The following is a 55,348-nucleotide window of genomic DNA, read 5'->3' as shown; positions in this document are numbered from 1 at the left end:
CGGACCTTGTCCGCGATTCTTTCCGCGCGCAGGGCGTTGCCGCCTGGCGTGCTGCACGGGGGGCAATCCTGCGACATCGTGCCGGTTGTGGGATTTCGCGGACAAGGTCCGCTCCTACGAGAGCAAGGCTGCCTCTTGCCGAATACCCCTAAAAAGCCCGGCGGAATGCCGGGCTTTTTTCAGCTGCGATACAGCACCGGCCGCCGCAGGTGCACATAGCTGTATCCCTCGCGCGCCAGGGCGATGCGCGGCGGGTCCAGCTCGGCCACCAGCAGTTCCTCGCTGTGTTTGGCCTTGGTCAGCACCTGTCCATCCGGGGCGACGATGCTGCTCAGGCCGCAGTACTCGATCTCCCCCTCGTTGCCCACGTAGTTGGCGTAGGCAAGGAACACCTGGTTCTCGTACGCGCGAGTCGGCACCAATACCTGGGCGACGAACTCGTAGGGACGCATGTTGGCGGTGGGCACCAGCACCAGGTCGGCGCCGGCCAGCGCCAGGCTGCGCACGTTCTCGGGGAACTCCACGTCGAAGCAGATCAGCAGGCCGATCTTCCAGCCGTCCAGCTCGAAGATCGCCGGCGCCTGGTCGGAGGCGCTGAACTGGCTGCGGTCGAGATCGCCGTAGAGATGGGTCTTGCGGTAGTTGGCGCGGCGCTCGCCCCGGCGGTCGATCAGCTGCACGCTATTGAAGACCGCGTCGCCGTCACGCTCGGGGTAGCCGTAGAGGATACCGAGCTTGTTTTCGCGGGCGATTTCGGCGATGCGCAGGGCGGACGGGCCGTCACAGCTTTGCGCCAGCTCCGCGACGCGTCTTGCGCCGATGTTGTAGCCGGACAGGTACATCTCCGGCAGCACCAGCAGGTCCGCACCATTCTGCACCGCCTGCTGCGCGGCCTGCTCCAGACGGCGCAGGTTGCCGGCGACATCGTCGGGGCCGGGTGGGCACTGGTAGAGGGCAAGGTACATGGGGTTCTCCTTCGAAACGCGCAAGGCCGGGATCAGGCAGTGTGCACCCGATCCCGGCCCTGCGCGAGCCGCTGTTCAACCAGTGGAAAGAATCAGTCCGGCAGGACCATCGGGCCCAGTTCGGCGAAGCAATCGCCCGGGCCGGGGTTCTCCGGATGGGTCGCGCCGCCGAAGTGTTTCATGATCCCCCACACGGCGTTGAGCGAGGTCTGCACCGCGCCCTCCACCCAGGCCGGGGTCCAGGATACGTCGTCGCCGGCGATGAAGATGCCGCGCTGCTCGGCGGGCATGTCGTCCTGCATGAAGTGCGCGTACATGCGCTGGTTGTAGCGGTAGTGGCCCGGCAGCGCGCCCTTGAAGGCGCCGAGGAAGTGCGGGTCGGCCTCCCAGGACACGGTGATCGGGTTGCCGATGATGTGGCTGGCGATGTCGACGCTCGGGTAGACCTTCTTCAGCGCGTCCAGCGCCAGCTGCACGCGCTTCTCCACCGGGTGCGGCAGCATCTTCATGGCATCGCTCATCCAGGAGTAGGACAGGCAGATCACCCCCGGCTTGTCGTCGCCGTTGTCGAACAGGTAAGTGCCGCGGGTGAGGCGGTCGGTGAGGGTCATGCTCATCACGTCGCGGCCGGTCTGCGGGTCCTTGTCCTTCCAGAACGGCCGGTCGACCATCACGAAGGTCTTCGACGACTGCATGTAGCGGGTGCGGTCCAGGGCCATCCACATCTTTTGCGAGAACAGCGCTTCCTCGCACTCGATCTGGGTGGTCAGCAGCCAGGTCTGGCAGGTCGCCAGGACGGCGGCGTAGTGGCGGGTGTCGCCCCAGTAGTCGGTGACGGCGAAGGTGCCGTCGGCGGCGCGGGCAATCTTCTTCACGCCCGGGCGCGGCGCGCCGTTGTGCAGCGAGGCCAGGGAGGTACCGGCCGGCCAGTGCGCGCAGTTTTCCGGCACGTGGCTCCAGATGCCGCGCGGTACCTGTTCGACGCCGCCTACGACCAGGTGCTGGTGGTCGTCGCAGTTGGTCATCACCACGCGGAAGATTTCCAGCATGGAGTTGGGGAAGTCCGAGTCCCAGCCGCCGGTGCCGAAGCCGACCTGGCCGAAGATTTCGCGGTGGCGGTAGGACAGGCGGGAGAAGGCCTTGGAGGTGGCGACGAAGTCGTAGAAGGTGCGGTCGTCCCATTTGGGCACCAGTTCGTCCCACAGCGCCTTGAGCTTGACGGTGTCGCGTTCGCGGATGGCGTCCTGGATCTCGGAGAAGCGTGCGCCGTCTTCCAGGGCGTCGGCCCAGGCTTGGGCGACTTCGCGGAAGATTTCCGGCAGGTCGTCAATCTTCTCGGCGTAGTGACTGGTGCCTTCCAGGTCGACCACGGTGCTGCCCGAGGCCGGCGTCAGCGGGTTGGGGAAGGGCCTGGTTTCCAGGCCGAGCTTGTCGACGTAGTGGTAGAAGGCGGTGCTGGACACCGGGAAGCGCATGCCGCCCAGCTCGGCGATGATACCTTCGGCGCCTTCGAAGCTCTCCGAACGCAGCCGGCCGCCCATCTTCGACGCCTCGTAGACCACCGGCTTGAGGCCCAGCTTCATCAGCTCGTAAGCCGCCACCAGGCCGGAGATGCCGGCGCCGACGATGGCCACTTCCTGGCCGTGCTTGTCGGCGGGAATGCTGCCCAGGCCGGCAGGGTGTTCGATCCAGTCGTCGAAGGCGAAGGGGAAATCCGGGCCGAAGATGGTGACCGGTTTCTTGCCGGGGGTATGGCGGTGGCGGTTCTTGTGCATCGGAGGCGTCCTTCTTGTTCGAGGTGCCGGTTGTTCGGCGTGCCGGCTTGTATCACCAGCTTGGCAAGGCTTTCGCGGCCCGCAGAGGCCTGTCGATGGGTGGCGCGCGGGCAAAGAAATGGCGAGCTGTGAAGGCTCGCCGTGGCGCTCACTATTACAAAGGCAGTCGTTGAAATGAATCCGTGAATCTGCAAAATGCTCAAGAGCTTTCAGGCAGATTGATAGATCCAATGAGCAAAATCACGAAAAACGCGGACGCCATGCTGCTCAACCTGCTGCGCGCCAATGCCCGTGAGTCGATTTCCGAGCTGGCGCGCAAGCTCGGGGTGTCGCGCTCCACGGTGCAGAGCCGTATCGAGCGGCTGGAGCAGCAGGGCATCATCAGCGGCTACTCGATCAAGGTGTCGGACAGCTACGCGCAGTCCCTGGTGCGCGCCCACGTGCTGGTGACCGCGCTGCCGAAACTGTCGCACCAGGTGGTGCAGGCGCTGGAAAAGATCGCCGAGGTGACGACGCTGCATTCGGTGAGTGGCAACTTCGACATGATCGTGATCGTCGAGGCGCTGTCGATCCGCGACCTGGACGCGGTGCTGGACCGCATCGGCGCGCTGGATGGGGTGGAGCGGACGATGTCGTCGATCATCCTGTCGACGCGCATCGATCGGTGAGAAGGGTGCAATCCTGTAGGTTACGGATTACTCGTGCCAGATCTCCCTCTCCCTAGCCCTCTCCCTGAAGGGAGAGGGGACTGATCGGTAGGGTTGGAAACACCGCGTCTACCGGGCGCACCGAACTGCTCCCTCTCCCTTTAGGGAGAGGGCGGGGGAGAGGGTATGCCCAGCCGCAGAGCTCGGGCGGAGATGGCTTACATCCGGGCTCAGCCCAGCTCTTCTTCCAGCGCCAGCAGCTCCTGCACGCGCTGGCGGCGGCGGATCAGCTTCGCTTCGTCGCCTTCGAGCAGTACCTCGGCGATCAGCGGACGGCTGTTGTAGTTCGACGACATGGACGCGCCATAGGCGCCGGTGTCCTCGATCAGCAGCAGGTCGCCGACCTGGGCGCGCGGCAGGGCGCGGGGGATGACCACGCCGCCATCGCCCTGGGTGAACACGTCGCCGGACTCGCACAGCGGGCCGGCCACCACGGTGTCGATGACCTCGCGGCTGGCCACGTCGCCGGCCAGTACGCGGATGCCGTGGTAGCTGCCATACATGGACGGGCGCATCAGGTCGTTGAAGCCGGCGTCCACCAGCACGAAGTGGTTGCGGCCGGCATCCTTGGTGGCGCGCACTTCGCTGAGCAGGCAGCCGGACTGGGCCACCAGGTAGCGGCCCGGTTCGATCTCCAGGTGCAGCTTGTGGCCGACCACGGCTTCGGCGGCCTTGCGCGCCTTGTCCCACAGCTGGAAATAATGCGCGGTATCCACTTCCGGGTCGCCGGCACGGTAGGGAATGGACAGGCCGCCGCCGGCGGAGATGCCGGACAGGTCGTGGCCGGCGTCTTTCACCTGCTGTACCAGGCCGAGCATGGCTTCGCCGACCTGGGCCAGGTGGCCGTAGTCGACGCCCGAGCCGATGTGCATGTGCAGGCCGACCAGGCGCAGGCCACGCTCGCGGATCACGTCCAGGGCGGCGCGCAGGTCGCTGTGCCAGATGCCGTGCTTGGAGTGCTCACCGCCGGTGTTGGTCTTGTTGCTGTGGCCGTGGCCGAAACCGGGGTTGATGCGCAGCCACACCGGGTGGCCGGGGGCGACTTCGCCCAGTTGGCGGAGCATGTCGATGGAGCCGGCGTTCACCGGGATGCCATGCTCGACCACGGTTTCCAGGGTGGTGCGGTCAAGCAGGTCGGCGGTGAAGACGATCTCGGATTCGTCCTCACGGCACGAGTAGCCGGCGGCCAGTGCGCGCAGCAGCTCGCCCTGGGATACCGCGTCGACCTTCACGCCCTGTTCGCGCATCAGGCGCAGGATGTGCAGGTTGGAGCAGGCCTTCTGGGCGAAACGGATGATGTCGAAGCTCTTCAGGCGCTCGATCTGGCCGCGGATGGTGGCTGCGTCGTAGATCCACAGCGGGGTGCCGAATTGCAGGGCAAGCTGTTCGGCGCGGGGCAGGGCGAGGTAAGTCATGAATGGGCTCCGAAGTTAGATGGCGCTAGTCTACCGGCCCTTTGCATGGCTGAATAATGCCGCTTGTTATCTGATCAATTCAATTTTGATATAGGGTGCAGCCCACGCCGGCTTCGCGCAGGTGCTGTACGCGTACGCCAGCTTCTGCCTGGAGTGCCGCCACGAAGCGCTCGCGCAGTGGCGTAGCGGGGCGGTACAGCGGCTTTGCCACGCTGACCTGGAACGGCAGGGAGAAGGCCAGCGGGCGCAGCTGGATGCCCTGGCCCTGGAACATCAGCGCGGTGATCGGGTTGACCACGGCCAGGCCAAGGCCGGCGCGGACCATGCTGCACACCGAGACGGCGCTGTGGGTTTCCACCTGCATCTGCCGCTGTACGCCGGCGCCGAGGAATACGGCATCGATCAGGTGCCGGTAGCGGTCGCTGGTGGCCAGGCTGACGAAGGGCAAGCCGGCGAAATCCGCCGCTTCCAGGCGCTCGCGGGCCAGCAGCGGATGGCCGTCAGGAAGGATGCACACCTCGTCCACTGCCAGCAGCGGCTGCAATTCGGTGCCGCGTGGGGCGTCGTCGCTCTCGATCAGGCCGATGTCGTGGTGCTGGGCGCTGAGCGCTTCCTCCAGATGCGGCGATTCCAGTGCCGCCACCTCCAGGCTGATTGCCGGGTTCTCCCGGCTGAAGCGCTTGCAGGCTTCCGGCAGCAGCGCCTGGGTCAGTGCCGGCAGGCAACCGATGGAGAACTTGCCCTCGGCGAACTGCCCCAGGCTCCCGGCGAAGGCGACGATGCGGTCCAGCCCGGTGAAGGAGCGCTCCACCTCCTCGAACAGCATCAATGCCCTCGCCGTCGGTGCCAACCGCCCGCGCTCGCGCAGGAACAGTTCGAAGCCGACCAATTGCTCCAGCCGGGCCAGCTCGCGGCTGACGGTGGGCTGGCTGGTGTGCAGGAACGCCGCCGCGCGGGTGACGCTGCCGGTGGTCATGACCGCGCGGAAGACTTCGATGTGGCGGAGGGTGATCATGGGGCTGGCCGATGGGGAGATAGCGGGAGGGTAAGGGGCGCGGGCGTCGCGGGCAAATTCTGATGCCTTGAGGGCCATTGCCTTCAGACCCTTCCTGACAAGATCGTCATTGCGCGATAGCATTAAGCCACTATTCGGGGTGGACGCAGGATGCGCAAGGGATCGGTCTGGTCGATAGGGATGACGCTGGTGTTTGTCACGACGCTGGCGGTGGCGGCCAATACGCCTTGCTCCGGTAGCAAGGGTGGCATTTCTCGCTGCCAGGGCGAGCTCTTCCTATGCAACGACGGCTCCATCAGTGGCTCGAAGAAGAGCTGCCCGGCCTATCTGGGGGGCAGCAGCTCTTCTGCGCCTTCACTCCAACGCTTTTCCGCCGACGATGGTTCCTGCTCATGCAGCAGCGGCACTTTCTGCACGGGGCCGCGTGGCGGCGTGTATTGCCTGACGCCCAGCGGGAACAAGAGTTATCGGCGTAAATAGCCATGGAGGGTGGATAACGACTAAGGCGTTATCCGCCGTCTTGTTCGGTGTTTCCGCGCCGCTTCGGCGTGGGCTGAGAGATTTTGTTTCGCCCCCTCGGGCGAGTCACTTTCTCAAACGCGAGAAAGTAACCAAAGCGCTTGCCCCTGCATCCGGCCCCGGCTTCGCCGGGGTTCCCTCGCTCCATCGGAGTTTCAGGAGCACGCGTCGACGGGCCATCCCTGGCCCGACGACGCTCTCGCGGCATCCATGCCGCTCAACCCCTGAAACTCCGATTCCACTCGGCCTCCTGAAGGGGCAGTCGGAGTGCACGGAGATTTCTCTGGAAGTCTTTAAAGCCAGAGCCAGAGCCAGAGCCAGAGCCAGAGCCAGAGCCAGAGCGGAGCTGTGCTCCCGTAGGAGAGACGGGGCGCCTAGCCCTTGTCCGCGAAATCCATCGCGGCGAAATTCGTGCTGACAGGGACGCGCCTGGGTTTACCGCCCACCTGTAGGAGCGAGCTTGCTCGCGAACCGCCCAACACCGATGCGGCCGGACAATCTGTTCGCGAGCAAGCCCCTACGAAAAGCAGCCGGCGCACAATCCGTAGGGCGAATAACGCGCAGCGTTATCCGCCGTAATGGGGTCCGCGAGATTCGTTTCGCCTGGCTGGTCTTAATGGAAATCCCGACTCCGCACATCCAACCCTTCCAGCAGTTCACTCAGGTCCGTCAGCCGTCCGGCGATCACATGGCGCACGCCGTCCTTGGCTTCCAGGGTGCCGTCCACCTGCATCAGGCGGGCGCTGAGGAAGGGGCGGCGCTGGTGTTCGGCGAGGTCGCGCCAGACGATCACGTTGATCATGCCGAATTCGTCTTCCAGGGTGACGAAGGTGACGCCGCTGGCGGTGCCGGGACGCTGGCGGCCGACCACCAGGCCGGCGACGCGCACCGGACGGTCGGCTTCCAGCGTGGCCAGATCCCGTGAACTGCGGCAGCGGCGGGCCTTGAGGGCGCCGCGCAGCAGGGTCATGGGGTGCGGGCCGAGGGTGGTGCCAAGCGTTGCGTAGTCGGTGAGCAGGTCTTCGCCGCGGCTGGGCAGCGGCAGGCTGACCGGCGCTTCCTCGGTGACTTGCCCGGCGAACAGCGGCAACTGCGGCTCGACCCCGGCAATCGCCCAGCGCGCCTTGTGCCGGTGGCCGGCGAGGCCGCGCAGGGCGCCGGCGTCGGCCAGTTGTTCGCGGGCGCGGTTGTCCAGGTGGGCGCGCAGGCAGAGGTCGGCGACGTCGGCGAAGGCCCGTTGATTGCGCGCCTGAGCCACGGCATTGGCCACGTTCTCGCGCAGACCGCGCACCATGCGCAGGCCGAGGCGGATTGCCGGCTGGCGTTCGGGGATCGGCTCCAGGGTGCAGTCCCAGTGGCTGTGGCGCACGTCCACCGGGCGGATTTCCAGGCCGTGGCGGCGAGCGTCCTGCAGGAGCTGGTCGGGGCTGTAGAAACCCATGGGCCAGCTGTTGATCAGGGCGCAGGTGAAGGCCGCCGGTTCGTGGCATTTCAGCCAGCAGCTGGCGTAGGTGAGCAGGGCGAAGCTGGCGGCGTGGGACTCGGGGAAGCCGTAGCTGCCGAAGCCCTTGATCTGCTCGAAGATGCGCGCGATGTATTCCTGCTTGTAGCCCTTGGCGGTCATGCGCTCGAACAGTCGCTGGCGGTGAGGCTCCAGTCCGCCGTGGCGCTTCCAGGCGGCCATGGAGCGGCGCAGGTGATCGGCCTCGCCGGGCGTGTACTCGGCGGCGATGATCGCCAGTTGCATCACCTGTTCCTGGAACAGCGGCACGCCGAGGGTGCGCTCGAACACCGGCTTGAGTTCTTCGGAGGGATAGTCGACTTCTTCCTCCTCGTTCCGCCGCCGCAGGTAGGGATGGACCATGTCGCCCTGGATCGGGCCGGGGCGGACGATGGCCACCTCGATCACCAGGTCATAGAAGGTCCTGGGTTTCAGGCGCGGCAGCATGGCCATCTGCGCGCGGGACTCGATCTGGAACACGCCCACGGTGTCGGCGCGGCTGATCATGGCGTAGGTCTTCGGGCATTCCTGCGGTAGTGAGGCCAGCGTGTAACGCTCCCCGCGATAGCGCTCGATCAGGTCGAAGCAGCGGCGCAGGGCGCTGAGCATGCCGAGAGCGAGCACGTCGACCTTGAGCAGGCCGACGGCGTCGAGGTCGTCCTTGTCCCATTGGATCAGGGTGCGCTCGGGCATCGCTGCGTTTTCCACCGGCACCAGGGTTTCCAGTGGCTGCTGGGAGATGACGAAGCCGCCGGGGTGCTGCGACAGGTGCCGGGGGAAGCCGACCAGTTGCCCGGTCAGGGCCAGCACGCGGCGCAGGATCGGGCTTTCCGGGTCGAAGCCGGCTTCGCGCAGGCGGTCGACGTGCGGTGCTTCGCGGCTCCAGGCGCCGCAGCAGTCGGCCAGCGCGCCGACCTGGTCCGGCGGCAATCCCAACGCCTTGGCCACGTCGCGCACGGCGCCGGCGCCGCGGTAGGTGCTGGCCACGGCGGTGAGCGCGGCGCGGCTGCGGCCGTAGCGACGAAACACGTACTGGATGACCTCCTCGCGGCGGTCGTGCTCGAAGTCGACGTCGATGTCCGGCGGCTCGTTGCGCTCGCGGGAGATGAAGCGTTCAAACAGCAGCTTGGCCTTGGATGGGTCCAGTTCGGTGATGCCGAGGGCAAAGCAGACCACCGAGTTGGCCGCCGAACCGCGTCCCTGGCAGAGGATGCTCTGGCGGCGGGCGAAGGCGACGATGTCGTGGACGGTGAGGAAGTAGCTGTCGTAGCCCAGTTCGGCGATCAGCTCCAACTCGTATTCCACCTGTTTGCGCGCCTTCTCCGACTCGCCGTCCGGCCAGCGTCGCCGGATGCCTTCCTCGGTCTTCTCGCGCAGCCAAGTGGTCGGCGTATGGCCGTCGGGCACCAGTTCGCGTGGATACTGGTAGTCGAGTTGATCGAGATCGAACGTACAGCGCCCCGCGATCCTCAGCGTCTCCGCCAGCAACTCGGCGGGATAGATCGCCGCCAGCGCCTCCTTCGGTCGCAGATGCCGTTCGCCGTTGGGGTAGAGGTACTGCCCGGCCTCGTGCACCGGCAGGTGCTGGCGGATGGCAGTCATGCAGTCCTGCAGGGCGCGGCGGCCCCGCACATGCATGTGCACGTCGCCGCAGGCCACGGCGGGGATGCCCAAGCGCGCCGCCTGTTCGCGCAGACGATGCAGCTTGCCGGCGTCGTCCGGGCCCTTGTGCAGTTCGACGCCGAGCCACAGGCGCTCGGGGAATAGTCCGCGCAGCCAGAAGCCGTCGTCGTCCCGGTCATCGCGCGGCAGCCAGATCGCCAGCAGATGGTCGAGGTTGTCGTCGAAGTCCGCGCGCACCAGGCGGTAGCTGCCTTTTTCGGCGCGGCGGCGGGCGTGGGTGAGCAGGCGGCAGAGGTTTTGGTAGCCGGTGAGGTTTTCCGCCAGCAGCACCAGTTTCGGGCCGTGCGAGAGGCTCAATTCGCTGCCGGTGATCAGCGGGATTTTCGTCTCTTTCGAGGCCTGCCAGGCGCGGACGATACCGGCCAGGCTGCATTCGTCGGTGATCGCCAGCGCCCGGTAGCCGAGCTTCTTCGCCCGCTCGAACAGCTCGGCGGCGCTGGAGGCGCCGCGCTGGAAGCTGAAGTTGGACAGGCAGTGCAGCTCGGCGTAGCCGATGCCTTCGACCGGCGCGCTCATGCGAACCAGCCGTGCAGCAGCAGGTGGCCATCGTCGCCGACCGGGCGGAACGCCCAGGCTCGCTGACCGCTGCGGGTGCGCACCTGATAGTAGTCGCGGCGGATGTCCTCGCCGTCCCACCAGCCGGATTCGATGCGTTCGGGGCCGGCCAGCAGGGTCGGGGCGAATTCGCGCAGCGGCTGGGGTTCGGTCAGCAGCCAGCCGGGGCGCGAGGCCATGGTGACGGGCTGCAGCGGGGTGGAGCAGTCTTGCCAGGCGCGCTCCGGGCGATGGTCGGCGCGGCCACCGAGGCTGTGCACGGCATCGTCGCCCAGCCGTGCGCGCAGGCGTTCGCGCAGCTGTTCCCAGGGCAGCGACTGTTGCGGGCGGTCGTCGAACAGTTCGCGGTGCTGCGGGACGAAGGCCGGCAGATCGTCGGCCAGCAACCGCACGCTGTGTACCGGGGCGCGCAGTTGCAGCTGCTCCAGGCGGCCACGGGTCAGTTCGAAGAGCATGGCCGCCTCGCGCTCGGCGCTGAGCAGGCCGACCGGCATCTGCGTGTCGCTGCCTCCGTGGTGTTCCAGATAGAGGACGAAACGCTGCACGCCACTGTCGCGCCCGGCGAGGAAGGCGGCGAGGTCGCCGGTGAGGCGGCGCAGCGGGAACAGCAGCGCCTGGGTGGATTCCACGTCGAAGTTCAGCTCGATGCGCGACTCGAAGGTATCTGGCGGCCGGTAGAACTCCAGGGCCAGCGGGCGCTGGCCGAGCAGGGTGTCAACCTGCTGCAGCACCTGCGGCGCAAAGCGCCGGGCCAGGCTCTCGCGCGGCAGGGCGAGCAGCTGCTGCAGGCTGCGCAGGCCCATGCGGCCCAGGGAAGTGGCGGCGTCGCGGTCCAGGCCGAGGCGCTCCAGGGGCATTCTGCCCAGATACTGGCGTAGCTGCTCGTTGTCGTGGATCGCCAGGCCGTCGTGGCCGTTGGCGAGGATGCGTGCGGCGGCCGGGTTGGGTGCGGCGGTGATGCGGTGGCGGAAGCCCAGCCCGTTCAACTCCTCGCGCAGGCGCGCCTCGAAGCGCGGCCAGGGGCCGAACAGTTGCAGGCTGGACTGCACCTCCAACAGCAGTGCGCGCGGATAGTGCTGGCTGACCTGCGAGCTGAAGCCGTAGGCCCAGGCGGCCAGCAGGTTCTGCCAGCGCTGCACGTCGCGCAGGTCGTATTCGGCGGTGGCGAATTCGCGGCTCAGCGCCTGGGCGGCGGTGAGCGACTGGCCGGGCTTGAGCCCCAGAGCCCGCGCGGCCGGGTTCACCGCCTGCAGCACGCGGCGCTGGGTCGGCCCGGTGAGCAGCGCCAGGGCGGCGTCCGGCTCGGAACGGCCGCGCAACACGCCGTCCATCGCCAGTTGTGGCAGGAGAATGCAGGCCCAGAGCATGGCGGCCTCAGTGCCAGGGCAGCGGGATGGGCCGCGCCGGCGCCAGGCCGCCCCGGCACTTGAGCACGCGCAGCTGGGCCGGGTTGGCGTCCAGCGCCAGGCGCAGCGCGGCGGGCGACGGGTTGAGCGCTTCGCGCTGCGGACGGTAGGCGATGGCCAGGGTCTGCCCGGTTTCAGCCGCCACCTGCAGGCGGCGCAGGGCGCGGTCGTCGGCCTGCTGCGGCCAGCACAGCACGGCGCCGCAGCTGCCCGAGCGCAGGCACTGCTCGGCGGCCCAGAGCGCATCTCGGCCGGTCGCCCGGACGATGGCGAGCTGCTCCAGCGCCACGCCGGCGGCCTGCCAGGCGGCCGGGTAGGGGATATGGGGCGGTGCGACCAGCACGATGCGTTCGCCCGCCGCGCTGAGCCGCGCCAGGGTTGGCCAGACCAGCTGCAGCTCGCCGGTGCCTTCGGCGGCCAGGAGGATTTCGCTGAGCGCCGCTTCCGGCCAGCCGCCGGTAGGCAGGGCTGCGTCCAGCACGGCGTGGCCGGTGGGTTGCTGGCTGGGTGGCAGGCCCTGGGGTTGACCCTTCCAGACCTGGCGCTGGTGGAACAGGGTGTCGAGCGCGACCACGCTGCCCATCACGGCCTCCCGCCCGGCGAGCGGCGAGAGTCATGTGCCCGGCGGGTGGGCCGGGGAAGAGAGATGGGAGGGTGTTGCATGGGGTTGCTCGGAGATAACTGTATATGCATACAGTCTATCCGGTGGAATGGTGCCGTCAATGGCGGTTGATCGGGTGCGCGGGGGCTTTCTGGGGCGGACGTTGTCCGCGATGCTGTTTGTTTGGGGTTGGGTGTGTATGCGCCGCTTTGGCGTGTGCCGGGAGTTTTAGTTTCGCCCCCTCAGGCGAGTTACTTCTTCCAAACGCCGAAGAAGTAACCAAGAAGGCTTGCCCCTGCATCCGGCCCCGGCTTCGCCGGGATTCCCTCGCTCCATCGAAGTTTCAGGGGCCCGCGTCGACGGGCCATCCATGGCCCGACGACGCTCTCGCGGCATCCATGCCGCTCAACCCCTGAAACTCCGATTCCACTCGGCCTCCTGAAGGGGCGCTCCGGAGCGCACGGATGTTTCTCTGGAAGTCATCCAGAGTACGAGCAAAATATCTTGCTTCGAGGTGGTTTTTCTCCTGTAGGAACGGACCTTGTCCGCAAAGGCTAGTCATTGCAGCCACGTTGCAGGATGAACACCTGTAGGGCGAATAACGCGCAGCGTTATCCGCCGTGATGGGTTTCACTTCGCGCTACGCCATCCTACGAAGAACACTGACAGTCCCAGGCGCGCGCAGAGTCCCGTCAGGAGGCCGAGTGGAGGTATTGCGCAGAGGGGCGAGCGGAATGGATGCCGCGAGAGGCGTAGAGGGCCAGGGATGGCCCTTCTACGCCGACCCTCGGAGCGATACCGGAAGGAGGGGACCCCGGCGAAGCCGGGGCCGGATGCCGGGACGAGACCTTTTGGTTCCTTTTGTGTCGCTTGACAAAAGGGACTCGCCCGAGGGGGCGAAACCCTATACATCCGAGCATGTTGAAGCGGCGCGGAAACACCGATCAAGACGGCGCATAACGCCAGAGGCATTATGCGCCCTACAAAAGCAGAAACCCCTGCGGCTCCTTCGACTTCGGCGGATCAGCCACGAACTTCAGTCGCTCCGGCTTCCACCACCCCGGCAGCAACCGCCGCACCGCCGGCTGGTTGAAGCGGTCATCCAGCAGGTAGATCACCCCCGAGTCCGTCGTCGTGCGGATCACCCGGCCAGCCGCCTGGACGACTTTCTGCAAACCGGGGAACAGGTAGGTGTAGTCGTAGCCGTCGCCGAACATCGCCTGCATGCGCTGCTTGATTTCCTCGTTGACCTCGTTCACCTGCGGCAGCCCCAGCGTGGCGATGAAAGCGCCGATCAGGCGCTCGCCCGGCAGGTCGATGCCCTCGCCGAAGGCGCCGCCGAGTACGGCGAAGCCGATGCCCTGCGAGTGCGCGGTGAAGCGGTCGAGGAAGGCCTGGCGCTCCAGTTCGTTCATGCTGCGCGACTGCACCCAGCGCGGAATGTCCGGGTGTTCGGCGGCAAAACGCTCCAGTGCCTGTTGCAGGTAGGCGTAGCTGCTGAAGAAGGCCAGGTAATTGCCAGGGCGAGCGTGGAACTGCCGGGCCATCAGGGTGCTGATCGGCGTGAGGCTGGCCTCGCGGTGCTGGTAGCGGGTGGACAGGTTGCTCAGCGCGTGGACTTCCAGCTGCTCGGCGTGGAACGGCGATTCCACTTCGCGCCAGGTGGTGTCTTCCGGCAGGCCGAGCAGGTCCGCATAGTAATTGGCCGGGTTCAGCGTAGCGGAGAATAGCGTGGTGCTGTGGGCCACCTCGAAGCGTTCGGCGAGGAAGGGCGCCGGTACCACGTTGCGCAGGCACAGGGTAGACAGCGTGCGCTGGCCGCTGCCGTCGTGACGGGTGATGTCGAACAGCGAGTGCGGCCCGTAGGCCTCGGCCAGCCGGCAGAACAGCATGGCGTCGAGGTAGAAGCGCAGCAGCTCGGCCTCGTTGCCGGTGGGCTGGTCGGTGAGGTGGTCGGTGATGGCGCTGACGGCCTTCTGCAAGGCGGCGATGAACAGGTCCGGCACCGTCGGGTAGATCTGGTAGTCGACCTCCTGGTCGCGGTGCATCTGGTTCCAGTGCCGGCCGACGCGCTCCAGCACGCCTTTCAGGCCGGCCGGGGCGACCTTGCGCAGGGCGTTGAACTCGGACTGGTCCAGCTCGGCGCTGTACATGCCGCGGCCGCGCTCGATGAGGTTGTGCGCCTCGTCCACCAGCAGCGTCACCTTCCAGTCGTTGAGTACCGTCAGGCCGTAGAGCAGGGCGGTCATGTCGAAGTAGTAGTTGTAGTCACCCACTACCACGTCGGCCCACCGGCACAGTTCCTGGCTCAGGTAATAGGGGCAGACCTGGTGTTCCAGCGCGACCGCGCGCAGGTTTTCCTGGGTCAGCCAGCGGCGCTTGAGCGCGGCCTCGCGGGCGGCGGGCAGGCGGTCGTAAAAGCCCTTGGCCAGCGGGCAGGATTCGCCGTGGCAGGCTTTGTCCGGGTGCTCGCAGGCCTTGTCGCGCGCGACGTGTTCGAGTACGCGCAGGGGCTGCGCAGCGTCCTGCTGGCGCAGGGTCGACAGGGCGTCCAGGGCCAGGCGGCGACCAGGAGTCTTGGCGGTGAGGAAGAACAGCCGGTCGAGCTGCTGCCCGGGGAATGCCTTGAGCTGCGGGAACAGGGTGCCGAGGGTCTTGCCGATGCCGGTGGTGGCCTGCGCCATCAACGTCTGGCCGTCGCGGGCGGCGCGGTAGACCGACTCGGCCAGCATGCGCTGGCCCTGACGGAAGTCGGCGTAAGGGAAGCGCAGCGCCTCCAGGCCCCGGTCGCGCTCGATGCGATGGGCACTTTCCTGCTCGGCCCATTGCACGAAGCGCTGGCATTGCAGCTCGAAGAAGGCGCGCAGGTCGTCGGCGGCGAAGCGCTCGCGAAACTCGGTTTCCTTCTGGGTGATGACGTTGAAGTAGACGACGGCCAGGTCGATGGCGTCGATTTCCAGTGTCTGGCACAGCAGCCAGCCGTACACCTTCACCTGCGCCCAGTGCAGCAGACGGTGGTTCTGCGGAATGCGCGCGACGTCGCTGCGGTGGGTCTTGATCTCTTCCAGCAGGTTGGCACTCGGGTCGTAACCGTCGGCGCGGCCGCTGACCACCAGGCCCGGAAACTCTCCGCGCAAGGGCAGCTCGGCGATGTAGCCCAGCCCGCGCCGTGACACCACTGTGGCATGCCCGGCCATGCCTTCCTGCGCCGTGGGCGCGGGGGTGAAGCGCAGGTCGAGGTCACCCTCCTTGGCGGTGAACTCGCACAGCGCGCGCACCGCGATGGCGTAGCTCATGCGAGCTCTTCCACGGTTTCGCGCCAGCGCACATAGCAGACTTCCACCGGCATGCCGTGCTCGGCGCAGAAAGCCAGCCAGCGTTTCTGGTTATCCTGCAGGCGGTCGCCGGGGCCCTTCACCTCGATCATCCGGTAGCGTGCCTCGGCGGGCCAGAACTGGATCAGGTCGGGCATGCCGGCGCGGTTGGCCTTCGGGTCCGCCAGCAGTCGCTCGAACCACAGCTTCAGGTGCGCCGCCGGCAGGCAGTGCAGGGCTAGTTCCAGCAGATTCTCGTCCAGCAGCTCCCAGTGCACGAAGGGCGAGAGGATGCCGGACTTGGCGATGTAGGTTTCGCGGATTGCCGACAGGTAGGCCCCGCTGTCCAGCAACGCCAGGCGTGCGCCGAAGGCTTGTGCGCGGCGGCTGACGAAATCGCTGCGGTACAGGTCGCTGGGCCCGGCCTGGAAGGGGTGGAAGAAGGCGCCGGGCAGCGGGGCGAAGATCACCTCCCAGCAGAGCAGGCCGAACAGGCTGCAGACCAGCGCGTTCTCCACGTAGTGCACGGGCGCTTGTTCCTCATGGAGCACGGCCTGCACGGCGAACTCGACGTTGACGTCCGGACGCGGCAGCTCCAGGTCGATGCGCAGCGGCGGCGCGGGCCTGGCGGCTTGTTCCTTGGGCAAACCGAGCTGGCGGACCAGCCGGGTCCGTGCGCGCTCGACCAGTTGCAGCTCGCCATCGCTTTCCGGCGCGACCAGCGCAGCCTGCGCCAGTGCATGGGCTTCCTCGAAGCGTTGCAAGCGTTCCAGCACGCGGATCTGCCGCTGCCGCGAGCCCCCGGCGGCGGTGCGCTGGTAGAGCGCCAGCGCCGCGTCCAGCTCGCCTTCGCGCTCCAGTTGGTAGGCCATGCGGTACAGCAGGCGGCCGTGGCGCGCCTGCAGGTAATCGTTGTCACTGGCGAAATCGCCCAGCTCCGCGACCAACTCGGCGATGGATTCGCCGGCTTCGAAGCGGACGGCGCCGTTCCACAGGTGGATATAGGCCTCCAGTTCGTCGCGACGGCGAAAGGCGCGGGAGTCGGCGGTGAAAGGGACGCTTTCGTAACGGAAGATACCGAGGTCGGCGAGCACGAACTCCGACCAGTCCTGCTGCAGGTTGCCGAAGAACAGCAGGCGCAGGCGGTCGCAGAGCGGGGTCAGCAGCAGGGTGTAGAGGCTATCGCGTTGCGGATACCAGCCCTCGAACGGCTGCACCTGCCCGTGATAGGCGTGCAGGTACTCGTAGAGTTCGGCCTTCTTCAGCGAACCGCGCGGCAGATCATCGCGAAAGCGCGCGAGCAGTTCGTCCTTGAGCAGCAGAGGTAGCAGCTCTTCCAGTGTCAGCGGGTAGTCGTCGTCCAGCCAGCCCAGTTCCAGTAGCGGCGCGGCGGCGCGGGGAATGTCGCCGATTTCGACATAGCTCAGCTTGCCCGCGCGAAAGTGCGGCCCCTTGCGCATGACCAGCCGCACCAGCAGCGCCCGCGAAGGCAGCGGCAGCGCGCGGAAATCGGCAATGAACCGGGCTTCCTCGGCGTCGAGCAGGTCGGCGTAGCGCTCGTCGATCCAGTCGAGGGCGCGGTGGAAGTTGGTCAGGTAGTAGAGGCTGGGGTCGAGCGGCGCGGACATCGGCGGGCACTGGTTTTACATACAGTGGCAAGGATGGCGTGATGGCGGCTTGGCCGCAAGGGTTGTGGTGGCCTTTCATCGGGTGAGAATGAGTTGGGCAGGATGTCGGGGGCCTCACCTCAACGGGATGTACCCTCTCCCCAGCCCTCTCCCTGAAGGGAGAGGGCGCTGTTCGGTGCGTTTGAAACGATCCGCGTCAGCCGGATAACGTGGCCCGGGCATGGGCTCGAGCCAACCGCTTGCAGCAGACAGTCCCCTCTCCCTTCAGGGAGAGGGTCAGGGAGAGGGGCTTTTCGCCTCGCTCCAATCAATCCAGGCGGAACACCAGCGCTTTCAGGCCGCTATCTTCCTCGATATCCGCGAATTCCGGCGGGTTCTCCAGGCGCTCGACGAAGCGCAGCGGCGGCGCCTCGGCGGCCATGCCTTGAAGAAGGAAGTCCATGCCGACGGCCGGGTCGTTCACGCAGGCCAGTACGGTGCCGGTACCGTCCAGCAGTTCCGGCAGGCGGCGCAGGACGCGGGCGTAGTCCTTGTCGAGGACGAAGCTGCCTTTCTGGAAGCTCGGCGGGTCGATGATGATCAGGTCGTAAGGGCCAGATTTCTTCACCTTGCCCCAGGACTTGAACAGGTCATGGTCGAGGAAGCTCACCCTGGACAGGTCGTGGCCGTTCAGGCGGTGGTTGTCGCGGCCCCGGCTGAGCGCGGCGCGGGCCATGTCGAGGTTGACCACCTTCTGCGCGCCGCCGGCAATCGCCGCCACGGAGAAGCCGCAGGTGTAGGCGAACAGGTTGAGCACGCGCAGGCCTGCGGAGTTGGCCTGTACCCACCGGCGGCCATAGCGCATGTCGAGGAACAGGCCGTTGTTCTGCTTGCGCCCCAGGTCCAGTTGGTAGCGCAGGCCGTGCTCGCTGATCTGCCAGCCGTCGAAGGCTTCGCCGTGGAGCACTTCCATGGTGCTTTCCAGGGTGTAGCGGTGCTGCAGCATCAGGCTGCGGGCGCCGGTGCTGCGCCAGGTCTCGCTGTCAGCCAGTTCGGTCAGCATTGTCCTGAGCGCGGCCAGCTCCTCGGCTTCCGGCTCGCGGAACAGCGACACCAGCAGCACGCCTTCCAGCCAGTCGGCGGTGACCTGCTCCAGCCCCGGCCAGCGCCGGCCGCGGCCGTGGAACAGGCGGCGGGTTTCCGCGGGAGCGGGGTTCAGCGCGGCGAGCAGTTGCTCGCGCAGGGTGGCGATGGCTTCGGTGTTCATCTTTCCGGTCTTTCTGGTTCAGGCGATCGGGGGCAATCGGGGCGGCGATTCTACGCGCTCAGGCGCCATGGCGCTGCACCTGCAGTTTTTCCTCCGGGCGCGGGGCGACGAAGTAGCGGTTGAGCGCCTCGTAGCCGGCGGGGTCCAGCGGTGCCGCCAACGGGGCGATGGCGTGGCGCGCCAGCAGGCGGTTGCGGCAGGTGGCCGGGTCGACGTCGAGAAAGTGCAGGCAGTGTGCCGCGCCGGCCTGTTGCGCCAGGTCGATCAGCCAACGGCGGTCGGCGAGGGTGTTGGCGGGGATGTCCAGCACCACGCTGGTGCCGGCGCGCAGCAGGCCGACCACGTGGGGGCCCATGACCTTGCGCACGCGGCGGGCGTAGAGCTGGTAGTCGTCGGGGTTGCTGATGCCCCAGGGAAACAACTCGGCCAGCCATTGGTCCTCGGCCAGCATCACGGTGCCCGGCGCTTCGGCCAGCTCCCGCGCCAGGCAGGACTTGCCCGACGCTGCCTTGCCGCACAGCAGGTGCAGCGTGCCTGTCTGCGTGCTCATGTCCTCGCCTCCAGCAGGTCGGTGCCATAGGAGTTGTCGACCGCGCAGCGCCAGGCGCCATTGGCTTCGCGGCGGAACACGTACGTGGCGCGGCGGCTCAGCTTGCCGTGGCGGGTGTCGAGCAGGGTCTGCGCGACCACCAGGGCGGTGTCGCCGGTTTCGAGAATTTCCAGGCGACCCTGGCGCACCCGCAGGTTGTGTCCGAAGTGCTCGGCGATGGCGACGAAAGCACGGCGGATCTGCTCCTTGCCGCGTGCCAGCAGGCCAGGCTTGACCACCAGCAGGGCGTCGTCGCTGTAGAACTCGATCAGCGCATCGAAGTCCTCGCGGCCGATGGCTTCGTCGGCGGCCTGGATGAGCGCCTGCAAGGGGTGCTGCTCAGGGGGGAAGGCCGCTTGGTTTGCCTGGTCCATCAATGTCTCCTCGATCGGGAGCCTCGGACGGCGGGCATTAAAAAACCCGCCGGGAGGCGGGTTTGGTTGTTCGCTTGAATGCGCTAACCCACCATCGGAGCGATGGTGGTAATAATCGGCTGGAAGGTGCGGTTGGCGGCATTCATGGTTCAGAAGCTATCAGAAGTTTCATACGTCGCGCCAGTGCTCTTTTTTGCTGGCGGCATGGCATGATCGCGCCGCCTCATGGTCCAACGCCCTGGTCCTTCTCCACGCCGTAGCGGAGCCATTTCATGCCTTCCCCCCTCGCAACCCGCTTCCTGCGCGCCCTGGCGTTGCTCGCCGGGTTGGCCGCGTCCGTCGATACCCTTGCCGCGACCTGCCCGACGGGGCAACGGCAGGTCTGCCTGGACACCTGCACCTGCCTGCCGGACCTGGGCGCCGTGCTTGGTCCGGTGCTGGCGGACACCCGCAAGATGGCCGCCCAGGCGCTGGGCGTGTGGCTGCAGCAGTCCCGCGAGCAGGCAGCGCAGGGCGGTACCGAGCCGATCCCGCTGGAGATCCGCGCACAGTTGCAGCCATACTTCTCCGACGACGTGCTGATGGCGGCGCGCTATTCCACCGGTGCGCTGGACGAGCTGAACGCCGCCCAGACGATCATGCAGAACCCCGACACCGAGGCCGTTACCCTGGTGGACGTGATTGTCTTCCGCAGCGAAGACGACGCCCAGAAGGATGTCGCCCTCTGGGCTCACGAACTGTGGCACGTGAAGCAGTACCAGGAGTGGGGCGTGCAGGGCTTCGCCACGCGCTATTCCGAGGACTTCGACGCCGTCGAGGCGCCGGCCTACGAGATGCAGCGCCGGGTCGCCAAGGACCTTCGCGACGCCAAGGTCACCGCGCAGCAGAACTGACCTCAGCGGCTGGCGCTGGCCTCAGGCGCCGGCGTGCCGCCGCCTAGCGCCTTGCACAGGGCAATCAGCGTCAGGCGCAGCTGGGTATCGCTGTCTACCACATCGCGGCGCGACTGCAGGTAGGCACGCTGGGCGTCCAACTCCACCAGGAAGTCGGTCATGCCGCCGGCATAGCGCACCTTGGCCATGCCGTAGGCAACGTCGCTGCTGTGCAGTCTTTCCTGCAGGCGCTGGTTGCGCTGGCGCTCGGCGCCGTAGTGGCTCAGCGCGTCATCCACCTCCTGCCAGGCCTTGAGCACGGTCTGCTGGTAGGACACCGCCGCTTCCTGCTGTTCCAGCTGGCGCAGGTTGATCTGCGAGCGCCGCCGGCCGTTGTCGAAGATCGGCAGCGACAGGCTCGGGCCGACGCTCCAGGTGCGGCTGCCCCAATCGCTGAACTTGCCATCGTCGGCCGATTCGTAGCCGAACTTGGCGCCCAGGCGGATGGACGGGTAGAGGTCGGTCACGGCCACGCCGATGTTGGCGGTGGCAGCGTGCAGCCGGGCTTCGGCGGCGCGGATATCCGGGCGGCGACGGGCCACCTCCGAAGGCAGGCCAAGGCTCAGGTCCGGCGTTTGTGGGGCGCTTTGCACGACGGGCTTGAGGTCATCGCGCAGGCTGCCAGGGTCGGCGCCGACCAGCACGCCGATCTGGTTGATCGCCGCGCTCTCGCTGGCGTGCAGCTGCGGCAGGCTGGAGCTCAGTTCGGCAAGCTGGCCGCGCTGGCGTTCGACGTCGAAATCGTCCACCAGCCCGCCATCGGCGCGCATCTGGATCAGTTGCAGGGATTGCTCGGTGGCGACTATGTCCTGGGTGGCCACGGCGATCTGCTGCTGTACTCCGCGCAGCTCGAAGTAGGCGCGGGCCAGTTCGGCCGAGACGCCCAGGCGCGTTTCTTCCAGCATTGCCTGCTGTGCCGCCACGCTGGCGTCGGCAGCCTCGATCGAGCGGCGGATGCGGCCCCACAGGTCAGGCTCCCAGGAGGCGTCGAAACCGGCCTGGTAGAGGGTGAAGGGTTCGGCGAGGACCTTGCTGATCTGCTCGCTGTTCGCGCCCGGGGCGATGCGCTGGATCATCAGCGCGTTGGCGCCGTTCTCGCTCATGCGCTGGCGGGTTACGCCGGCGCTGGCATTGACGTCGACGCCGCGCTGGGCCGCCACCATCTGCCGCTGCATGCGGCTCTGGGCGAAGCGCAGCATGGCGCTGTCGAGGTCCGGGCTGGCCTTGCCGGCGCGGCGCTGCAGGTTGTTCAGCACCGGGTCGTTGAACAGTGTCCACCAGTCTTCGGTCAGGCGCGTGCCACCCTCGGCGGGGTGCAGTTGCGCGTCACCGGAGTGCGCGGCCTGCCAACTGGCCGGCGCCTCGGGCTTCGGCGTCTCGTAGTCGGGGCCGACGGCGCAACCGGCCAGGGCCAGCAGGGCGAAGGAGAGGGGAGTGAGCTTGAGCGTCATGGTCGTTCTCTCACGCAAGCCGGTGGCGGAACAGCCACGAGGCCAGGGGCAGGGTGACGGCGGCCACCACCAGCATGGGGATCAGGTTGTGCCAGACATCGGCCAGCGTCGCGCCTTCGAGGTAAATGCGCTGGATCAGGTCGATGCCGAAGCGCAGCGGGTTGGCGTAGGTCACCACCTGCAGGAACTCGGGCATGTTGCGCACTGGCGTGGCGAGGCCGGAGAGCAGCGTCAGCGGCATGATCAGCACGAAGGTGTAGAGCATCGCCTGCTGCATGTTCAGCGACACGGCGCTGATCGACATGCCCAGCCCGACGCAGGCCACGGTGAAGACTGCCAGCCCGCCATAAAGATCGAGCAGCGAGCCGGCCATGGGGATATCGAACCAGAACAGCGCCATCAGCAGCACCAGGGTGGCCTGCACCAGGCCGATCAGCGTCGGCGGGATGGCCTTGCCCAGCATGATTTCCAGCGGCGTGTAGGGCGTCACCAGCAGTTGGTCGAAGGTGCCCTGTTCGCGTTCGCGGGCCACCGAGAGTGCGGTGAGCATCAGCGTCTGCATCATGCTCAGGGTGGCGATCAGCGCGGGGATCAGCGGCCAGCGGGTTTCCAGGTTGGGGTTGTACCAGGAGCGGCTGACCACGCTGATGGGCGCCGCCGCCAGGCCCTGTTCCTGGTTGAACTGCTGGACGACCACGGCCAGCCCGGCGGCGGCGGAGCCGGCGGTATTGGAGTTGCGCCCGTCGAGGATGACCTGGATCGGCGCCGGGTCGCCCTGGGCCAGGCGGGTCTGGAAGTCCGAGGGAATGTGGATCACCAGCAGGGCCTTCTGCTCGTCGATCACCGTCTGGATTTCCTCCACGCGGGTCAGCGTCGCCACGCGGTGGAAGATGCCGCTGCCATCCAGGCGAGAGATCAGGCGCGTGGAGGATTCGCTGTGGCTGAGGTCGAGCACGGCGTAGGGCGCGTCGTTGAGGTCGAAGGTCACGGCGTAGCCGAACAGCACGCTCTGCATCAGCACCGGCGCCACCAGCACGATGCGATTGGCCGGGTCTTTGAGGATTACCAGCAGTTCCTTGCGCCAGAGGTTGAGGATGCGCCAGAGAAATTCCATGTCGTCAGAACCTGCTCAATGTCTGCCTGCGCTTGCCCATACTGCGTTGGAAACAGGCCCAAAATGCTCATTTACAGCACGTAAACTGCGCTTTTTCGCCCGTTTCCGCCTTGTCTGGGCTGCACTCGGCGAGACCTTGAACACGTTCTAGTCCAGCCGCTTGCGCGTCACCAGCCGCGCCAGACCCAGCAGGGCGACGGCGTAGGCGGCGAGGATGGCGCAGTTCTTGAGGATCATCGGCCAGAAGTCGCCGGCCAGGAACAGGGATTTCACCAGCTCCATGAAGTAGGTTGCCGGCAGCAGGTTGCCGATCACGCGGATGGCGGTGGGCACGTTGCGCAGGTCGAAGATGAAGCCCGAGAGCATCATCGCCGGCAGGAAGCTGGCGAGCAGGGCGATCTGGCTGGCAAGGAACTGGTTCTTGGTCACTGCCGAGATCAGCAGGCCGATGCCCAGCGCCACCAGCATGTACAGCATGGAGGCGATCACCAGGACGATGAAGGAGCCGTAGACCGGCACGTCGAACAGGAAGCGCGCGGCGAGCAGGCACAGCGCCAGTCCGATCATGCCGATACCGAAGCAGGGGATGATCTTCGCCAGGAGGATTTCCACCGGGCGTACCGGCGTGACGAACAGTGCCTCCAGCGTGCCGCGCTCCCATTCGCGGGCCATCACCAGGGCGGTGAGGAAGGCGCCGACCAGGGTCATGATCAGTACGATCAGCCCCGGCACCAGGTACCAGGTACTGGTGTTGGCGGCGTTGAACCACATGCGCTGGACGATGGTGACCGCGCCAGCCTGGCGCGCCGAGCCGGCGCCGCGGTCGGCCTGCTTCTCGGCGTAGCCGGCCAGGGCGCTGCTGACGTAGGTAGAGACGCTGGCGGCGCGGGTGGCGTCCGAGCCCTGCACCAGCACCTGGATCTGCGCGTGGCCGTCGTTGAGGTTGCGGGTGAAATCGGAAGGGAACTGCACCAGCGCGTCCACTTCACGGGCTTTCATCAGCGCCTCGCCCTCGGCGAAGGAGCGCACGCGATGCGGCTCCAGATACTCGCTGCGGCTGATCCCGGCGGCCACGTCGCGGGCCATGGGGGAGGGATCGTCGAGGACGACGGCGACGATGGCGCGCTTCACGTCCAGCGACAGGCCGTAGCCGAAGATCAGGATCAGCGCGATGGGCAGGCCGATGCCGATCAGCAGGTTGCTGCGGTCGCGCACCAGTTGCCGCACTTCCTTGCGGGTCAGCGAGGCGAGGCGCCGCCAGAAGCCGCCAGCGCTCATGCGGCGCCTGCCTTGGCGTGATGACGGTTGCTTTCGACTATTTCAATGAACGCCTGCTCCATGTTCAGCGTGCTGCCCTTGCCGCCGGCCTGCTCGCGCACCTCTTGCGGGGTGCCCATGGCCAGCAGCTTGCCGGCGTCCTGGATGACGATGCGGTCGCAGTACTCGGCCTCTTCCATGAAGTGGGTGGTGATGATGATGGTGGTGCCAGAGGCTGCCAGCGCCGTGATGCGCTGCCAGAAGCCACGTCGGGCCAGCGGGTCGGCGCCGCTGGTGGGTTCGTCGAGGAAGAGGATTTCCGGTTCGTGGAGCAGGCCGACCGCCATCGCCAGGCGTTGCTTGAACCCCCCGGGCAACTGGCCGCTGGGCGAGTCCTCCTGGCCGCTGAGGTCGAACTGCCGGGACACCGCGTCCATCCGCTGGCTCAGGCGCCTGCCGCCAAGACCGTAGGCGCCGCCGAAGAAGCGCAGGTTCTCGGCCACCGAGAGGTTGCCGTACAGGGAGAACTTCTGCGACACATAGCCGACCTTGCGCCGCGCCTGGGCCCGCGCATGGCGCAGGTTGACCCCGGCCACCTGCAGCGTGCCACTGGTGGCCGGCAGCAGCCCGCAGAGCATGCGGAAGGTGGTGGTCTTGCCGGCGCCGTTGGGCCCCAGCAAGCCGAATATCTCACCACGGTGCACGTTGAAACTGGTGCTGGCCACGGCGGTGAAGTCGCCGAACTTGCGCACCAGGTCTTTCACTTCGATCACGGTTTCGTCGTTGTCGCCATGACGATGGGTGCCGGCCTTGAGAGCGTCCATGTCCACCGCCTCGGCATCGCTGCGGGCGCGCAGGAGGAACATGAAGCCGTCTTCCAGGCGCGCATCCACCTGGCGTACCGGGGCGCCGTCGAGCAGCTTGTCCAGGGTGGCCTGGTCGGCGTCGGGCTGGCGGATGAAACGCACTTCGCCGGACTGGGGCACGGCATCGACGATGTTCTGGTGGTCGTCCAGCAGTCGCGCCTGCAGGGTGCGCGCGGGCTCGTCCGAGGGTGGGGTGGCGACGAAGCAGAGGTTGTCGGCGTGCTCGCGGATCGATGCCGGGTCGCCCTGGGCCATCAACTGGCCCTGGTGCAGCAGGAAGACTTGGGCGCAGCGCTCGGCCTCGTCCATGTAGGAGGTGGAGACCAGCACGCTGAGCCGCTCCTGCTCGATCAGCTGCTGGATGATCTCCCACAGTTCGCGGCGCGACAGTGGGTCGACGCCAACGGTGGGCTCGTCGAGCAACAGCAGGTCCGGCGAGCGCACCAGGGTGCAGGCCAGGCCCAGTTTCTGCTTCATGCCGCCGGAGAGCTTGCCCGCCGGGCGCTCGGTGAAGCGCGCCAGGTCGGTCATCTCCAGCAGGCGCTGGTAGCGTTCGGCGCGCTGCTGGTGCGGTACGCCGTGGAGGTCGGCATAGAGGTCGAGGTTCTCCTGCACGCTCAGGTCTTCGTAGAGGCTAAAGCGCTGCGGCATGTAGCTGATGCGGTCCTGCACCTGCTGCGGGTGGGCGTGTACATCCACGTCCAGCACCGTGAGCGTGCCGGCGTCGGCCTGCAGCAGCCCGGCGACCAGGCGCAGGAAGGTGGTCTTGCCGGCACCGTCCGGGCCGACCAATGCGGTCAGCTGGCCGCGCGGGATGTCCAGGCTGATGTCCTTGAGCGCCTGCACCGTCCTGCCCGACTCTTTCACCAGGAACTGCCTGGCCAGTCCCTCGGCGCGGATGACTGCACGTTCGCTGGAGGCCATCAGCGCGGCTCGTCGGCGAAGCGCACCGTGGCGGGCATGCCCAGGCGCAGGCGGTTGTCCGGGTCGGCCACCAACACGCGCACCTCGTAGACGAGGCTGGTGCGCAGCTCCTCGGTCTGCACCGATTTGGGGGTGAACTCGGCGACCGAGGAAATGAAGCCAACGTGGCCGTCAATGGCCTGGTCCGGATGGCTGTCGGTGAACACCTGGGCTTTCATCCCCGGCCTGATCCGTCCCAGGCCGGTTTCACTGACGTAGGCGCGAATCCATTTCGGGTCGGTCAGCGCCAGGGAGTAAACCGGGCGCTGTGGCGAGGCCATGTCGCCGGGCTCGAGCAGGCGCGAGCGCACGGTGGCGTTCTGCGGCGCCTTGAGCTGGGCTTCGTCGAGGTTGTGCTGCAGCAGCGCCAGGTCGGCGCGGGCGGCGGCGAGCTGGGCTTCGGCCTGGGCGATGTCTTCCGCGCGGGGGCCGATCTGCGCCAGGCGCAGGGATTTCTGCCGGTCTTCCAGCTGGGCCTGGGCGACCCTCTGCTGCGAGGTGGCGCTGTCGATGTCCTGCTGGCTGACCGCGCGGCCGCCGGGGCTGTTGGCGCGAATGTTCTGCAGCCGGCGCAACTGGGTGTTGGCGAGATCGAGCTGGGCGCGCGCGGCTTTGTCCTGGGCGCGGGCTCTGTCGATGTCTTCGGGGCGCGAACCGTTCTTCAGGCGCAGCAGGTTCTGCTCCTGGGCGGCGATCTGCGCCTGGGCCTTGTCGACCTGCAGGCGCAGGGTGCGCGTATCGAGGCTGGCCAGCACGTCGCCGGCCTTTACCGCGTCGCCTTCCTCGACATTCATCGTCGCGATGCGCTCGCTGCCGGTGAAGGCCAGCGATACCTGGCGGATGTCCACGTTGCCGTAGAGCACCAGGCCCTTGTCGTCGCTTTCTCGGGACTGCAGGTACCACCACAGTCCGCCCCCCAGCAGCAGCGCTACGAGCGCCACCAGCACCAGCTTCTTCGGCATTGCCCCATCCCTGTTCCATGACAGCCCGGTGAAGGATAGACAGTTCCACGCCCAGCACGGCAACCTGGGTCAATGTGCGGTGCTCTGGCGCGCTGTTCTGCAATCGGTTGAGCGCCCGTGACGGGGTGGCTGGCGACGTCTGCTGGCGTGGAGCCAACTTTCTGCCGGAGTACCGCCAGGAGTGAAAGCGAGAACCCGGCGTCCGGGCATATGGCCTGACGAATGGGGCGACTCTGGCATTCGCTAACTGGCGATTATGCGAAACCGCGCCGTGCGACCCTCTCGTGGCTCGTGCAGAACGCCAGGGCTCATCCATACTCAAGCCATTCGTCCTGGCGCTGGGTCAGGTGGCAAGGAGGGCGGGATGCTCGACTACGTTGCTTTGGGAATACTGATTTTCGCCGCGGTGGTGCTGTTCTACGGGATCATCGTGCTGCACGACATTCCCTATGAAATCGCGGTGCACCGCGACCATCCCCATCAGGACGCGATCCACGCGGCCGGTTGGGTCAGTCTTTTCACCCTGCACGCGCTCTGGCCGTTCCTCTGGATCTGGGCCATGTTGTACCGCAAGGACCGTGGCTGGGGCTTTCACCAAGGGCGAACACCGCAAGCCGAGGCCGAGTATCTCGAAGGGCAACTGGCCGAATTGCGCCAGCGCCTGGAGGTACTGGAGGGCAGAACGAACGGCGCAGCCACGGCGGCGCCGGCCCCTGGCTGGGAGGGCTGAAGCATGGATTTGCTGCTGATCCTGACCTACACCGCCATCTGCATCGCCGTCTTCAAGATATTCCGCATCCCGCTGAACAAGTGGACCGTGCCCACCGCCGTACTCGGCGGCGTGGTGCTGATCGGCGCGCTGATCTTCACCATGAACTACAACCACCCGTATTCCGAGGTGGCGCGCTCCTACTTCGTCTCCACCCCGGTGATCCCGGTGGTGACCGGCCAGGTGATCGAAGTGCCGGTAAAGGGCAACCAGATGCTCGAGAAGGGGGCGGTGCTGTTCCGTATCGACCCCAAACCCTTCCAGCTGAAGCTGGATTCGATCAAGGCACAGCTGGTGTCGGCGCGCGCCGACCAGTCCCGCGCCCGCGAACTGGCGCTGCGCAACGTGGGCAATAAACGTGATGTCGACCTCACCACCGCCCGCGTCGATGACCTGGAAGCCCAGCTGGCGCTGGCCCAGTTCAACCTCGATAACACCGTGGTGCGTGCGCCGTCTCGTGGCTTCGTCACCCACGTGTCGCTGCGTCCGGGGATGATGGCGACCCGCCTGCCGCTACGCCCGTCGATGGTCTTCGTCCCGGACGAGGGGCAGTATTTCGCCGCCTGGATGCGCCAGAACAGCCAGTTGCGGCTGACCGCCGGGGACGAGGCGGAAGTCGCTTTCGACGGGATTCCCGGCAAGGTCTTCAGCGGCAGGGTCAAACAGGCTATCGGTGTGATCGGCGAGGGCCAGGTACAGCCTTCGGGCACTCTGCTCAGCTATACGGGATCACCGCCGCCGGGACGTGTGCCGGTGATCATCGAAATTACCGATCCGGATTATGCCCAGTACGCCAACCTGATGCCCGGTGGTGCATACGGCCAGGCGGCGATCTACAGCCAGCATTTCCACCACGTGGCGATCATGCGCAAGATTCTCCTGCGCATGGCGGCCTGGATGAACTACATCTTCCCGTTCCACTGATCCATCCTCGCGCTGCGGCCGCCCGGCCGCAGCCGCTTCCCTTGGGCAGGAGCGAGCTTGCTCGCGAACAGGCCTCGCCCTTGCGTGGGTGTCATGCGATTCGCGAGCAAGCTCGCTCCTACAAGCCAGCCTCCACGCGCCATCCGCCGTACGCCTGTCATGAAATGAAAAGCCCCTGTCGCACCATGTGAAGCTTCCCGCCCGGCCCCTGCCTATTGTCCGCTCAAAGGGCGCTTGCCTGCTCCAATTGGAGTGCCCACGACAACAAGACAACTGGAGATTCCGGCCATGGCCAAAGCCGTTCGTTTCTATGAAACAGGGGGACCCGAAGTCCTGCGTTACGAGGACGTGGAGGTCGGCGAGCCCGGCCCGGGGCACGTGCGCATCCGCCATGTGGCGGTGGGCCTGAACTACGCCGACACCTACTTCCGCAATGGCACCTACGCCGTCCCGCTGCCCAGCGGCATGGGCGTGGAAGCCGCCGGTGTGGTGGTCGCGGTGGGCGAGGGCGTGAACAACGTCGTGCCCGGTGACCGAGTGACCTATACCGGTTTCATCAACACCCTCGGCGCCTACAGTACCGAGCGCCTGGTGCCGGCGGCACCGCTGATCCGCCTGCCGGAGAACATCGCCTTCGAGACCGCTGCCGCCATGACCATGCGCGGCCTGACCTCGGCCTACCTGCTGCGTCGCATCCACGACTTCAAGCCGGGCCAGAGCATCCTGCTGCACGCGGCCGCCGGCGGTGTCGGGCTGATCGTCGCGCAGTGGGCCAAGCTGCTCGGCCTGCGCGTGATCGGCACTGTCTCCAGCGACGCCAAGGCCGAGATCGCCTTCGCCCACGGCTGCGAACATGTCATCAACTACAGCCGCGAAGGCGTGGCCGAGCGGGTGCGCGAGCTGACCGACGGCCGTGGCGTGGACGTGGTCTTCGACAGCGTCGGCAAGGACACCTTCATGACGTCGCTGGAGTCGCTCAAGCGCCGCGGGCTGATGGTCTGCGTCGGCACCGCTTCCGGTCCGATCCCGCCGTTCGATCCGGTGTTGCTGGCGATGAAGGGCTCGATCTTCCTCACCCGTCCGGCCCTGGCCGACTACATCGCCGACCCGGCGGAGAAGGCGGCGCTGCTGGATGAACTGTTCACCCACGTGGGTAACGGCGACATCCGCATCGAAATCAACCAGCACTATGCGCTGGAAGATGCCGTGCAAGCCCACCGCGACCTCGAGTCGCGCAAGACCACCGGCTCGTCGATCTTCGTCATCTGAGGGCGCCGCCATGCACGTAGAACGTCTGACCTGCAGCATTGGCGCCGAAATCTCCGGGGTGAACCTGGGCGACGCCTCCCGCGATGAAGGGCTGTTCGCCGAGCTGCGCGAGTTGCTGCTCAAGCACAAGGTGCTGTTCCTGCGCGACCAGGACATCACCCGTGCCGAGCACGTCGCCTTCGCCCGCCGCTTCGGCGAGCTGGAAGACCACCCGGTGGCCGGCAGCGACCCGGAGCATCCGGGCCTGGTGCGCATCTACAAGACCCCGGAGCTGCCCAACGATCGCTACGAGAACGCCTGGCACACGGACGCCACCTGGCGCGAGGCGCCGCCGCTGGGCTGCGTCCTGCGCTGCGTGGAGTGCCCGCCGGTGGGCGGCGACACCATGTGGGCGAACATGGCGCTGGCCTACGACATGCTGCCGGCCGAGATCAAGGAGCGCATCGCCAACCTGCGTGCGCGCCACAGTATCGAAGCCAGCTTCGGTGCGGCGATGCCCATCGACAAGCGCCTGGCGCTCAAGGCCCTGTACCCCGACGCCGAGCACCCGGTGGTGCGCACCCACCCGGAAACCGGCGAGAAGGTGCTGTTCGTCAACGCCTTCACGACCCACTTCAGCAACTACCACACCGCGCAGAACGTGCGCTTCGGCCAGGACGCCAACCCCGGCGCCTCGGACCTGCTGCGCTACCTGGTGAGCCAGGTGTACATCCCCGAGTTCCAGGTGCGCTGGCGCTGGAAGAAGAACGACGTGGCGATCTGGGACAACCGCTCTACCCAGCACTACGCAGTGATGGACTACCCGCCCTGCACGCGCCGCATGGAGCGCGCCGGGATCATCGGCGACAAGCCGTTCTGAGCCCTCTTCACAAGAACAATTACGGAGACAGACATGCAATTCTTCGACGATTCGCTGCACCCCGAGAACCAGGAAAAGGTGGTCATTACCACCGCTCCCTATGGCCCCGAATGGATGCCCGAGGACTTCCCCGAAGACATCCCGGTGACCATGGACGAACAGGTGCAGAAGGCCGTGGACTGCTACGAAGCGGGCGCCACCGTGCTCCACCTGCACGTGCGTGAACTCGACGGCAAGGGCTCCAAGCGCCTGTCCAAGTTCAACGAACTGATCGCCGGCGTGCGCGAAGCCGTGCCGGACATGATCATCCAGGTCGGCGGCTCGATTTCCTTCGCCCCGGAAAGCGACGGTGAAGCGGCCAAGTGGCTGTCCGACGACACCCGCCACATGCTCGCCGAGCTGACCCCAAAGCCCGACCAGGTGACGGTGGCGATCAACACCACCCAGATGAACATCATGGAGCTGCTCTACCCGGAGTACCTCAAGGGCACCTCCCTGGAGAACCCGCTGTACCAGGCGGCCTATAGCGAGATGACCGTGCCGGCCGGCCCGGCCTGGGTCGAGGAGCACTTGAAGCGCCTGCAGGCCGCCGGCATCCAGCCGCACTTCCAGCTCACCGGCATGCACGCCCTGGAAACCCTCGAGCGCCTGGTGCGCAAGGGTGTCTACAAGGGCCCGCTGAACCTGACCTGGATCGGTATCGGCGGCGGCTTCGACGGCCCCAACCCGTTCAATTTCATGAACTTCGTGCACCGCGCGCCGGATGGCGCCACCGTCACCGCCGAGTCGCTGCTCAAGAACGTCCTGCCGTTCAACATGATGGCGATGGCCATGGGGCTGCACCCGCGTTGCGGCATCGAGGACACCATCATCGGCCAGCACGGCCAGCGCATGACCTCGGTCGAGCAGATCCAGCAGTGCGTCCGCGTCGCCCATGAGCTGGGCCGCGAGGTCGCCAGCGGCAAGGAAGCGCGCGCCATCTACAAGATCGGCGTGCAGTACGACAGCGTCGAGCAAACCCTGCACATGAACGGCATGGCGCCCAACCGCCAGCCGGGCCAGAAGTCCGTCCCGCAGCGCGCGTGACAGGCTCCGAACCATGATCGTTATGGTTCTGCATGGCGGCTTCCCTCTCCCTAACCCTCTCCCTGAAGGGAGAGGGGACCGTTCGGTGCAGGTTGAAACCTTGACGTCAGCCGGCACGGATAGCGCCCTCTCCCTTCAGGGAGAGGGCGGGGGAGAGGGGCTTTGCAATGAGAACCTTCATTCCAGAACAACAAGAATCCACTGACCCACCCGGAGAGCTAGCACCATGGCCATCCACTCCGTCGCCCTGGGCGACATCCCTGCCACCGTGCCCAGTGTGCCGCGCCGCTATGCCTGGGTGGTGTTCGCCCTGACCTTCGGCCTGCTGATTTCGGACTACATGTCGCGCCAGGTGCTCAACGCCGTCTTCCCGCTGCTCAAGGTCGAATGGGCCCTGAGTGACGCACAGCTGGGCCTGCTCAGCGGCATCGTCGCGGTGATGGTCGGCCTGCTGACCTTCCCCCTGTCGCTGCTCGCCGACCGCTGGGGCCGCGTGCGCAGCCTGGCGCTGATGGCCATGCTGTGGAGCCTCGCCACATTGGGTTGCGCCGTCGCGCAGACCTTCCCGCAGATGTTCGCCGCACGCTTCTTCGTCGGTGTCGGCGAGGCCGCCTACGGCAGCGTCGGCATCGCCGTGGTCATCTCGGTCTTCCCGGCGCACCTGCGCGCCACCCTGACCGGCGCCTTCATGGCCGGCGGCATGTTCGGCTCGGTGCTGGGCATGGGCCTGGGCGGGGTGCTCGCCGCTCACCTGGGCTGGCGCTGGGCGTTCGCCGGCATGGCGCTGTTCGGCCTGCTGCTGGCGCTGCTCTATCCGCTGATCGTCAGCGAGAAGCGCATCGCCCCGGTGGCCGCCGCCGAAGCGCCGCGCCAGGCCGGCGGGCGCTCGCTGCGCAGCCTGTTCGGCAGCCGCTCGGTGATCGCCGCCTATCTGGGCAGCGGCCTGCAGCTGTTCGTCGCCGCCGCGGTGATGGTGTGGATTCCCAGCTACCTGAACCGCTACTACCACCTGGACACCGGCAAGGCCGGGCTGATCTCGGCGGTGATCGTACTGGTCGGCGGCAGCGGCATGGTGCTCTGCGGCATCCTCTGCGACCGCCTGGGCCGTGCCAACCCGCCGCGCAAGATCATCCTCGCCATCGCCTTCTGCCTGGTCAGCTGCCTGCTGCTGTCGGTGGCCTTCCACCTGCCGCCGGGTACCGCCCAGCTGAGCCTGATCTGCCTGGGCATGCTGGTCGCCGCCGGGACTTCCGGGCCGTCCGGCGCCATGGTCGCCAACCTCACCGCGCCGGCCGTGCACGGCACCGCCTTTGCCACCCTGACTCTGGCCAACAACCTGCTGGGGCTGGCACCCGGCCCGCTGCTCACCGGCGTGCTGGCCGACCACATCGGCCTGGACCGCGCCTTCCAGCTGATCCCGCTGCTGAGCATCCTCGCCGCGCTGGTGTTCATCTATGCCCGCCGCCACTACCACAACGACATGCGCCGCCTACGCGGCGAAGAGGAGGGCGCCTGATGCCGACTCTCAACCTGGACATGACTTTCGACTTCATCTGCCCCTGGTGCCTGATCGGCAAGCGCAACCTCGATGTCGCTCTGCGCCTGCTGGCGCGCCAGCGTCCGGAGCTGACCGTGCGGGTGAACTGGCTCGGCCTGCAGCTGTTGCCGCAGATTTCGATGGAAGGCGAACCCTTTGCCGAGTTCTACCAGCGCCGCCTGGGCGGCAAGCGTGCCGTAAAGGCACGCATGGGCGAAGTGCGGCGGGCGGCGGAGGGGGCGAAAGTCGACCTCGATCTCGAACGCATTCTCACCATGCCCAACACCACCTATGCGCATCGGGTGTTCCAGCGCGCGGTGCACGTGGGCAGCGACAGCCAGAAGGAACAGTTGCTGGAGATGATCTTCCGCGCACACTTCCAGCTCGGCCAGGACATCGGCAACCGCGACACCCTGCGCCGCCTGCTGCGCGCCTGCGATTTCAAGGAAGCCGACTTCGACGAAGCCCTGACCGACGGCGCGCGCCAGTTCATCGGCCGCCGCGTGGCCCTGGCCGACTCCAGCGTACCGATGTTCCTCCTCGAAGGCCGTGCCTTCGCCCTCGGCGGACAGAGCCCGGAGCAACTGTTGGCGGCGCTCTACCGAGCGCTGGAGCGCCAGTTCCCGGAGGCGATTCCGGCATGAGCGGTATGGTCAGAATCCCCGCCGAACGCCTACCGGCGCGCGGTGGCAGAAGCCTGTTCCATCACGACAACGGCATCATCCTGCTGTTCGATATCGACGGTGAACTGCATGCCATCGACGACAGCTGTCCCCATGCGGGCGCCTCGCTGTTCAGCGGCCGCCTGGATGGACGCTGGCTGCAATGCCCGGCCCACGGTCTGCGCTTCGATCTGGCCAGTGGATGCCCGGCGGGCATCAAGGGCTTCGGCCTGCGCCGCCACGGGATTTCCTGGATCGGCGGTGAATGCCATGTAGTGATCGCCGATGAAGAGGTGCCGGCATGACCGCACTGACGATTTCCGCGCTCGGCTCACGCAGTCGAACCTTGTTACCTGGCCTGCTGGTCAGCGCCATGGTGGCGGCCGCCGCGACATTCCTCTCCGAGCATTACGGCGCGCCGGTGATGCTCTTTGCGCTGCTGCTCGGTCTGGCAATGAACTTCCTCTCCGCCGACAGCGTGTGCAAGGCGGGCATCGAGTTCACCGCCCGTGAGATCCTGCGCCTGGGCGTGGCGCTGCTGGGCATTCGCATCACCTTCGGGCAGATCGCCGAACTGGGCTGGCAGCCGGTGATCATGGTGGTGGTGCTGGTGACGGTGACCATCCTGGTGTCGATCGCCGCGGCCCGCGCCCTGGGCTTCAACTTCCTCTTCGGTCTGTTGACCGGCGGCGCCACGGCTATCTGCGGCGCCTCGGCGGCCCTGGCTCTGGCGGCGGCCCTGCCGGCACACACGCAGAAGGAAAAGGCCACGTTGTTCACCGTACTCGGCGTGTCGGCGCTGTCGACCCTGGCGATGATCCTCTACCCGATGATCGTCCGCTCGCTGGGCCTGCCGCCGCTGCAGGCGGGGATCTTCCTCGGCGGCACCATCCACGACGTGGCGCAGGTGGTCGGTGCCGGGTACAGCCTTTCGAAGGAAGTGGGCGACAGCGCGACGGTGGTCAAGCTGATGCGCGTGGCGATGCTGCTGCCGGTGATCCTCTGCGCGGCGATGATCACCCGCGCCCGTGGCGTGGAGCCGGGGGACAAGCGTCCGCCGCTGCTGCCGTGGTTTGCCGTGGGCTTTGTGCTTCTGGCGGCGGTGAACAGCACCGGCTACCTGCCATCGCTGGTGGTGGAGGCGGGTGGCAAGCTGTCGCAGTGGTGCCTGGTGATTTCCATCGCGGCGCTGGGGATGAAGACTCAGCTCAAGGCGCTGGCAACGGTGGGGATCAAGCCGATCCTGCTGATGCTGGGGGAGACGGCGTTCCTGGCGGTGCTGGTGCTGGGGATGTTGCGCTTCGCCGGTTGATCCGCCCTACGTACCGGCGCCGACCTGTAGGAGCGGGGCATGCCCGCGAACCGCCGGCAGGGCCGGCGCTTGCCCTGGCTGCGACTTTTCAGGCGTGCTGCTTCAGCTTGATTGTCTCCGCGTCGCTTCTGCGTGCGCCTGGACGCTGTGTTTCGCCCCCTCGGGCGAGTCACTTTGCCAAACGACGCAAAGTAACCAAAGGTCTTGCCCCGGACATCCGGTTTTTCGCTTAGGCGAAAAATGCCCTCGCTCCATCGAAGTTCCAGGCGCACGCCGCGACGGGCCATCCCTGGCCCATCGCGGCTCTCGCGGCATCCATGCCGCTCAACCCCTGGAACTTCGATTCCTCTCGGCCTCCTGGACGGGGCATTCGGCGCGTGCGGATGTTTCTCTGGAAACCTTCAAGAGCCAAAGGCAAAGTGGCACGCGCGCTCTTGTAGGAGCGGAGCTTCTCCGCGATTCGCCGCTGGCGATGGGCGCCGGTGTATTCGGTCTGCGTCAGATTCCGCCGCGACGGACTTCGCGGACAAGGTCCGCTCCTACGCAAGCCCGGGCGTCGGCGCCAACCTGTAGGAGCGGGCCCTGCCCGCGATCCGCCGGCAGGGCCGGCGTTTCGGGTGGGTTCGCGAGCAATAACGATGGCGTCCCCCTCGCTCCTGCGAAGAGCACACCGAAGTTCACCTTGTAGGAGCGAGCTTGCTCGCGAACCGCCCGGCATCGCCCCCTTCAGGAATCGATCACTCCCCCTCCCGCCCCAGATGCTCCTTGCGCCAAGCCGCGGGTGACACGCCGAACTGCACGGCGAACCAGCGGGTGAACGAGCTGGGCATCGAATACCCCAGCAGGTCGGCGATGCGCCCCAGCGAATAGCGCGGGTTCTCCATGTAGCGCAGCACCAGTTCGCGGCGGACTTCGTTGATCAGGTCGGAGAAGGTCACCCCGTTGTCCTCCAGCCGCCGTTGCAGCGTGCGCACATTCAGCCCCAGAGACTGGGCGATCTGCTCGATGGTCGCGCGGCCCATGGGCAGCAACAGGTAGATCGACTTGCGCACCTCGTTCAGCGTGCTGCCATCGGTGGCTCCGGGCAGGGAGTCGACGAAGCTGCGCGCATGTCGCGCCATGGCCGGGTCGGCCATGGGGTTGGCGGCGTCGAGGTCGGCGGCGGGGATAACGATGCCGTTGAACTCGCTGCCGAATTCGATCTTGCAGCCGAACAGACGCCGGTGCACTTGCATGTCTGCCGGGGCGTCGTGGCTGAAGTTGACGCTGATCGGCCGCCAGTGCGGGCCGAGGAGGGCGGCGCAGAGGCGGTAGAGCGTGCCCAGGGCCAGCTCCAGGCCCTGGCGCATCGGCATCGGCGGCACGGTGAGGAGTTCCTCGCGCAGGATCGCCATCTTGCCCTCCTGGTCCACGTACAGCGCCAGGGATTCGTTGAGCAGGTGGCGGTAGCGGATGATGGTGTCCATCGCCTCGCGCAGGGTGGCCTGGTGCGACAGCAGCAGGCTGATCACGCCGAAGTCGGCGAGCTGGCGCGATTCGGCCATGCGCAGGCCGAAGGTCTCGCAGCCGCTGATGCGCGCCGATTCCTCCAGCAGGGTCACCGCCGCGGAGACGGGGATGCGCTGCTCCGGGTGCTCGAGCATGGACTGGGAAAGGCCCACCGCACTCAGTTGCTGCTGCGGGTTGAGGCCCAGGTGTCGGGCCACTTCCAGGTAGTTGGTGAGGGCCGCAATGCGAACCATTGGGGTCATGCCGATCGCCTTCTTGTTCTTGTGATTGCTCCGTGCCGGCGGGGTCCGTGGACGCCCGACGACCAGAGTGCACGCTGGCTGTGTCGATGACCTCAGATTCTAGCGACAGCTGTAACCAATCGTGTACGAAAGTTCTCACTTCGGCCAGTGCCCGCGACGCTCTGGAATGCACCGTACGTCCCGATACGCCCGGCGTCCGCGGAAGCGGCGGGATATCAGGCAGGCCGGGACCTGTCATCAAATGCGAAGTGCCTGACGCTCAATGCAAAGCACCGCCACCGGGGCATCTCTACTGTCTGTCCAACAAGTTCGAAATCACTGAAAGGTGAACCGGTGAACAACAATAAATCTTCCACCACCGTCCTCATGGTCCCCGGCTTGCGCGACCACGTCGCCGAGCACTGGCAGACCCTGCTTCAGCAGCGCCTGCCCAATGTGCGCAGCGTACCGCCGCTGACCGAGAACAAGCTGGACCTGAATGCCCGTGTCGATGCCATCCAGCGCGAACTGGAATGCATCGAGGGCGAGGTGATCCTGGTCGCCCACAGCGCCGGTGTGCTGATGGTCGCTCATTGGGCGGCACGCTACAGCCGGCCGATCAAGGGTGCGTTGCTGGCGACGCCGCCGGATCTCGACGGCGACTGGCCGGCCCACTATCCCAAGCCGACGGTCCTGGCGGAAATGGGCTGGGCGCCGCTGCCGCTGGCGCCTCTGCCATTTCCCACGCTGGTGGCATGCAGTGACAACGACCCGCTGGCAAGCCCGGAGGCCGTGCAGCGCATGGCCCGCCACTGGCGCGCCAGCCTGGTGGAACTGGGCCGTGTAGGCCATCTCAACCCCGCTTCGGGATTCGGCGACTGGCCAGAGGCCGAGGCGCTGATCCAGATGCTGGATACCTGATTCACCCAGGCAACTGATCAACCCAGCAACTCCCGGTCCCGGCGTCCGCGCCGGGGCAGGTCCCCGTGCGCCCTGGCGCAGGGGGAAGGGGCTGCGGGACGGGCCCGGAAAGCGTCCCGACCACAACAAGAAACGGAGCACACGCATGCATCATCAGAGCAACCCCCTGCAACGCTGCCTGCTGGCAACCGCTGTCGTCACCGCGATGGCCAGCCAGTCGCTGCAGGCCTTCGAACTGGACACCGGCAACCCGGACCTGTCGATCCGCTTCGACAACACCGTCAAGCTCAGCTACGGGCAACGGGTCGAGTCGCCCAACAGCAAGATCGCCGGCACCGCCAACACCAACGACGGCGACCGCAACTTCTCCTCCGGCAGCCCGGTGACCCAGCGCTTCGACCTGCTCAGCGAGCTGGACTTCGTCTACCGCGACAGCATGGGTTTCCGCCTCAGCGCCGCCGGCTGGTACGACCATGCCTACGATGATGTCGGCGCGGATAACCCGTTCCCCGGCCAGAAGGGCAACGCCGGCCACCTGGTCAGCCGCAACGGCACCGTGATCGCCCCGCGCGGCGCACAGCCGGCCACCCACGGCTTGAGCACCTTCGCCGACCGCTACTACAACGGCCCGTCCGGCGAGCTGCTCGATGCCTTCGTCTTCGCCAGCCACCAGGTCGGCGACGACATGCAACTCAGCGGCAAGCTCGGCCGTCACACCATCTACTGGGGCGAGACCCTGTTCAGCGCCGCCAACGGCATCAACTACGGCCAGTCGGCCCTGGACCTGGGCAAGCTGTACAACGTGCCCGGCACCGAGGCGAAAGAGCTGTTCATGCCGCGCAACCAGCTGTCCGCCTCGCTGACCGTGAACCCCGAGCTGACCCTGGCTGCGCAGTACTTCCTCGAGTTCGAGAACTCGCGCTTCCCCGAAGGCGGCACCTACATGGGCCCCTACGACATGCTCAACGACGGCGGCAACGTCTTCTGGCTGCCGCTGCCTGCACAGAACGCCTTCTATGGCGCGCCGCGCGGCCACGACCGCGAGCCGGGCAATACCGGCGACTTCGGCCTGATGGCCAAGTGGAGCCCGGAATGGCTCGACGGCACCCTGGGCTTCTACTACCGCAACACCTCCGACACCCTGCCGGCGGTGCTCGTCGACGCGCCGAACCTGCACAAGCCCGGCCTCGTCGGCCTGCAGGGGATGAACTACGTCACCGCGTACGCCGACGACATCGACATCTATGGCATCAGCCTGTCGAAGGAAATCGGCGGGGTGAGCGTCGGCATGGACCTGAACTACCGCGAGAACATGCCGCTGGCGAGCAACTTCACCACGGTCAACTCCACGCTCTATGCAGCGGCCAAGCGCGGCGCGGTCAACGGCGCCAACCTGATCGGCGAGCTGCCCAGCGACGGCGACACGGGCCTGGCTCGCGGCAAGACCTTCCATGTCGTGCTAAACGGCCTGGTGACCTTCGGCGCCACCCCGCTGTGGGACGCCTCGTCCCTGGCCGTGGAAGGCACCCTGACGCACCTGGTGGACGTCACCGAAGGTCAGCAGACCTTCAAGGGCGACTCCAGCTACCACGGCGTGGACAAGGTCACCACCAACGCCTACGCCATGTCCGCCAACTTCACTCCGACCTGGTACCAGGCCTTCCCCGGCGTCGACCTGTCCATGCCCATGTCCTACAACGTCGGCCTGCACGGCAATTCGGCGGTGCAGCTGGGCGGCAACGAAGACGCCGGCAGCTACTCGGTCGGCGTGGCCGCGGACTTCCACCAGAAATACCGCCTGGACCTGAAATACGTCGACGCCTTCGGCCCCTTCGATACCTGCGAGAGCGGCCGCGACAACAACACTCCCGGCGCCAACGGCCAGTACCAGTGCATCCCCGGCCAGATCACCTCGCAGGCGGGTCTTGCGCCCCTGCTGAAGGACCGCGGCATGGTCACCGCATCCCTGAAGGCCACCTTCTGATTTCACGTAAGGCTTCGAGCTCGAAGCAGGAGAAATACAGCATGAACTTCAAGCCCACCCTGATTGCCACCGCCCTCGGCCTGAGCCTCTGCGGTCTGGCCCAGGCTGCCGTTTCCCCGCAGGATGCCGCTCAGCTCGGCAGCACCCTGACCCTGGTCGGCGCCGAGAAGGCCGCCAGCAGCGACGGTTCGATTCCCGCCTACGCCGGCGGCCTGACTACCGCTCCGGCCAGCTTCAAGGCCGGCGACAGCATGCGCCCGGACCCGTTCGCCAGCGACAAGCCGGTGCTGGTGATCGACGGCAAGAACGTCGACCAGTACAAGAACGAGCTGTCGGCCACCACCGTCGAACTGGCCAAGCGTTATCCGACCTTCCGTGTGGACGTCTACCCGACGCACCGCAGCGCCGCGCTGCCGGACACCGTGCTGGAGAACAGCAGGAAGAACGCCGTCACCGCGCAATCCCTGGAGGGCGGCACCGCCATCGACAACGCGCTGCCGGGCGTGCCGTTCCCGATTCCGAAGACCGGCGCCGAGGCCATGTGGAACTTCCTGCTGCGCTACCAGGGGGTGAACATCAAGGCCAAGTATGACTCCTGGAACGTCGATGCCTCGGGCAGCGCCAACCTCGCCACCACCGGCCAGGCCTTCATCAACTACCCGGTGTACGAGGACCTCACCCAGCCGGTGAAGGGCTCCGAGGTCTATTACCAGATGAAGTTGTACTACAGCGGTCCGGCCCGCCGCGCCGGCGAGGCGATGATGCTCAAGGACGCCGCCAACCCGCTGCAGCAGCCGCGCCGCGCCTGGCAGTACCTGCCCGGTCAGCGCCGCGTGAAGCTCGCGCCGAACCTGGCCTACGACACCCCCAACCCCGGTATGGCCGGCGCCGGCACCTACGATGACGTGTTCGTCTTCAACGGTGCGCTGGACCGCTACGACTGGAAGCTGGTGGGCAAGCAGGAAATGGTCGTGCCCTACAACACCTACCGCCTGACCTACGCCAGCGACATCAAGCCGGTGGTCACGCCCAACCACCTGGCGCCCGACTACGTGCGCTGGGAAAAACATCGCGTGTGGGTCGTCGAGGGCACCCTGAAGTCCGGTGCGCGGCATATCTACGCCAAGCGCCGCTTCTACCTCGACGAAGACAGCTGGGTGGCCCTGGCCTCCGACCAGTACGACGCCCGTGGCCAGCTCTACCGCGGCTCCTTCGCCTTCCTCAGCCAGAGCTACGACAAGCGCATCCCGGACGCCACGCCGTTCATGATCTACGACCTCACCGCCGGCTCGTACAACATCAATGGCGTCGTCGGCCCGTACGGCGGCATCAGCTACATCGACCCGCTGGCCAAGACCCAATGGTCCCCCGAGGCGTTGGCCGGCAGCGGCATTCGCTGACCACGGGCGGCGGCCCCGGCCGGGGCCGCCGCTGCTCTACCCGAGGAAAGCTCCATGCAGATTCCCTTCAAGCGCCTGCTGCTCCTGGGCGCCTTGCTGCTCTGCGGTAGTGCCCAGGCAGGCGAGAACGCTGACGGATTCGTCGACGTGCTCGATCTGCCGGCCGCCCACAGCAATCCCCCCAGCCGTGTGCCGCTGCTGGCGATCACCCGCCTCGACAAGCGCCTGGTGGGCGTTGGCCAGCGCGGCCACATTCTCTATTCCGATGACGGTGGCAGCAGTTGGCGCCAGGCCGAGGTGCCGGTCAGTTCGGACCTCACTGCCGTGCGTTTCCCCACCCCACAGGACGGCTGGGCGGTGGGGCATGACGGCGTGGTCCTGCACAGCGCCGATGGCGGCGTGCACTGGCAGCGCCAGTTGGATGGCCGGCAGATCGGCCAGTTGATGCTCGACTACTACAAAGCCCACCCGCAGCCGGACAACGCCACCTGGCTGGCGCAGGCGCAGCGGCTGAAGGAGGAGGGCGCCGACAAGCCGTTCCTCGACCTGTGGTTCCGCGATGCCAACGAAGGCTTCGTGGTGGGCGCTTTCAACCTGATCCTGCATACCCGCGACGGCGGGCAGAGCTGGGAGCCCTGGAACCACCGTATCGACAACCCCCAGGCGTTGCACCTGACCGCCATGGCCGCCAGCGGTGATGACCTGTTCATCGTCGGCGAGCAGGGGCTGCTGCTGCGCCTTTCCCATCAACAGGGAGGCCAGCCGGAGCGCTTCGTCGCCCTGCAGTCACCCTACGCCGGCAGCTTCTTCGGCGTTGTCGCGCGGCCCGGCCTGGTGTTCGCCTACGGCCTGCGCGGCCACGCCATCCGTAGCCTCGATGGCGGCGAGAGCTGGAGCGCCGTCGACACGGGTCTACCGGTCAGCCTGACTGCCGCCAGCTTCGATGCCAATGGCCGGCTGTACCTGTTCAGCCAGGCCGGCCAGGGCCTGGTCAGCGACGACAGCGGCGCCAGCTTCAAGGCCCTGGACCTGGCTGAGCGCCTGCCCGTCAGCGGCGCCTTGGCCGGTCCCGGCCGCCTGTTGCTGGTCGGTGCCCGTGGCATCCGCGAGAACGCGATGCCGGCGCGCTGAGCGCATCGGTGCTCCACCCGTACAAGAACCATAAGAACAAGAGATAGAGAGACAGCCTCATGGTCGACCTGAAGCAAGGCGAGATGCCTGTAGTCCGCGAACTGCGGGACTTCGATATCCACAGCGGGAACCTGCTGGAGCGCCTGGTGTTCAACCACCGCGCGCTGTTCATCGCCCTGATCGCGCTGGTCACCCTGGTGCTGGGCTACATGGCCGTGAGCCGCCTGGAGATGCGCCCGGCCTTTGAGAAGATGATCCCCCACGGCGATCCCTACATCCGCAATTACCTGGACAACCGCGCCGCATTGCGCGGCCTGGGCAACTCGGTGCGGGTGGTGGTGGAGAACCCCAATGGCGACATCTTCGACCCGGCCTACATCGATAGCCTGCGGCAGATCAGCGACCAGCTGTTCCTCAGCCACGGCGTCGACCGCGCCTGGATGAAGTCGCTGTGGTCGCCGGCAGTGCGCTGGACCGAAGTCACCGAGGAAGGCTTCCAGGGCGGCCCGGTGATGCCCGACGGCTATGACGGCAAGCCCGAGGCCATCGGGCAATTGCGCGAGAACATCGCCCGCGCCGGCATCGTCGGCAGCCTGGTGGGCAACGACTTCCGCTCCAGCATGCTGCTGGTGCCGCTGCTGGACCGCGACTCGGCCACCGGCAAGGGCATCGACTACCGCGAATTCTCCCGTGCCCTCGACGACCTGCGGCTGAAGTACGAATACCTGGGCGACGCCCGCGCCTTCGCCGCCGGCGAGGAGGGCAAGGGCCCGGTGCGCCTGCACGTGATCGGCTTCGCCAAGCTGGTGGGTGACCTGATCGACGGTCTGGTCAGGGTGATGTTCTTCTTCGGCCTGGCGGTGGTCACTGCCTTCGTCATCATCTTCTTCTACACTCGCTGCCTGCGCAGCAGCCTGCTGGTGATCGGCTGCTCGCTGCTGGCGGTGGTCTGGCAGCTCGGCCTGGTGGCCTGGCTGGGCTATGCGCTGGACCCGTACTCGATCCTGGTGCCGTTCCTGATCTTCGCCATCGGCGTGTCCCACGCCACCCAGAAGATGAACGGCATCATGCAGGACATCGGCCGCGGCACCCACAAGCAGGTGGCCGCGCGCAACACCTTCCGCCGCCTGTTCCTGGCCGGCGTCACCGCGCTGCTGTCGGATGCCGTGGGCTTCGCCGTGCTGATGCTGATCGATATCCCGGTGATCCAGGACCTGGCGATTGCCGCCAGCATCGGCGTAGCCGTGCTGATCTTCACTTCGCTGCTGATGATGCCGGTGGCGCTGTCCTACCTCGGCGTCAGCCAGCGCGCGGCAGAGCGTGCCCTGCGCGAGGAGCGCCAGGTGGACCGTCAGCAGGGCCTGGGTAAGCTGTGGGCGTTGCTCGATCACTTCACCGAGCGGCGCTGGGCGTCCATCGCGCTGGCCGTGGCAGCGCTGCTGGGCGTGGGCGGCCTGCTGGTCAGTCAGCATCTGCAGATCGGCGACCTCGACGCCGGCGCCCCGGAGCTGCGCGCCGACTCGCGCTACAACCGCGACAACGCCTACATCACCGGCCACTACGCGCTGTCCAGCGACCTCTTCGCGGTGATGGTGAAGACCGCCCCGGAAGGCTGCCTGAACTACCGCACGCTGATCCTTGCCGACCGCCTGGGCTGGGCGCTGCAACAGCACGAGGGCGTGCAGGCCACCACATCGCTGGTGAACGCAGTGCGCCAGATCACCGCCGGCACCTACGAGGGCAACCCCAAGTTCGCCAGCCTGCAGCGCAACCAGGATGTGCTCAACTACGCCGCCCAGCAGGCCTCGGTGAACACCCCGGAGCTGTTCAACACCGAGTGCTCGCTGATGCCGGTGATCGCCTTCCTCAAGGACCACAAGGCGCAGACCCTGGACGAAGTGGCCGGCATCGCCGAGACCTTCGCCCGCGCCAACAGCACGCAGGAGCGCCAGTTCCTCCTGGCCGCCGGCAGCGCCGGGATCGAAGCGGCGACCAACCGCGTGGTGCGCGAGGCCAACCATCGCATGCTGTTCTACGTCTACGCGGCGGTCGGCATCTTCTGCCTGATCACCTTCCACAGCTGGCGTGCGACCCTGGTGGCGCTGTTGCCGCTGGTGCTCACCTCGATTCTCTGCGAGGCGCTGATGGTAGTGATGGGCATCGGCGTGAAGGTCGCTACCTTGCCGGTGATCGCGCTGGGCGTGGGTATCGGGGTGGATTACGCGTTGTATCTGCTCAGCGTGCAGCTGCAACTGCAACGGGCCGGGCTGCCGTTGTCGGTGGCCTACCAGCAGGCGGTCGCCTTCACCGGCAAGGTGGTGGCGCTGGTCGGCGTGACCCTGGCGGCGGGCGTGATTACCTGGGCCTGGTCACCGATCAAGTTCCAGGCGGACATGGGCATCCTGCTGACCTTCATGTTCCTCTGGAACATGCTCGGAGCGTTGATCCTGATTCCGGCGCTGTCGCATTTTCTGCTCGGCGGGCGGAGGCTTTGAGCAGGCCATCAGCTTGTTTGCCAACTTTCGGTGCGGGCTGTTGAGACCCTCTCCCCAGCCCTCTCCCTGAAGGGAGAGGGAGCCGTTTGGCATGCGGTGATACCGCCAATTCAGCCGGTTAGCGCTGAATCTTCCACTTGCTCAGGACAGTTCCCTCTCCCTTCAGGGAGAGGGTTAGGGAGAGGGCGCTTCAACGTTCTTCCAGAGCATTCGCGAGCAAGCTCGCTCCTACAAGAATTGCGCCGAACGTCAGCCTGTAGGAGCGAGCTTGCTCGCAACAGACCATGCACCGGTCTCGAAGAAAAACCTGGCACCTCCTCCAGGGTAACCCCGCGCTCGCAGCGGAGGAGCGGACCTTGTCCGCGAGCTCCGCCGCGGCGAAATGGGTTCACTCTGCTCCAGGCTGAAACTGTCCTCAACCCGTAGGAGCGGACTCCGTCCGCGATCGCGTCCAGGGCGCAGAGGACTATCCCGTTTCAATCAAACGCCGGAATCGCCTCCAGTTCATGCAGCAGCCAGTCGGCGAACTCCCGCGCCAGGGCCTGGTTGCCGTGGGGCGGGATGATCAGGAAGTACGGATGAGGCGCCGGGAAGTCGATGTCGAACAGGCGCACCAGGCGGCCTTCGGCCAGTTCCTCGCCGGCCAGGATATGGTCGCTGATGGTCACGCCGCCGCCGGCCAGCGCGGCGCGGATGGTCAGGTAGGCGTCGGGCAGGAAGACGTTCTGCCGCGCCTGCAGGCCGGGTACGCCGGCGGCCAGGAAGTAGCGGCTCCAGTCGAAACCATCGTCCTCGTGCAATAGCACCTGGCGCGCCAGGTCGCGCGGTTTGCGCAGGTGTTCCTGGGTGTTGAGCAGGCGCGGGCTGCACACCGGGAAGTAGCGGATGTCGCCCAGCGCGGCGAAGCGCTGGCCTTCGATGTGCGTCTCGCCGAAGGAAATCACCATGTCCACCTGGCCCAGGTCGCTGCTCATCGGCAGCAGGTGCAGGGCGACTTCCTGGTAATTGCGCAGGAATTTCTCCAGCAGCGACGACACCCGCGCGAGCAGCGCCGGGGCGCAGGCGATGCGCAGCTCGCCGGCGGGTTCCTCGGTGGGCAGGGCGCGGCGGATGTCGCGCAGCTGGTCGAAGGCGCTGCTGATCTGCTGGCTCAGCTGGCGCCCGGCCGGGGTCAGCTTGACGCCCTTGCCCTGGCGTTCCACCAGCGCCACGCCCAGCTCTTCTTCCAGCTTCTTCACCTGGTGGCTGACCGCCCCATGGGTGACGTGCAGCTCCAGTGCCGCGCGGCCGATGCTGCCCTGGCGGACCAGCGCCTCGAAAGCGCGCAGGGCGATGAGCGAGGGCAGGCGAAACGCACTGTTCTGACGCATGGCTATCCTTTTTTCGTGAATTTGACTAACGATTCAGCCGGAAATCTATTGAATTGTCGTTAGTTAAATTTGCACAGAAGATGAGCCCAAGCCAACACCGATCAACAAGAAAAAACGGCTGGAGACCCGCCATGCAGCATTTCGTCGACTTGCTCGGCCTGGGCAAGCGCTACGGCAACCTGCAGGTCCTGAGCGACCTCAGCCTGAGCATTCGCCAGGGCGAATTCCTCACGCTGCTCGGCCCTTCGGGCTCGGGCAAGAGCACCACACTGATGATGCTCGCCGGCTTCGTCGAGCCCAGCGAAGGGCACATCGAGATGGACGGCCGCGACATCACCCAGCTGTCGCCGGACCAGCGCGATTTCGGCGTGGTGTTCCAGGGCTACGCGCTGTTCCCGCACATGAGCGTGGCGCAGAACGTGGCCTACCCGCTACGCATCCGCAAGGTGCCGGGCGCGGAGATCCAGCGCCGGGTGGCGGAGGTGCTGGAGCGCGTCGGGCTGGCCGGTATGGGCAATCGCGGCATCGCCCAGCTCTCCGGTGGCCAGCAGCAACGTGTGGCGCTGGCCCGCGCGCTGGTGTTCAAGCCCAAACTCCTGCTCCTCGATGAGCCGCTGTCCGCCCTCGACCGCCGCCTGCGCCAGGAGATGCAGGGTGAGCTGGCGCGCATGCACAAGGATTTCGGTACCACCTTCGTTTTCGTCACTCACGACCAAGAGGAAGCGCTGGCGCTGTCCGACCGCATCGCCGTGTTCAACAAGGGCCGCCTGGAGCAGGTCGGCACACCGCGCGAGGTCTACGAACGTCCGGCCAGCCGCTTCGTCGCCAATTTCCTCGGCGATACCAACCTGCTGGAAGTTGGCGTGGTGGGCCGCGAGGCGGAAACGACGCTCTGCGACTTCCGTGGTCAGCACTTGCGCGTGGCCCATACGACGTCAGCGAACCAAGGCGGCAAGAGTTGGCTGGCGGTACGCCCGGAACACATCGACCTGCGCCCGCTGCAGGACGCCGGCCGCGACAACGGCCTGTGCGCCACCGCCGGCAACGCCACTTATCAGGGCGCCCACGTCAACCTCGAACTGACCCTCGAGCAGGGCGAGCGCCTCGACCTGCGCCTTCCGGTCGCGCACCCGCTGCTGAGTGACCTGCGCAGCGGCCAGCGCTATTGGTGCAGCTGGTCGCCGCAGCACTGCCACCTGTTGTCCGCCTGACAACCACATAACGAAGACAACGATCGGGGAGCAATCACAATGAAAGAACGCCAAGGCTTCATCGAAGACGCCATCGAAATCGCCGCCGAGAAGGGCGAGCGCGCCGGCATCAGTCGCCGTGATTTCAACCGCAGCCTGCTGCTGCTCGCTGCTGCCAGCGCCTTGCCGTTCGGTGCTGGTGGCCGTGCCTTCGCCGCGGGCGGCAACCTGGTGCTGGCCAACTGGGGCGGCGATGCGGTGCCGGCTTTCGAAAAGAGCTTCGGCGGCTTTGACCAGGCGTCCGGCTTCACGCTGAAAGTGGACGGCAGCGGCCCCACCGAGGGTGCGCTGAAGACCCAGGTGAGCAGCGGCGCGGTGCGCTGGGACGTATGCGACGGCGAGATGTATTCGTCCTATCGACTGGGCAAGGACAAGTTCCTCGCGCCCATCGATTTCGGCATCGTCGACAAGTCGCTGATCGGCTACGGCGACGTGCATGATTTCGGCCTCGCCAACTACACCTACAGCTACGTGATCGGTTACGACCACGAGCAGTTCGGCAATAACCCGCCCAAGTCCTGGGCCGACTTCTGGGACGTGAAGAAGTACCCGGGCAAGCGCACCCTCTACAAGTGGATGAGCGCCAACCTCGAATGCGCGCTGCTGGCTGACGGCGTGCCACCGGAGCAGCTCTACCCGCTGGATGTGGACCGCGCGCTGCGCAAGATCGAGGAGTTGCTGCCGCACATTGCCACCCACTGGTCCACCGGCGCCGAGTCGCAGCAGCTGATTCGCGATGGCGAGGTGAGCATGGCGCAGATGTGGCACACCCGCGCGGAGCTGGTGAAGAACGACACCGGCGGCAAGATCGACTGGGGCTTCGACGGCGGCATCGTCTCGCCCTCGGTGTGGATGGTGCCCAAGGGCAACCCGGCCGGCGCCAAGGCGGCCATGGAGTTCATCGCCTACGCATTGCGCCCGGAGGTCCAGGCCAAGCTCATGGAGGTCTACAACATGGGCCCGGTGAACCTCAAGGCCAACGACCTGCTCAGTGCCCAGTTGCAGGCGATCAACCCCACCGCGCCGGACAACCTGAAGAAGCAGGTGTCGCTGAACAACAAGTGGCACGCCGAACACTACGGTGAAACCCTGGAGCGCTACCTGGCGCTGATCGGTGGCTGAGATGCGACGTTTCGCACCGGGCGTGCTGCCGGTCTACGGCCTGCTGATCCTGCCGTTGCCCTTGCTCGTGGTGGTCGGCTACCTGCTGCCGACCCTCGGCGTGCTGGGTTGGAGTTTCAGCCTGCCGGAGTGGGGCACGCAGAACTACGCGGCGATTGCCGACAACGCCAACCTGCAGGCGGTGATCTGGCGCACCTTGCGCATCTGCCTGCTGACCACCGCGATCAGCGTCGGCATCGCCTACCTGATCGCCTACCGCTGGCGTTTCGCGACGCCGCGTGGCCGGCAGCTGATCGAGCTGTTCGTGCTGCTGCCGTTCTGGCTGTCGATGCTGATCCGCGCCTTCGCCTGGCTGGTGCTGTTGCGCAACGGCGGACTGGTCAGCCAGGGGCTGATGGCCACGGGCTGGTTCGATGCGCCGCCGCCGCTGGTGCGCAACGAGCTGGGCGCGCTGATCGGCATGGTGCACTTCATGGTGCCGTACGCGGTGCTGCCGCTGCTGTCGTCGCTCAAGCAGGTGGACGACAGCCTGCTGCGTGCTTCCAGCAGTCTGGGCGCCAGCCACTGGCAGACGCTCAAGGACATCTTCATTCCGCTGACGCTGCCGGGTGTGGTCGCCGCATCGGCCATCGTCTTCGTCTTCAGCCTCGGTTGCTTCGTCACCCCGGCGCTGCTGGGTGGCGGCAAGGCGGCGATGCTCGCGGAGTACATCTACGTGCAGATGTTCCAGCTGTCCAACTGGGGCCTGGGTGCGGCGTTGAGCATCGTGCTGATGCTACTGGTGGTCGGTTGCGCGCTGCTGTTCGGACAACTCATCGGCTACCGCCGCCTGCTCGGGAGGGCTGAGCTGTGACTCCGCAGGGAACCTATCTCTCCGCCATGCCCAAGGGCGTGAAAAAGCCGCAACTGCCCCGCCCGCAGGTCGGCCGCTGGCTGTCCTGGGCCGCCCTGGCGCTGTCCGCGCTGTTCCTGCTGCTGCCGATCCTGGTGATCGTCCCGCTGTCGTTCGGCAACCAGCGCTACCTGGCCTTCCCGGACGGCGGCTGGTCGCTGCGCCACTACGCGACGCTGTTCGATGGTGTCTGGCTGGTGTCGATCCTGCAGAGCCTGGGCCTGGCGCTGGTGGTCGGCGCGCTGTCCACGGCGCTGGCCTTCCTGTTCGCCACCGGCATCTGGCTGCAGCGCCGACACCGCGCGCTGCTGACGGCCATCGTGCTGTTGCCGATGATCGTGCCGCAGGTGGTCTCGGCCATGTCGATCTACTACCTCGATGCGCGCTTGGGCGTGCTCGACAGCCTGCTGGGCGTTGGCTTCGGCCATCTGCTGATGGCGCTGCCGTACTCGGTGATCGCCCTGCTGGTGGCCTACGCGCGGCTTGACCAGAGCCTTTACAAGGCGTCGCGCTCCCTCGGTGCCGGGCTCTGGCCGACGCTGTGGAACGTGCTGCTGCCCAACGTGCGCGGCGGCGTCGCCGGCGGCTTCTTCATGGGCTTCGTGATGAGCTGGGAAGAGGTGGTGGTGACGCTGTTCACCAGCGGCCTGAACGTGGTGACGCTGCCCAAGCGCATCTGGGACGGCCTGCGCTACAACCTCGATCCGGCGATTGCCGCCGTGTCCACCCTGATGATCGTCCTCACCCTGTTGGTGATGCTGGTGCGCCTGTACCTGGCGCGGCACCAACCACCCAGCTGACTGTTTCAACCGCGCATACGGCCGCCCGATGGCGGCCCCAAACAAGAACGGCTGTATCGCTTGCACCTTGTCCCTGAGGAGGGAGTCCCCATGCTTACTGCTTTCCCCGCTCGCACCTACCGTCAACGCGTCGAGGCCGTCAAACGCCGCATGGCCGACCGTGGCCTGGACGCCCTGGTGGTCAACTACCCGGACAACATCAACTACCTGAGCGGCTTCGACAGCCTGGGTTTCCTCTGGTACCAGGCGCTGATCATCTCGCCCAAGCTGGCCGAGCCGGTGTTCCTCACCCGCACCAGCGAAGAGCCCTGCACCTGGGAACTGTCGTGCATCAACGAGGCGATTTTCTATGACATCGCCAAGCAGGACCCGCTGAAGATCGTCGCCGACGTGCTCGCCCAGGCGGGCCTGAGCCAGGCGCGCATCGGCCTGGAAATGACCGCCTCGACTTTCTCCCCGGCGCAGTACAACGCATTGCTGGGCTACATGCCCGAGGCTCGCTTCGAAGACGCCGGCCCCCTGGTCGCCGAGAACCGCCTGATCAAGACCGCCGAAGAAATCGAATACCAGCGCAGCGCCGCGCGCATGGCCGACCAGGGCATGCTGGCCGCCTTCGAGGCGCTGCGTCCGGGCATCTCCGAAGTGGAAGTGGCTGGCATCGTCGCCAACGCCCTGGGCCGCGCCGGCAGCGAGTACTCGGCGATCAGCCCGATGTGCGCCACCGGCCGCCGCAGCACCATGACCCACGCCATGCCGCACCGCCAGACCATCAGCCACGGCGACGTGGTGATCCTCGAACACGCCGGTGTGTGCAACCGCTACCACGCCATCCTCATGCGCACCGCGGTGATCGGCAAACCCAGCCCGCGGGTGAAGGAAGTGGCGACCCTGCTCACCGAGGCCTTCAACGCCGCCATCGAGATCGCCAAGCCGGGCACCCCGGTGGGCGAGGCCAACCGCGTGTGCAACCAGATCCTCGACCGCATCGACCTCTCGCGCACCCGCGTGCACCGCATCGGCTACAGCCTCGGTCTTGCGTACCCGCCGACCTGGCTGGAAGCGATGATGGTGGACGAGGCCGACGACCACGTGTTCCAGCCGAACATGTCGTTCTCCATCGAGCCCAACCTGTCCTTGTACAACGAAGGCTTCGGCATCAAGCTCGGCGACACCGTGCTGTGCGGCGAAAAGGGCTCGGCGAGCCTGTCGGAGCTTCCGCCGGAACTGACGATCATCGACTGATGGAGGTTCGCCCCCGGTCCGCGTACTGCCGGGGGCGAAGCCGTGTTGCGTGTCTGCGCCTGCGGGCGCAGTGAAGGAAACCGAGGGCTTCCGATGAGTCACACGATGGATGTTTTCTGGCACGACGACGTGCTGCGCCACGACACTGCCGCCGGTGTGTTCGAGGCGCCGCCCAGCGACCTGCTGGCCGAGCAGCTGCTGCACCCGGAGAGCAATCCCCGGCTGCTGAACATGCGCGCAATCCTCCAGCGCGGGCCGGTGGCCGGCTCGCTGCGCTGGCATGAAGGTCGCCATGCCAGCGAAGAGGAGTTGCTGAGTTTCCACGATGCCGACTACCTGCGCGGCATCTTCGAGGCGGACGCCCAGGGCAAGCGCTTCAGCAGCACCACGCTGATGTCCGCCGGCAGCCTCGCCGGGCTGCTGGCCGCTGCCGGTACCAGCCTGGCGGCGCTGGAGAGCGTACTGGCCAGCGGCCATCCGGCCATGGCCCTGGTGCGCCCGCCGGGCCACCACGCCGCGCCGGCCATGGCCGACGGCTACTGCTTCTTCAACCATGCCGGGATTGCCGCGCGCGCCGCCCAGGCGGCCGGTCTCGAACGCGTCGCCATCGTCGACTGGGACGTGCACCACGGCAATGGAACCCAGGAGGGTTTCTACGACGATCCGTCGGTGTTCACCGTATCGCTGCACATGGACCACGGCGCCTGGGGCCCGAGCCATCCGCAGACCGGCGCGGTGGACGAGCGCGGCTACGGCGCGGGGCTGGGCAGCAACCTCAACCTGCCGCTGCCCATGGGCTCAGGCGACCAGCTGTACGAGATGGTTTTCGCACGCTTCGTCGAGCCGGCGCTGCGCGCGTTCAAGCCGGACCTGCTGATCATCGCCAATGGCCTGGATGCCTCGCAGTTCGACCCCAACGGCCGCCAACTGGTGACCATGCAGGGCTTCAACCGCCTGGCCCGCCGCGCTCGCGCGCTGGCCGACGAGCTCTGTCAGGGGCGACTGCTGGTGGTGCAGGAGGGCGGTTATAACCCGGCCTACAGCGCGTACTGCCTGCACGCGGCGACCGAGGGGTTCCTCGGCCAGTCGTCCACGCTGCCCGATCCACTGGCCTACATGCCGGAGCCGGTAGCGCGGGTCGAAGCTGACCTCGCCGCGCTGGACACGCGGCTGGCGTCGGCGGGGTGGACGTTCGGCTGAAACCTGGGCATCCGCCGTAGGACGCGTGACGCGCCAGCGCTATCCGACGCGGATGACCCGGCAGACGTGCAGGTACAGGTTTGCGCCGATGGGATCTCGCAAGTAAGGCGTGGAGCGTGGCGATACCCATCAACCCATGCGCCATCCGCATGGGTATCGCTGTGCTTCAGCCATCCTCCGGAGCGTTTTCCCAAGAGCTTCCCACGGGTCCTTCTTGTAGCAACGGGTCATGTCCGCGTTCATTGGAACGCATCGGCGCCGAGCATGAATCGCTTCTGCAAGGCCGCGTGCTACGGCGCGATGTCATCGAACTTCCGCGCGATGGCATCGATCACCGCGCGAACTCGCGCCGTATGGCGCACATCCTTGTGGGTGACCAGCCACACGTCGTAGGGCTGTGGCGAGCGATCCGGCCACAGGCGGACCAGGCCATCCGCTTCGCCCAGCGGCAGCGGCAGCTCGCCGACGCCCAAGCCGGCGGCCAGCGCGCGGCGGACCATGAAGCCGGACGTGCAGGTCATGGCGATGCGCCCGCGAATGATCGGCTCGGAGGCGAGGAAAACTTCCTTGCCCGCGTCGAGATAAGGTTGATAGACCACCAGGTCGTGCCCGGCGAAGGCGCTTCCCGGCTCAGGAACCCCGCGCTGCTGGATGTACTGCGCGGAGGCGAACAGCCCGCTGCCCCAGCGTGCCAGGCGCCGCACGATCAGGTCCGGGTTCTCCGGCTGATGGGTGCGCACGGCGATGTCGGCCTCGCGTTTGCTCAGGTTGAGCATCTGCGTGGAGGTCTGCAGTTGCACCTCGATGCCCGGCTCCTCGCGGTGCAGGAGGGCGAGCGCGGGGATGATGAAGTCCGCGGCGAAGGAGTCGGTGGTGGTGACCCGCACCACGCCGCTCATGCGGTCATCCATGCCGAGGATCTGCCGTTGCAGCTCGGCGGCGGATGACTCCATGGCCTGCGCTGCGGCCAGGGCGATCTCGCCAGCGGCGGTCAGGCTGTAGCCGGCCGAGGTGCGCAGGAACAGCGTCGCCTCCAGCGAACGCTCCAGCGACGCCAGGCGCCGGCCCACCGTCGCCTGGTCCACCGCCAGCACGCGGGCGGCGCCGCGCAGGGTCTGTTCGCGGCACAGGGCGAGGAACACCCGGGCATCGTCCCAGTTCATCATGGCGAAGTCCTTTTGATGCAAAAATGCAATGCTTGCATGAAAACACGCTGCATTGCTGCATCTTACCTGGCATTTATGATTGCCCCATCACCACTCAACGGCGCCGCGCTGACGGCGCGATAGGGGTTGTCATGCATACCGATGCTTCCCGCCTCGCCAGCCGGGGCTCCCTCTGGTTGCCGATCTGGGCGGGCCTCTGCGCCAGCCTGGTCGGCATCGGCCTGGCGCGTTTCGCCTACACGCCGCTGATCCCGGCGCTGATCGAGGCGCGCTGGTTCTCGGCATCCGCCGTGGTCTACCTGGGTGCCGCCAACCTCGCCGGTTACCTGGTCGGGGCGCTGGCCGGCCGTCCGCTGGCGGCGCGCTGGTCGAGCACAAGGGTACTTCGCGGCATGATGCTGCTGGTCACGCTGTCTTTCCTCGCCTGCGCCTGGCCGCTGAACCAGGCGTGGTTCTTCTTCTGGCGGCTGGTCTCGGGAATTTCCGGCGGGGTGATCATGGTGCTGGCCGCCGCCACCATCCTGCCGCATGTGGCCGTCAATCGGCGTGGGCTGGCGAGCGGGGCGATCTTCCTGGGCATCGGCCTGGGCATCGCCGCATCCGGTACCCTGGTGCCGCTTCTGCTGGCGCTGGGGTTGGTTCAGACCTGGCTCGGGCTCGGCGCGCTGGCCCTGGTGCTCAGCCTGAGCAGCTGGTTCGGCTGGCCACAGGAGCACCCGCATACCCAGGCCCCTGAGGTGGCTGGGCCACGCGCCTCGGCGGGCGTCTACGTGCTCTTCGCCCAGTACGCGCTGACGGCCGCCGCGCTGGTGGCGCCGATGATGTTCCTGGTCGACTACGTGGCGCGGGGCCTGGGCGCTGGCACCCACAGCGGGGCACTGATCTGGACGCTGTACGGCGTCGGCGCCATCGTCGGGCCGGTGGTCTATGGCTTCCTCGCCGACCATCTGGGCGCGCGAGCGGCGATCCGGCTGGTGCTGGTGGCGCAATTCATGGCCCTCGGCCTGCTGCTGGAAACCGGCGACCTGCGCCTGCTGGGCGTGGCCAGCCTGGTGATCGGCTCGTTCCCGCCGGGCATCGTGCCGCTGGCCCTGGCGCGGGTGCATCAACTGGTACCCGGCCATGCCGCGCAGAACGCCACCTGGAGCCGCGCGACGGTGTCCTTCGCCAGCTTCCAGGCCATCGCCGGCTATGCCTACTCGGCGCTGTTCAGTGCGAGCCATGGCCACTACGCGCTGCTCTTCGCGGTGGCCGCCGGAGCCATCGTGCTGGCGGTGCTGATGGAGCTAGCGCTGCTGTCCAGCGCGGCGCCGCGGGCCGGTGAGCCGGCGCGGGGCTGAGCCACGTCGGCGCGTCGGGTTTCTGTAGGAGATTCTATGTCTACCCCGC

At 66.8% G+C, this 55,348-nt stretch carries 44 protein-coding genes; 24 read left to right on the top strand and 20 right to left on the bottom strand.

Annotated features, from left to right (window positions below; translation table 11 throughout):
- Positions 1 to 179: 179 nt before the first annotated feature.
- Positions 180 to 965, bottom strand: coding sequence for a carbon-nitrogen hydrolase family protein (locus tag C167_RS0108195; protein WP_017517783.1), 786 nt, complete (start codon positions 963 to 965; stop codon positions 180 to 182).
- 92 nt (positions 966 to 1,057) lie between these two features.
- Positions 1,058 to 2,740: a flavin monoamine oxidase family protein gene (locus C167_RS0108190; protein ID WP_017517782.1), complete on the bottom strand. Its 1,683-nt coding sequence runs from the start codon at positions 2,738 to 2,740 to the stop codon at positions 1,058 to 1,060.
- A gap of 230 nt (positions 2,741 to 2,970) precedes the next feature.
- Here C167_RS0108190 and C167_RS0108185 point away from each other — a divergent pair, with 230 nt between their 5' ends.
- Complete coding sequence (locus tag C167_RS0108185; protein ID WP_017517781.1) at positions 2,971 to 3,408, top strand: Lrp/AsnC family transcriptional regulator; 438 nt, start codon at positions 2,971 to 2,973, stop codon at positions 3,406 to 3,408.
- Between the two features lie 209 nt (positions 3,409 to 3,617).
- On the opposite strand, the gene lysA is transcribed toward C167_RS0108185, so the two are convergent.
- Together lysA and C167_RS32335 are read right to left on the bottom strand one after the other, a co-directional pair.
- Entirely contained in the window at positions 3,618 to 4,862 is a 1,245-nt protein-coding gene (gene lysA / locus C167_RS0108180; RefSeq protein WP_017517780.1) for a diaminopimelate decarboxylase, read from the bottom strand.
- Positions 4,863 to 4,941: 79 nt separating this feature from the next.
- Entirely contained in the window at positions 4,942 to 5,877 is a 936-nt protein-coding gene (locus C167_RS32335; RefSeq protein WP_017517779.1) for a LysR family transcriptional regulator, read from the bottom strand.
- Between the two features lie 150 nt (positions 5,878 to 6,027).
- Here C167_RS32335 and C167_RS35055 point away from each other — a divergent pair, with 150 nt between their 5' ends.
- Entirely contained in the window at positions 6,028 to 6,357 is a 330-nt protein-coding gene (locus C167_RS35055) for a hypothetical protein (RefSeq protein ID WP_081596651.1), read from the top strand.
- A 652-nt stretch (positions 6,358 to 7,009) separates the two neighbouring features.
- On the opposite strand, the gene C167_RS0108165 is transcribed toward C167_RS35055, so the two are convergent.
- From C167_RS0108165 to C167_RS0108130, 8 genes are all read right to left on the bottom strand, one after another.
- Positions 7,010 to 10,096 (bottom strand): error-prone DNA polymerase, encoded by a 3,087-nt coding sequence (locus C167_RS0108165; protein WP_017517778.1) that lies wholly within the window; start codon positions 10,094 to 10,096, stop codon positions 7,010 to 7,012.
- The gene (locus C167_RS0108160) at positions 10,093 to 11,502 is read right to left on the bottom strand and encodes a Y-family DNA polymerase (RefSeq protein WP_017517777.1); all 1,410 of its coding nucleotides are present in this window, start codon (positions 11,500 to 11,502) and stop codon (positions 10,093 to 10,095) included. The genes C167_RS0108165 and C167_RS0108160 overlap by 4 nt, the downstream gene beginning before the upstream one ends.
- 7 nt (positions 11,503 to 11,509) lie before the next feature.
- Positions 11,510 to 12,124 (bottom strand): translesion DNA synthesis-associated protein ImuA, encoded by a 615-nt coding sequence (gene imuA, locus C167_RS0108155; RefSeq protein ID WP_017517776.1) that lies wholly within the window; start codon positions 12,122 to 12,124, stop codon positions 11,510 to 11,512.
- Positions 12,125 to 13,122: 998 nt separating this feature from the next.
- On the bottom strand, positions 13,123 to 15,438 hold the full coding sequence (locus C167_RS32330; protein WP_017517775.1) for an ATP-dependent DNA helicase: 2,316 nt from the start codon (positions 15,436 to 15,438) through the stop codon (positions 13,123 to 13,125).
- Positions 15,435 to 17,084 carry a VRR-NUC domain-containing protein gene (locus tag C167_RS0108145; RefSeq protein ID WP_017517774.1) on the bottom strand — a complete coding sequence of 550 codons (1,650 nt, stop codon included), beginning with the start codon at positions 17,082 to 17,084 and terminating at the stop codon, positions 15,435 to 15,437. The genes C167_RS32330 and C167_RS0108145 overlap by 4 nt, the downstream gene beginning before the upstream one ends.
- 307 nt (positions 17,085 to 17,391) lie before the next feature.
- A complete protein-coding gene (locus tag C167_RS0108140; protein WP_017517773.1) occupies positions 17,392 to 18,330 on the bottom strand; it encodes a class I SAM-dependent methyltransferase in 939 nt (312 codons plus the stop codon).
- A 58-nt stretch (positions 18,331 to 18,388) separates the two neighbouring features.
- Entirely contained in the window at positions 18,389 to 18,880 is a 492-nt protein-coding gene (locus C167_RS0108135) for an AAA family ATPase (protein ID WP_017517772.1), read from the bottom strand.
- Entirely contained in the window at positions 18,877 to 19,293 is a 417-nt protein-coding gene (locus C167_RS0108130; protein ID WP_017517771.1) for a YybH family protein, read from the bottom strand. Before C167_RS0108130 ends, C167_RS0108135 begins: the two co-directional genes overlap by 4 nt.
- Before the next feature lie 272 nt (positions 19,294 to 19,565).
- On the opposite strand from C167_RS0108130, the gene C167_RS0108125 reads away from it, so the two are divergent.
- Positions 19,566 to 20,186 carry a DUF4157 domain-containing protein gene (locus C167_RS0108125; RefSeq protein WP_017517770.1) on the top strand — a complete coding sequence of 207 codons (621 nt, stop codon included), beginning with the start codon at positions 19,566 to 19,568 and terminating at the stop codon, positions 20,184 to 20,186.
- A gap of 2 nt (positions 20,187 to 20,188) precedes the next feature.
- Here the strand turns inward: C167_RS0108125 and C167_RS0108120 are convergent, their stop codons facing one another.
- From C167_RS0108120 to C167_RS0108100, 5 genes are all read right to left on the bottom strand, one after another.
- Entirely contained in the window at positions 20,189 to 21,676 is a 1,488-nt protein-coding gene (locus C167_RS0108120; protein WP_017517769.1) for an efflux transporter outer membrane subunit, read from the bottom strand.
- 10 nt (positions 21,677 to 21,686) lie between these two features.
- Positions 21,687 to 22,790 carry an ABC transporter permease gene (locus C167_RS0108115; RefSeq protein WP_017517768.1) on the bottom strand — a complete coding sequence of 368 codons (1,104 nt, stop codon included), beginning with the start codon at positions 22,788 to 22,790 and terminating at the stop codon, positions 21,687 to 21,689.
- A 147-nt stretch (positions 22,791 to 22,937) separates the two neighbouring features.
- The gene (locus tag C167_RS0108110) at positions 22,938 to 24,068 is read right to left on the bottom strand and encodes an ABC transporter permease (protein ID WP_017517767.1); all 1,131 of its coding nucleotides are present in this window, start codon (positions 24,066 to 24,068) and stop codon (positions 22,938 to 22,940) included.
- Entirely contained in the window at positions 24,065 to 25,837 is a 1,773-nt protein-coding gene (locus C167_RS0108105; RefSeq protein ID WP_017517766.1) for an ATP-binding cassette domain-containing protein, read from the bottom strand. Before C167_RS0108105 ends, C167_RS0108110 begins: the two co-directional genes overlap by 4 nt.
- Positions 25,837 to 26,838, bottom strand: a complete 1,002-nt coding sequence (locus C167_RS0108100) for an HlyD family efflux transporter periplasmic adaptor subunit (protein WP_017517765.1) — start codon at positions 26,836 to 26,838, stop codon at positions 25,837 to 25,839. The genes C167_RS0108105 and C167_RS0108100 overlap by 1 nt, the downstream gene beginning before the upstream one ends.
- Before the next feature lie 364 nt (positions 26,839 to 27,202).
- Here C167_RS0108100 and C167_RS0108095 point away from each other — a divergent pair, with 364 nt between their 5' ends.
- The 9 genes from C167_RS0108095 (at position 27,203) to C167_RS0108055 (ending at position 35,256) form a co-directional block, all read left to right on the top strand.
- Positions 27,203 to 27,568, top strand: a complete 366-nt coding sequence (locus C167_RS0108095; RefSeq protein ID WP_017517764.1) for a DUF3302 domain-containing protein — start codon at positions 27,203 to 27,205, stop codon at positions 27,566 to 27,568.
- Between the two features lie 3 nt (positions 27,569 to 27,571).
- Positions 27,572 to 28,531, top strand: coding sequence for an HlyD family secretion protein (locus tag C167_RS0108090; RefSeq protein ID WP_017517763.1), 960 nt, complete (start codon positions 27,572 to 27,574; stop codon positions 28,529 to 28,531).
- A gap of 288 nt (positions 28,532 to 28,819) precedes the next feature.
- Positions 28,820 to 29,800 (top strand): quinone oxidoreductase family protein, encoded by a 981-nt coding sequence (locus tag C167_RS0108085; protein ID WP_017517762.1) that lies wholly within the window; start codon positions 28,820 to 28,822, stop codon positions 29,798 to 29,800.
- Between the two features lie 10 nt (positions 29,801 to 29,810).
- Positions 29,811 to 30,659 carry a TauD/TfdA dioxygenase family protein gene (locus C167_RS0108080; RefSeq protein ID WP_017517761.1) on the top strand — a complete coding sequence of 283 codons (849 nt, stop codon included), beginning with the start codon at positions 29,811 to 29,813 and terminating at the stop codon, positions 30,657 to 30,659.
- A 33-nt stretch (positions 30,660 to 30,692) separates the two neighbouring features.
- Complete coding sequence (locus C167_RS0108075) at positions 30,693 to 31,745, top strand: 3-keto-5-aminohexanoate cleavage protein (protein ID WP_017517760.1); 1,053 nt, start codon at positions 30,693 to 30,695, stop codon at positions 31,743 to 31,745.
- A gap of 226 nt (positions 31,746 to 31,971) precedes the next feature.
- Complete coding sequence (locus tag C167_RS0108070; RefSeq protein WP_017517759.1) at positions 31,972 to 33,261, top strand: MFS transporter; 1,290 nt, start codon at positions 31,972 to 31,974, stop codon at positions 33,259 to 33,261.
- A complete protein-coding gene (locus C167_RS0108065; protein WP_017517758.1) occupies positions 33,261 to 33,926 on the top strand; it encodes a DsbA family protein in 666 nt (221 codons plus the stop codon). The genes C167_RS0108070 and C167_RS0108065 overlap by 1 nt, the downstream gene beginning before the upstream one ends.
- On the top strand, positions 33,923 to 34,249 hold the full coding sequence (locus C167_RS0108060) for a Rieske (2Fe-2S) protein (protein ID WP_017517757.1): 327 nt from the start codon (positions 33,923 to 33,925) through the stop codon (positions 34,247 to 34,249). Before C167_RS0108065 ends, C167_RS0108060 begins: the two co-directional genes overlap by 4 nt.
- Entirely contained in the window at positions 34,246 to 35,256 is a 1,011-nt protein-coding gene (locus C167_RS0108055) for a YeiH family protein (RefSeq protein WP_017517756.1), read from the top strand. The genes C167_RS0108060 and C167_RS0108055 overlap by 4 nt, the downstream gene beginning before the upstream one ends.
- 737 nt (positions 35,257 to 35,993) lie before the next feature.
- Here the strand turns inward: C167_RS0108055 and C167_RS0108050 are convergent.
- Positions 35,994 to 36,998, bottom strand: coding sequence for an AraC family transcriptional regulator (locus C167_RS0108050; RefSeq protein WP_017517755.1), 1,005 nt, complete (start codon positions 36,996 to 36,998; stop codon positions 35,994 to 35,996).
- Between the two features lie 375 nt (positions 36,999 to 37,373).
- On the opposite strand from C167_RS0108050, the gene C167_RS0108045 reads away from it, so the two are divergent.
- The 5 genes from C167_RS0108045 to C167_RS0108025 all read left to right on the top strand — a co-directional run bounded on the left by C167_RS0108045 (position 37,374) and on the right by C167_RS0108025 (position 44,917).
- The gene (locus tag C167_RS0108045; RefSeq protein ID WP_037006052.1) at positions 37,374 to 37,907 is read left to right on the top strand and encodes an alpha/beta hydrolase; all 534 of its coding nucleotides are present in this window, start codon (positions 37,374 to 37,376) and stop codon (positions 37,905 to 37,907) included.
- 145 nt (positions 37,908 to 38,052) lie between these two features.
- Entirely contained in the window at positions 38,053 to 39,891 is a 1,839-nt protein-coding gene (locus C167_RS0108040; protein ID WP_017517753.1) for a DUF1302 domain-containing protein, read from the top strand.
- A 41-nt stretch (positions 39,892 to 39,932) separates the two neighbouring features.
- Entirely contained in the window at positions 39,933 to 41,291 is a 1,359-nt protein-coding gene (locus C167_RS0108035; RefSeq protein WP_017517752.1) for a DUF1329 domain-containing protein, read from the top strand.
- Between the two features lie 54 nt (positions 41,292 to 41,345).
- The gene (locus C167_RS0108030) at positions 41,346 to 42,422 is read left to right on the top strand and encodes a WD40/YVTN/BNR-like repeat-containing protein (protein WP_017517751.1); all 1,077 of its coding nucleotides are present in this window, start codon (positions 41,346 to 41,348) and stop codon (positions 42,420 to 42,422) included.
- 59 nt (positions 42,423 to 42,481) lie between these two features.
- Complete coding sequence (locus C167_RS0108025) at positions 42,482 to 44,917, top strand: efflux RND transporter permease subunit (protein WP_017517750.1); 2,436 nt, start codon at positions 42,482 to 42,484, stop codon at positions 44,915 to 44,917.
- 476 nt (positions 44,918 to 45,393) lie between these two features.
- Here the strand turns inward: C167_RS0108025 and C167_RS0108020 are convergent, their stop codons facing one another.
- Positions 45,394 to 46,287, bottom strand: coding sequence for a LysR substrate-binding domain-containing protein (locus C167_RS0108020; protein ID WP_017517749.1), 894 nt, complete (start codon positions 46,285 to 46,287; stop codon positions 45,394 to 45,396).
- A 131-nt stretch (positions 46,288 to 46,418) separates the two neighbouring features.
- On the opposite strand from C167_RS0108020, the gene C167_RS0108015 reads away from it, so the two are divergent.
- From C167_RS0108015 to C167_RS0107990, 6 genes are all read left to right on the top strand, one after another.
- Positions 46,419 to 47,498 (top strand): ABC transporter ATP-binding protein, encoded by a 1,080-nt coding sequence (locus C167_RS0108015; protein WP_017517748.1) that lies wholly within the window; start codon positions 46,419 to 46,421, stop codon positions 47,496 to 47,498.
- 39 nt (positions 47,499 to 47,537) lie between these two features.
- On the top strand, positions 47,538 to 48,659 hold the full coding sequence (locus C167_RS0108010) for an ABC transporter substrate-binding protein (RefSeq protein WP_017517747.1): 1,122 nt from the start codon (positions 47,538 to 47,540) through the stop codon (positions 48,657 to 48,659).
- 1 nt (position 48,660) lies between these two features.
- Positions 48,661 to 49,512 carry an ABC transporter permease gene (locus tag C167_RS0108005; protein ID WP_017517746.1) on the top strand — a complete coding sequence of 284 codons (852 nt, stop codon included), beginning with the start codon at positions 48,661 to 48,663 and terminating at the stop codon, positions 49,510 to 49,512.
- Positions 49,509 to 50,351, top strand: a complete 843-nt coding sequence (locus C167_RS0108000) for an ABC transporter permease (protein ID WP_157791822.1) — start codon at positions 49,509 to 49,511, stop codon at positions 50,349 to 50,351. The genes C167_RS0108005 and C167_RS0108000 overlap by 4 nt, the downstream gene beginning before the upstream one ends.
- 90 nt (positions 50,352 to 50,441) lie before the next feature.
- Entirely contained in the window at positions 50,442 to 51,593 is a 1,152-nt protein-coding gene (locus C167_RS0107995) for a M24 family metallopeptidase (protein WP_017517744.1), read from the top strand.
- Positions 51,594 to 51,698: 105 nt separating this feature from the next.
- The gene (locus C167_RS0107990; protein ID WP_017517743.1) at positions 51,699 to 52,793 is read left to right on the top strand and encodes a hypothetical protein; all 1,095 of its coding nucleotides are present in this window, start codon (positions 51,699 to 51,701) and stop codon (positions 52,791 to 52,793) included.
- Positions 52,794 to 53,083: 290 nt separating this feature from the next.
- On the opposite strand, the gene C167_RS0107985 is transcribed toward C167_RS0107990, so the two are convergent.
- The gene (locus C167_RS0107985) at positions 53,084 to 53,956 is read right to left on the bottom strand and encodes a LysR family transcriptional regulator (RefSeq protein WP_026078886.1); all 873 of its coding nucleotides are present in this window, start codon (positions 53,954 to 53,956) and stop codon (positions 53,084 to 53,086) included.
- Positions 53,957 to 54,090: 134 nt separating this feature from the next.
- Here C167_RS0107985 and C167_RS0107980 point away from each other — a divergent pair, with 134 nt between their 5' ends.
- Entirely contained in the window at positions 54,091 to 55,299 is a 1,209-nt protein-coding gene (locus C167_RS0107980; RefSeq protein WP_017517741.1) for a YbfB/YjiJ family MFS transporter, read from the top strand.
- Positions 55,300 to 55,348 lie beyond the last annotated feature (49 nt).

The organism is Pseudomonas nitroreducens TX1, from assembly GCF_000313755.1.
Taxonomy (GTDB): domain Bacteria; phylum Pseudomonadota; class Gammaproteobacteria; order Pseudomonadales; family Pseudomonadaceae; genus Pseudomonas; species Pseudomonas nitroreducens_A.
The sequence above is the reverse complement of the archived record's forward strand: the minus strand, read 5'-3'. Positions and strand labels throughout refer to the sequence as shown.

Bases quoted from the DNA above. Each gene is read 5' to 3' on its own strand.
- C167_RS0108025 (WP_017517750.1), top strand. From the start codon at position 42,482: ATGGTCGACCTGAAGCAAGGCGAGATGCCTGTAGTCCGCGAACTGCGG.
- C167_RS0108095 (WP_017517764.1), top strand. From the start codon at position 27,203: ATGCTCGACTACGTTGCTTTGGGAATACTGATTTTCGCCGCGGTGGTG.
- C167_RS0108130 (WP_017517771.1), bottom strand. From the start codon at position 19,293: ATGGACCAGGCAAACCAAGCGGCCTTCCCCCCTGAGCAGCACCCCTTG.
- C167_RS0107990 (WP_017517743.1), top strand. From the start codon at position 51,699: ATGGATGTTTTCTGGCACGACGACGTGCTGCGCCACGACACTGCCGCC.
- C167_RS0108140 (WP_017517773.1), bottom strand. From the start codon at position 18,330: ATGAACACCGAAGCCATCGCCACCCTGCGCGAGCAACTGCTCGCCGCG.
- C167_RS0108035 (WP_017517752.1), top strand. From the start codon at position 39,933: ATGAACTTCAAGCCCACCCTGATTGCCACCGCCCTCGGCCTGAGCCTC.
- C167_RS0108120 (WP_017517769.1), bottom strand. From the start codon at position 21,676: ATGACGCTCAAGCTCACTCCCCTCTCCTTCGCCCTGCTGGCCCTGGCC.
- C167_RS0108125 (WP_017517770.1), top strand. From the start codon at position 19,566: ATGCCTTCCCCCCTCGCAACCCGCTTCCTGCGCGCCCTGGCGTTGCTC.
- C167_RS0108085 (WP_017517762.1), top strand. From the start codon at position 28,820: ATGGCCAAAGCCGTTCGTTTCTATGAAACAGGGGGACCCGAAGTCCTG.
- C167_RS0108050 (WP_017517755.1), bottom strand. From the start codon at position 36,998: ATGGTTCGCATTGCGGCCCTCACCAACTACCTGGAAGTGGCCCGACAC.
- lysA (WP_017517780.1), bottom strand. From the start codon at position 4,862: ATGACTTACCTCGCCCTGCCCCGCGCCGAACAGCTTGCCCTGCAATTC.
- C167_RS0108185 (WP_017517781.1), top strand. From the start codon at position 2,971: ATGAGCAAAATCACGAAAAACGCGGACGCCATGCTGCTCAACCTGCTG.
- C167_RS0108190 (WP_017517782.1), bottom strand. From the start codon at position 2,740: ATGCACAAGAACCGCCACCGCCATACCCCCGGCAAGAAACCGGTCACC.
- C167_RS0108105 (WP_017517766.1), bottom strand. From the start codon at position 25,837: ATGGCCTCCAGCGAACGTGCAGTCATCCGCGCCGAGGGACTGGCCAGG.
- C167_RS0108090 (WP_017517763.1), top strand. From the start codon at position 27,572: ATGGATTTGCTGCTGATCCTGACCTACACCGCCATCTGCATCGCCGTC.
- C167_RS0108040 (WP_017517753.1), top strand. From the start codon at position 38,053: ATGCATCATCAGAGCAACCCCCTGCAACGCTGCCTGCTGGCAACCGCT.
- C167_RS0108080 (WP_017517761.1), top strand. From the start codon at position 29,811: ATGCACGTAGAACGTCTGACCTGCAGCATTGGCGCCGAAATCTCCGGG.
- C167_RS0107985 (WP_026078886.1), bottom strand. From the start codon at position 53,956: ATGAACTGGGACGATGCCCGGGTGTTCCTCGCCCTGTGCCGCGAACAG.
- C167_RS0108020 (WP_017517749.1), bottom strand. From the start codon at position 46,287: ATGCGTCAGAACAGTGCGTTTCGCCTGCCCTCGCTCATCGCCCTGCGC.
- C167_RS0108015 (WP_017517748.1), top strand. From the start codon at position 46,419: ATGCAGCATTTCGTCGACTTGCTCGGCCTGGGCAAGCGCTACGGCAAC.
- C167_RS0108195 (WP_017517783.1), bottom strand. From the start codon at position 965: ATGTACCTTGCCCTCTACCAGTGCCCACCCGGCCCCGACGATGTCGCC.
- C167_RS0108010 (WP_017517747.1), top strand. From the start codon at position 47,538: ATGAAAGAACGCCAAGGCTTCATCGAAGACGCCATCGAAATCGCCGCC.
- C167_RS0108145 (WP_017517774.1), bottom strand. From the start codon at position 17,084: ATGTCCGCGCCGCTCGACCCCAGCCTCTACTACCTGACCAACTTCCAC.
- C167_RS0108165 (WP_017517778.1), bottom strand. From the start codon at position 10,096: ATGAGCGCGCCGGTCGAAGGCATCGGCTACGCCGAGCTGCACTGCCTG.
- C167_RS0108070 (WP_017517759.1), top strand. From the start codon at position 31,972: ATGGCCATCCACTCCGTCGCCCTGGGCGACATCCCTGCCACCGTGCCC.
- C167_RS35055 (WP_081596651.1), top strand. From the start codon at position 6,028: ATGCGCAAGGGATCGGTCTGGTCGATAGGGATGACGCTGGTGTTTGTC.
- C167_RS0108065 (WP_017517758.1), top strand. From the start codon at position 33,261: ATGCCGACTCTCAACCTGGACATGACTTTCGACTTCATCTGCCCCTGG.
- C167_RS0107980 (WP_017517741.1), top strand. From the start codon at position 54,091: ATGCATACCGATGCTTCCCGCCTCGCCAGCCGGGGCTCCCTCTGGTTG.
- C167_RS0108005 (WP_017517746.1), top strand. From the start codon at position 48,661: ATGCGACGTTTCGCACCGGGCGTGCTGCCGGTCTACGGCCTGCTGATC.
- C167_RS0108075 (WP_017517760.1), top strand. From the start codon at position 30,693: ATGCAATTCTTCGACGATTCGCTGCACCCCGAGAACCAGGAAAAGGTG.
- C167_RS0108135 (WP_017517772.1), bottom strand. From the start codon at position 18,880: ATGAGCACGCAGACAGGCACGCTGCACCTGCTGTGCGGCAAGGCAGCG.
- C167_RS32330 (WP_017517775.1), bottom strand. From the start codon at position 15,438: ATGAGCTACGCCATCGCGGTGCGCGCGCTGTGCGAGTTCACCGCCAAG.
- C167_RS0108110 (WP_017517767.1), bottom strand. From the start codon at position 24,068: ATGAGCGCTGGCGGCTTCTGGCGGCGCCTCGCCTCGCTGACCCGCAAG.
- C167_RS0108055 (WP_017517756.1), top strand. From the start codon at position 34,246: ATGACCGCACTGACGATTTCCGCGCTCGGCTCACGCAGTCGAACCTTG.
- C167_RS0108060 (WP_017517757.1), top strand. From the start codon at position 33,923: ATGAGCGGTATGGTCAGAATCCCCGCCGAACGCCTACCGGCGCGCGGT.
- C167_RS0108030 (WP_017517751.1), top strand. From the start codon at position 41,346: ATGCAGATTCCCTTCAAGCGCCTGCTGCTCCTGGGCGCCTTGCTGCTC.
- C167_RS0108100 (WP_017517765.1), bottom strand. From the start codon at position 26,838: ATGCCGAAGAAGCTGGTGCTGGTGGCGCTCGTAGCGCTGCTGCTGGGG.
- C167_RS0108115 (WP_017517768.1), bottom strand. From the start codon at position 22,790: ATGGAATTTCTCTGGCGCATCCTCAACCTCTGGCGCAAGGAACTGCTG.
- imuA (WP_017517776.1), bottom strand. From the start codon at position 12,124: ATGGGCAGCGTGGTCGCGCTCGACACCCTGTTCCACCAGCGCCAGGTC.
- C167_RS0107995 (WP_017517744.1), top strand. From the start codon at position 50,442: ATGCTTACTGCTTTCCCCGCTCGCACCTACCGTCAACGCGTCGAGGCC.
- C167_RS0108160 (WP_017517777.1), bottom strand. From the start codon at position 11,502: ATGCTCTGGGCCTGCATTCTCCTGCCACAACTGGCGATGGACGGCGTG.
- C167_RS0108045 (WP_037006052.1), top strand. From the start codon at position 37,374: ATGGTCCCCGGCTTGCGCGACCACGTCGCCGAGCACTGGCAGACCCTG.
- C167_RS32335 (WP_017517779.1), bottom strand. From the start codon at position 5,877: ATGATCACCCTCCGCCACATCGAAGTCTTCCGCGCGGTCATGACCACC.